The following is a 55,939-nucleotide window of genomic DNA, read 5'->3' as shown; positions in this document are numbered from 1 at the left end:
GATACATCAGCGTCGTCGCCTCGCACCCCGGCCGAGACCCCCTGATCCACCAGAAGCTGCTGCAGTCCGGTGTGGCCGTCCGGGCCGACTTCACCCTGCACGACCGGCGCAACGGCACATCAGTCCGCGCGGGCGCTCACCCCCTCGCTCTCGGACACGCGAGACAGGGACCGTGAGACCCCCTGGACGGCGATGGCAGGCGTCGACGAGGTTGACGCGTTCTGCTCGACACACACCACGACGATCTTGGTCTCCCGGGAAGGCGCCGCGCCTGCGTGGTGGCTTCCCGGGGCCATCGCACAGCCGGAGGTTGCGGCCGAAACCATCGCGCTCTTTGCTGGACATGAGCGGAAAACAAGAACGCCGGGATCGGCGGCGGCCCGGGCTGGAGGGAAACACATGTCTGACAAGAATCACGCCACCGTGGCGGTCACCGGGGTGACCGGAGCGCTAGGCAGCCGGATCGCGGCCCTCCTCGCCGGCCACGGCGTCCCGCAACTCCTCGTCGGACGTAGTCCCGACCGCATGCCCGAACTGCCAGGCGCCCAGAGACGCGGCCCGGCCGCCTACGCTGACGCCCCGGACATGCGCAGGGCGCTCGAGGGCGCGTCGACCCTCATCCTGGTCTCCGGACACCGTACGGGTCGCCGGCTGGAAGAACACGCCACCGCGGTTGAGGCCGCGATCGCAGTCGGCACAGGCCGGGTCTTGTATGTGTCCCTCGTCGGCGCGACGCCCACCGCCACCTACCTCAACGCCCGCGACCAGTGGCTGACCGAACAGTTCCTTGCAGGGACCGGGATCCGCCACACAGTGCTCCGGGCGGGCTTCTACGCGTCGACGCCTGCCGCCCTCGCCAACGAGCAATTCGTCGTGAGGGGCCCTGCGCCGACAGGCCGGGCCGCCTTCGTCACCCACGAGGACATCGCCGACGTGATCACGGCCGTCGCCCTCGACGACGGTCCCCGCTCGGAGCACGACGGCGCGACCCTGGAGATCACCGGGCCCGAGGCCCTGACTCTCGACGAAGCTGTCACCCGCATCGCCGCGGCCACCGGTCGGCCCTACCGCTACGAACCCGAGACCCTCGAGGAAGCCTTCGCACGGCGATGGCGACTGGGCATGAGCGGAGAACAGATCGAGACCTGGATCTCGTGGTATCAGGCGATCGAGAAGGGCGAGGTTTCCGTGGTCACCGACGTGGTCCCTCGACTCACCGGCTCAGCGGCGACCCCGATCTCGAACGCAGCCTGGTGGCCCACGCCGAACACCGCCCGGGGTACCGCTGAGTTGAGGCGGAAGCGAAGCTAAGGCGGTGCCCTGTGTGGTGAGGCGGTCGTTGGGCTGTGCATGGAGCGGGGTGAGTTGGGTTGTGCCGGACGGTCTTTTGGGGATCGCAAAGCCGCTGATGCCGGGGTCGAAGGTGCGGCCTCAGGGTGGCGGGACGCACGACAATCGACGGTGCCGCGAAGTGCTCACGCACGTGGTCGACGGCGCGCACGAGATCGTCGGAGCTGAACCTGCTGCCGGCGAAGTCGCCCCGGGCTCCCCGGTGCCGGCGAGATTCGCATTGAGGACCGCGATTCCGTGTCCGGCCAGCTCCCGGCGGATCCGGGCGGCCGCCAAACAGTCCCTGCCGCACGTAAAAAGCAGGGGCGAATACGGCGTACGCCCAAGGCGTCCCCTCAGGAAGGCCCAGGCGAGCCTCGGGAGCGCTGTCCATCAGTGCGTGCAGGCATGCTGCAGTACGAGAACAAGGCTGACACCGAGGACGAGTGCGATCACTCCCAGGACCATCACTTTCGTCTGATCGCTCATCTGCAGCCGTTCATTCGTGCGGAGGGCTCGGTTCCTACCGGCGACTCGAAGTCCTTGACGGCCCGGACAGCGAGCTGGCCGTCGCCCGCGCTGCAGGCCCGCAAGAGCTGCCGGACACACCAGACATCCGCGCGGGCGAGGGGAACGTGGCTACTGGTTTTCTGCCTGGTCAGAATGGCACGGCAAGGAACTGAGGCGCATCACATGATCTGGTGATCGGTCCGACCATTCCCTCCCCTGTCGCGAGTAACTCTTTACTGGTGACCGTGCGATGGCGACGAGATACTCGACGGCGCACACAGAGATCGCCCTGAGTCGATCTTTCTGCGGTCAAGCCCGAAAGGGACGCCTCGAAGAAGGATGGCGGGTCATACGCCGACCAATCACTCGATCGTGCGATGCCCCCCGCCCTTTTCCGATCCATAGTGATTCCTGTTAGCGATCGATAAGACAAGGAGAAACGACTATGGGAAAGCTCGCACATCGCATCGGGATCGCGACTGCCTCTCTTGCAGTCGCCACAGGTGCTCTATTCACTGCCGGCGGTTCCGCGAGTGCGGCCGCTTTTACGGCGGACACGCCCACCCCCGCCCAATCAGGGGTGGTTGCGGGGACGGGAGCCACCGCCTGGAACCACGGCGGGTACGGCGGAGTCAGGAGTGAGGGCTACCGCCACCACGGGAAGCCCTCGGACGGGCACTGCGGCCGCTGCGCCTACGACCGCTTCGACCGCTTCTACCCCTGGGTCTGGGACCAGCTCACGGAGCTCGGACACGTCAACTGACCCGGGGTGTCCGTCAACGCGAACTCCCCGCCCCAGCATCACAGCCCGAGCAACCGGCAGCGCCAAAAGCCGCCCAGCCCTCCACCCCTCGCCGTCGAACGCATCCAGCGCATATCTGCCACACCAACACCTGCCCCGTCGGCCTCGCCACCAAGGACCCGCGCCGCGCCAGCGCATCGAACGTCCGCGAAACATCGGCTCGAGTCCACCGCTTCCAGTCCGCCACGGCGCAAGATCATCGCTTCGCCGGCCGGCATGTGAACCCGCTGATTGTGCCAGCGCACGCTGCGCCGGCGTGTAGACCTGGTCACTGCCCAGTCCCATGCGGAGGAGAGGGAGTCTCATCGTGGCCAGAACCTCGCCCCCGTCATTGAGGCTGGAGGAGCGCCACCAGCTTGCGGTGAGGCCGCAAGCTCCTCATCCACGCCTACTGCGTGCTCCGCGAACTCGACGCGGCACACCACGGAGAAAGCCCAGCTCACGACTTGATTACCCTCGGCACACGGACTTGACGACTAATTAGTGAGAGCATCACCCTGCGTCATTAGATCTGTCGCGATGCCCACAAAGAGCTCCGCGCCAGGAGTGCTGACTGCGCAAGGACCGCTCACTAGATTATGCGATGCACAGCGAACACTGATGGTGTTGATATTTAGTTCCTGATAGAAGCCGGGGTGTTTTGCACGATGAGCGGTATTGACAGTGCCCTGAGCTCTACGCCAGCTGAGTCCCAACCTTCCTCGTCTTGTCACACGCGCATCCCGGAGTGCGCCACCACCGATCTCGACTCTCCGAAGTGCGAGCCAGGCCAAACATTCACAGAGAGACTGGAGCCCTGGCTTTCAGCGTGGCTGGCAGTCGGCCAGGAGAATCACTGACATAAAATGCCATTCACCCATCCCCTCGTTGAAGCTGATGAGCCGACAATGATTGACACCGTCATCTGGTTGATCGGATTCCGCTACCACGTTGCCCCCGATCGTATAATTCGGTGCTTCTACCTGGTCGACAACACCAGGGACCAGCAACAGGCTCGGCGGATCGCCGCCGAACGGGCGGAGACACCCGCCGAACGTGGACGACCCAAGCACCTCATTCTTGACCAGGCTTGGACCGAAATACGGTGCCTGCACTGTGACTCCATCGGCAAATGGAAATTTGAGCTCGCGGAGGATTCCCGCTGAACGTCGTCCGCCACGGCCCAGCCTGGCAGCGCCAAACCGGGCATGGTGTAGTAGCGGTGAGTCAGTCAGAGCTGGGGAGCGTAGCGAGGGTTTGGCATGGGGGACGGTCTTGGACGGGCTGTCCCACCAACGTGTGTCCGCGCCGCATCTGGCGACAGCGGCGGGCGCGTACTTGGTGGCGACGCCGCCACCGGGACCAGTTCACCGCGTGGTCGCGGCATGCAGGAGGGTGGCGGGCTTCAGCTGCCAGCAGACGACGGATTTCAGCTGGTGTGAGGTCCACGAGGTCGGGTGCGTCGGCCGGGTCACCCCATTTTCTCACTTCTGGACGGCCCTCACCGTGAGGAACGCGTGGGCGAGCATGGTGAGCGTGATGTGCCGGCACCATCCCATGTAGCCGTGGACCTCGTACTTCTACGACAGTGGCCGCCAGCGGGGCGCAGGCGAGGTAGTACGCGATTTCGTCGGGCTTGCTCATGCTGCGGCGGGCCAGCATCCGCTGCTGCCGGGTCGGCTCGTCGCCGTCGAACTCCCACACTGCGGGCAAGCGTGCGGCTGCCCAGTCGTAGAACCGTTCGCCCTTGGCTCCCGCACCCGCCGACAGATGCTGCCATGCCTCGGACGGGGCCTGGGCGAGGACGTGGTCGATGCGCGGGCCGTGCACGGGCTGCGACTTGAGCACGGCGAAGAGCGGCGGGGTGCCGGCGTCGATGGCGCACCCCGCCCGCTCACCGCGGCGAGACCAGTCAAGCGGCGAAACGATCAGGATCGGCGGCCTTCCAGTCCACCGCCCAGGACTCCGGCGGCTCGATCAGCAACTGCCCCGGGTCCAGCCATTCATAGAGCTCCGCGTAGGAGCGGACCGTGACCGGATCCACGCGCCGACGCAGCATGTGCGGGCGCAGCTCGGCCGGTCCGTTCACGCCCAGCGAGGCGATGATCTTCAGAGAGCTGTTCACGGTGGCGGACTGGAAGCGCTGGACCCGGACCGACTTGTCGTCGACGTGCAACGCGCGGGCGCGGCGCGGGTCTTGTGTGGCGACTCCGGCGGGGCAGGTGTTGGTGTGGCAGCTCTGCGCCTGGATGCAGCCGATCGCGAACATCATGGCGCGAGCCGCATTGGTGAAGTCGGCGCCCTGCACCATGCGCTTGACGATGTCGGCTCCGGTGGCCACCTTGCCGCTGGCGCCGATCCTGATCCGGTCCCGCAGGCCGGCGCCGACCAGAGCGTTGTGGACCGTGATGAGGCCCTCGGTGAGGGGGCTGCCCAGATGGTCGGCGAACTCCAGCGGGGCTGCTCCGGTGCCGCCCTCCGCTCCGTCGACGATGATGAAATCGGGCGCGGTGCCCTCCTCGATCATGGCCTTGCACACCGCCAGGAACTCACGCCGGGAGCCCACACAGAACTTGAAGCCGACCGGCTTGCCCCCGGACAGCTCGCGCATCTCGGCGATGAACCGGATCAGTTCCCGTGGGGTACTGAAAACCTCGTGGTACGGGGGCGAGATGACGGTCCGCCCCTCGGGGACTTCGCGTACCCGGGCTATCTCGGCGGTGACCTTCTCCCCGGGCAGCACTCCTCCGATGCCGGGTTTGGCTCCCTGGGACAGCTTCAGCGACACGCACTTCACGCTGTCGTGAGCAGCCTTTTCCGCGAACCGCGCCCGGTCGAAACGGCCGTCCTCGGTGCGGCAGCCGAAGTATCCGGTACCGATCTCCCACACCAGGTCGCCACCGTGCCGCAGATGGTATTCCGACAGGCCGCCCTCACCCGTGTCGTGTGCGAAGCCCCCGAGGGCGGCGCCCTGGTTCAGGGCGAGGATGGCGTTGGCGGACAGCGAGCCGAAACTCATCGCCGAGACATTGAACAGGGCCATGTCGTAGGGCTTGGTGCAGTCCGGACCACCGATGCGGACCCTCGGCTGCTCCGCCGGCGCCGGGCGTGGCCTCATGGACGACTCGAAGTACTCGTAGCCTTCGGCATAGACGTTCCGTTCGGTCCCGAATGCTTGCTCCGCTTCCAAGCCCTTGGCGCGCTGATAGACGAGACTGCGCACATCCCGGTCGTAGGGACGGCCGTCGTAATTGCGCTCAATGAAATACTGCTGCAACTCCGGCCGGATCGACTCCAGCATGAAGCGCACATGTCCCAGCACAGGGTAGTTGCGCAGCACCGAGTGGCGCTTTTGGAGGAGATCGTAGGTACCCACGCCCGCCAACGCCGCGCACAGCACGGCGGCTGGCCACCACCAGGGAGACACGGTCGCCGCGAAGGATCCGACTGCGACTGCGAGGACTCCAATAAATGCGATCGATGCAATTCTAATCACGTGCGAAACCTACTCCTGTCCCAGTAGCGTCACAATGTCTGAATGATGCGATATACGGCACATTCGGCGCACGGAAGTCCTATCGGCTCGGGGTATGCGAATTCCGTCACGCCGGCCCGGCCTGGACCGAACCGCGCGCGTAACGGCCGGCCCATGCGGCCAGCAGCGTCGCGACATAGCGGGCGTCGGCACGATCGGTGAGGAGATGGTCGGCACCGTCGATCGCGACAAAGGACTTGGGGTGCCGTGCTGCGTCGAGGATCTGCTGGGCGTTCTCCACACCTACCGTCTCGTCGATCGGCGAGTGCAGCACCAGGAGCGCGTGACGCAGTCGGCGGATGCGCTCGGCCTGAGGCTGCGCGGAGATGTCGTCGAGGAACTCCCGACGGATGTGGAACACGCGGCCTCCGAGACTCACCTCGGCCTCCCCGTTCCGCTCGATCTCCTCCCGCCTGCCGCCGAAAGTGTGCACGACGTGCTCCGGCTCCGCAGGCGCACCGATCGTGGCCACCGCTGCCGTCTCGGGTATCCGGTGCGCGGCGGCCAGCACGGCTGCGCCGCCCAGCGAATGCCCGATGAGGAGCGACGGCGCCGTGAAGTTCTCACGCAAGTGGTCGGCGGCGCGCACGAGATCGTCCACATCGGAGCTGAATGTACTGTCGGCGAAGTCACCCCCGGACTCACCGATGCCGGTGAAGTCCACACTGAGGACCGCGATTCCGCGTTCGGCCAACTCCCGGCAGATCCGAGCGGCCGCCAACCAGTCCTTGCCGCATGTGAAGCAGGGGGCGAATACGGCGTACGCCCAAGGCGCCCCTCCGGCAGGTCCAGGCGCGCCACGAGCGGGACGCCCAGCGAGCCTACGAACTCGATTTTGCTACTGCGCCTGGACATCCCGGCCCTCCACGCCCCCGACCCCGATCTGGTTTCGTGTGCCACTTTTCTTCGGCAGACGACCGCCGAGTCAAGAAAACTCGAGCGATATCAGCTCTCTGGGCAGAGTAGACCGGAAAGGAACTGAGAACATCGCACAATCTAGCGATTCATGTGACTACCAAGTCTCGCCTCAAGCCCACAATACATACCTGCAGCACGGCCCCACCTGGGCAGCAGTCAATCACCAGATCATGCGATGCACTACGCACCTTCCTGATCGAAACTGGCCGTGTTGGCAGTTTCTGCTCTCCGGAAACCAGGGAGTGATTTTTTTGCGCACCAAGAACAAGCTAGTACGGCGTATAGCGACCACCGCCGCCGCTCTGGCATTCGCCGGAGGCACCCTCCTCGTCGCCGAGGGTTCCGCGAACGCGGCTGCTCTTCCGGCCGACGCACGCGTCCCCGCCCGAGCGGGTGCGGTGGCCGAGAGGGGAACCGTCGGTGGGCACCACGACGGACATCGCGGACACGTCTGGGACTGTTCCACGTACGACCGCTTCTACCCGTGGATCTGGGAGCAGCTGAAGACGTTCGGGTTGGCACGCCCGTAGCGGGTGACACCGGCATCGCCCGCGGCCCGGGAAGTTCGGTTGCATACCGCGGGAATATCCGGAACGACGTTACGGCTGCGCCCATGTGGAATCCGGGAAACCTGCCGGTGTCGGAGGAAGTGCGCGAGGACGGACCGCAAGTGACCAAGGAACATACCGGCCACCGCGACCTCGCGCCGGACCGCCGCAGGAGGCACACCGCTGAGCTGCTCGCCACGTGCGCCGCCTGTCTCATACCGTGGACCGTGATGCTGGGTCTGACGCTGCCGTCGTCCCACCACGTGCACGAGTGGCGCCTGACCTGGGTCGGATTCGACGTGCTGCTCATCATGGCGTTGGCGTCCACGGCGTTCCTGGCCTGGCGCCGCAGCCGTTCGGTCATTCTGTACGCGCATGCCACAGCGGTCCTGCTGATCTGCGACACCTGGTTCGACATCTCGCTCGATGTCGGAACTGAGGACGTCTGGATGGCGGGGGGCCTTGCCCTGGCCACCGAACTGCCGCTCGCCGCCTTCCTCATCCATCGGGCACACTCCCTGATCGCCCTGCTGCCATGGCCGCCCGCGCACACCGCCATCGGCGACACCGCCGGGAGCCGGACGGAACCGGTCACGGAGGGGGAGACCCTCCCCCCGGGTCTGCGGACGCGTGGTTGACCGGAGGGATTCCGGAGCGCAGATGCCTGGCAGTGGATCAGACGGTCGTGACCACTTGGGCGTACGTCAGGCGTGGGGAGCGCGGGAACCAGGCATTCTCGCCCGGCCTGCCGATGTTGACGACGGCGAGAACAGAATGCTCGCCGTCGCTGAAGAACTCCTTGTCGATGCCCTCGGCGTCGAACCCGGTCATCGGTCCCGCGGCCAGGCCGGCTGCGCGGACGCCGATGATGAAGTAGCCGACCTGGAGGAGCGCATTGAGCCTTGCGGAACACTCACGCACCGCACGCTCGGCGAAGAGCTCCCTTGCCTGCGGGAAGTGGGGGAACTGGCTCGGCAGTTCCTCGTGGAACTCATTGTCCGCGGCGAGGATGGCGACGAGAGGGGCGGCCGCGGTCCTCTTACGGTTACCCTCAGACAGGTGTCCGGTCAGGCGTTCACGCGCCTCGGCGGAATGAACCAGCACGATCCGCAGCGGCTGCTGGTTCATGCTGGTGGGACCGTACTTGACCAGTTCGTAGATGGCCTTCACCTGGTCGTCCGTCACCGGGTCGTCGGTGAAGGTGTTGGCGGTACGAGCCGCCCGGAACAGAAGGTCCTGGGCTGCGGGGTCGAGTGCGAGTGACATGGTGAACCTCTTACGGGTGTGCGGCTTTGGCATCTAGGTGATTCGGCGAACTGAGAAGCAGAGGAACTGGGCGCTGACAGCGAGCAGATAGACAGCCGTCGTGGTCGTCCCGACGAGCCCCCACAGGAGGGGACCGGAACAGCACCGCGCGAACAACAGGCTGACCAGCGCAGCGAGAGCCGCCATGGGCAGAAGGAAGGCGGCCCATATCCACGTGCCGGCCGGGGCGGACCTGTCCGGCTTCATGGGGGCGCCGCCGTACGCGACGGCACCCAGCCCGACAAAGGCGAGCGTCGCACCGGCGAGGAGTGCCAGGACTTCGGCCGCCCCTGGGGCGCCCCGATCGGACGACGTCACCGCGGTGGCGGTCCACAGCGCCAGGGTGTATCCGTGCGGGGCCGCGCTCGCGGCCACGGCTGCACGGAGCTGGCCACGGTGTCCGCGTTCGGCGACCGCGCCGGTGCCGACCGACCCGTGCCGCGGTTGACCATCCGTCCGCGACACGGGGGAAAGTCCTGCCACGCCGGTACTCCTTCTCGAGCGCCTGGTACGCGGCCCGGTCAGCGCCAGGGGAACGACTCGGTCGGCCTCCGGGCTCAGCCGTCCGCTTGTGATCGGATCGCTGACGGCGCCGTGCCTGTGGCGCCGTCGCGACCAGCATCACCCGTACGTCGGGCGTCGGCATCGCCCATTCACGGGATCCTCGCCGCCGCGCACCGCCGCCGCAGGCGTCGCTCAGTCCGCCCCGTCGGAGATGCCCCCCGTTCGATCGCCAGCCGGGTCAGTTCGACTCGTGTGTTGATGCCGAGCTTGGTGAAGATGTGCCTCATATGCGTGTTGACGGTGTGCACGGACACGTAGAGCCGGTCGGCTATGGCCCGGTTGGTGAGGCCCTCCACGACGAGCGGGATGAGCTTCCGTTCGGATTCGGTCAGGCTCTCCCATCCCGGTGCGCCGGTCGTGTGGTGCCGTGGGGCGGCTGTGCGCACGCCGAACTGTCTGAGGCGCCGCATGATCCGTTCGTGATCGCGCAGGGCTCCGGAACCCGACGCCAGCTCACCCGCCTCTGCGAAGTAGGGGATCGCCGACGTGGTGTCGCCCGACGCGGCCACGAGGTCCCCGAGGTCCTCGCAGGCCGCGGCCAGGGCCAGCCGCCTGCCGGTGCTCCGGTAACCGGTGACGGCGGACGCCAGTGCGCCCCGGTCGTGGTGGAGCAGGCCGTCCACATGGGCACGGACGGTCCCGATGATCTGCTGGCTGTCGTCCTGTTCGGCGAGGGTGCGCAATGCGCCGGACACGGCCTGCGCGAGCGAGGGGTCCTCGCCGCGGAGCGCCATGCACGCGATCCCGGGCCAGTGGGACGGCGGCACCGCAAGCAGGCGTGCCGGCTCGGCGTCCGCGAAGCTGCCGCCCAGCGCCGCTGCCGCTGCGGCGTCCCGGCCCTCCGCGTCGGCCAGGCAGGCGCCTGCGAGCGACACCCACAGGCCGAACCGCTGGGTGCTCGTGCCGGACCCGGCTTCGGCGGCGCGGAGATGGTCCCTGGCTTTGGCGAGGTCACCGCGTCTGATCTCCACCAACGCCAGCGCAGAGAGGGCCTGGGGATTCGGCTGGGTGATCTCGAGTTCGTCGGCCACCATCAGACTGGACTCGGCCTCCACGGCCGCGTCGTCAAGCGCCCCCTGTTCGAACAGCGCGCAGGCACGGCTGGCATGCCAGTGGGGAAGTGACCAGCCCAGGCCCAGCGCCTCCGCTTCGCGCTGCCCCTCCCGCAGCACCCGCTCGGTGTCCGCGAGCCGGTCGGTGGCGGTCAGCACCGTGGCCAGCCACAGCGCGGGAATCCGCGGAGGCCGCAGGTAGAGTACGCCGGACTCCGTGCCGGCGGCGCGTGCCGTGGCCTCCTCGGCGAGCTCAAGGGCGCGGGCCAGGCGCCCACGGTAGAAGAACGTCTGCGACTGGAACACCATGGCGCTGACGACGACGGCCGGGTCCTCGCTGCGGTAGGAGGCCTCGACCAGTCCGATGTCGGTCTGCTCGGCAGCGGTGATGTCCCCGAGGTACACGTGGCCCGTCGCCTTGGTCTTCAGCAGCCTGATTCGCAGGTCAGTCGGCAGCCCGGGAAGGACCAGAGCCTGCTGGAGGTGTGTCATCGCTGCGGCATCGTCGCCCGCGGCCTGGTGGATCTCGGCGGCCACCAGGCGCAGACGCGCCTCCTGCACCGGCTCCAGCCGGTCCGACAGGGTCGCGTCGACCAGGTCGAGCGCCTGGTGCACCCGGCGGGTCCGGCCGAGGTACTCCGCGGCGTCGGTCAGCAGGGCGATGCGCCGCCGGTCGTGCAGGGGCAGCAGTCCGGCGATCTGCTGAGCCAGGTCCGCGGCCGCGTCAGGGGCCGACGAGGACAGTTCCCGTACCGCGGTGGTCAATGTGGTCACGGCGTCGTCGTCGACCGGGCCGCCCGACATGACGACGTGCCAGGCCACCTCGGCCGATCGTGCCCCGATGCCCCGCAGAATGTCGGCGGCCTCCCGGTGCAGAGCGGTCCGTACGGCCGGCGCCAGATTCTCGTGGATGACCTGCCGCATGAGGTCGTGGCGGAACGCCAGTCGCGGCCCGTCGCCGGAGAGCAGACCGGCGTTCAGGGCCGCCTCGACGCCCGACAGCAGGCTGCCGACCTGCCTGCCGAGCATGCGGGCGGCCGTACCGAGGTCGAACTCCCGGCCGAGGACGGACCCGATCTGGAGGAGGCGCACGGCATCCTCCGGGAGCCGGTCCAGACGCGCGGCGACGCTCCGCCGGAAACCGACGGGGATGCCGTCGTGCAGCAGGCTGGCCACGCCCGCCTCCATTTTGGCGGCGTCCGTGTCGGCGAAGGCGCGCACCAGTTCGATCGCCAGGAACGGATTGCCCCCGACGCCCCGCAGGAGCCGGGCCAGACCGGGTGACGGCCTCGCCCCGAGGACGTCCGCCGCGATGTGCTGCAGCTCCTGCTGCGGCAGGGGACCGAGGGTCAGCCACCGGGCTCCGAGGCGTTCGAGGTCCTCCCGCACCCTGGCGACGGTCGGCCGCTCGGTCTCCGACCGTACCGCCAGCGCCCACAGGATCCGCGAAGCCGCCAGTCGCCGGGGCAGGGTGCGCAGTACCAGGAGCGTGGCCGGATCCGCCCACTGCGCATCGTCCACCAGCACGGCCACCGGGGCGCGCTGGGCACGCTCCTCGAGAGCGTCCGTGATGCTGTCCAGCAGCCACAGCCGCTGATCGTCGGTGGCCGCGGCCGCTCGTTCGGAACCGTCGGAGGACTGCAGGGCGGACTGCAGGGCGGCTCCGGCGGCGTACTGGTCGAGCTCGTCGGCCCGTACGGACACCACGTCGAACCCGGACCGCCGTGCCATCTCGTCCAGCTCCGCCAGCAGCCGGCTCTTGCCGACGCCGGGTGCGCCTTCCACGACGACGCAGGCACCCTGCCCGCCACGCACCGCGTCCAGGGCCTCACGGACGGCCGCCATCTCGCGGCCCCGTCCCCTGAGGCGCAGGCCGTTCACGGCCCGGTGCCCACGCCCACCGGGCCGGTCACCCACGGGGTCTGTGCTGCGCATAGGGCCAGCATGCCGCACGGCCACATCGCCCTCAACGCCGGTTCCTGTGTGCCCGGCGCTTTCACCCGGGTGATTGCCGGTTCCGCGCCGTCCGCTCACCCCGCCACGACACATCCTTCGAGGCGTCCAGATCTCTTGCCCCCCCGAGAGGAGCACGACGTGCGTACAGGCAAGGAATACCTCGCGGCACTGAACGACGGCCGCACGGTGTGGGTGGGTGACGCACTCGTCGACAACGTGGCCACGCACCCGAAGACCAGGGCGTACGCCCAGAGCCTCGCGGCCTTCTACGACCTGCACCACCGTCCCGACCTCCAGGACGTCATGACGTTCCTGGACGAGGACGGTGTCCGGCGGTCCATGACATGGTTCCAGCACCGCTCCAAGGAGGAGCTGCTGAGCAAGCGGCGCTACCTGGAGACGGTGCAGCGGGAACTGGGCGGCGGGGCGATCCCGCGCACACCGGACGTCAACAACTACGTCCTGCTGACCTACATCGACGACCCCGAGCCCTGGAGCAGCCAGTCCGTCGGGACCGACGGGCGGGACCTCCCCCGAGGGGATCCTCGACTTCTGGAACGTGATGCGGGACGGCGACCTCAACGCGACGCCGGCCTTCGTCGACCCGCAGGCGGACCGCTCGCGCGATTCGGCACAGGTCATCTCCCCCGCACTGCGGGTGGTCGCCACCTCGGACGAGGGCATCACCGTGCGGGGTGTGAAGGCGATCAGCACCGGCGCGGCCTTCGGGGACTGGATCCACATCGGCGTCTTCTACCGCCCCGGCATCGTGTCGGAGCAGATCATCTACGGGGCGGTGAAGCCCAACACCCCCGGGGTCACCATCATCTGCCGCGAGAGCAACGTCCGCGACGGCGAGGAGGTGGAGCACCCGCTCGCCTCGCAGGGTGACGAGCTGGACAGCATCATTGTGTTCGAGGACGTGCTCATCCCCTGGAACCGTGTCTTCCACATCGGCAACCCCCAGCACGCGTCGCTGTACCCGCAGCGCGTCTTCGACTGGTTGCACTACCACTCGCTGGTGCGTGCCATGGTCAAGGCCGAGCTGATGCTCGGCCTGGCCCTGCTGATCACCGAGCACATCGGCACCTACCAACTGCCGCCCGTCCAGGCGCGGATCGCCCGGTTCGCCGGCTTCCACCAGACGCTCAAGGCGCATGTGATCGCCTCGGAGGACGAAGGCTTCTTCACTCCCGGCGGCATCTACAAGCCGAACGTCCTGATGTTCGACTGCCTCCTCGTACCGCGAGGTCCACAGCAGAGCGGTACCGCGGGCCGTACAGGCCAGGGCACGCCAGGAAGTCAACGGGACGGTGCCGGCGAAGACGGTTTCGGCGAGACGGTCGCCGGTCAGGACCTCCCCCTGCAGCCAGCAGGCTACGGCCTGGGCGACGGCCGCCGCATCGGACACCGTGCTGCCTTCGCCGACCGTCTCCGCTCCCGGCCCCCTGAGCCGGACCACGTCCAGCCAGCGCCGGGCCGTTTCCGGAGCACCCCCCGACAGGGCCGCCATCGCCGCCACGACGCACAGTCTTGCGTCGGCGGCGACCGTGCGGAGCGGCAAGAGCTCCAGCCATTGCCTGACCTCCCGACCGCGGCCTGCCGAGATCGCCTGTTCCCAGTCGTGGAGTATCGACGCGACGGCGGCGGCCTCGTCACCGCCGCGCACCCACTGCTGTACGGCCGCGGTCGTCTCGCCCTGCCGTGAGTACCACCGAGCCGCCGTTCGGTGCAACGACACGGCGGTCTCCCGTCCTTCGGATCCGAGGAGGTCGCAGAGCAGCGCGGACAGTGCGCGGTGACGCCGGTATGCCGAGGGATCGGCCGCTACCGGCACGAGCAGTTGGACGGTCCGTGCGAGCTCGCGCAGCAGTACGCCCGCCCGGTCCCCGGCCAGGGCCCGGCACGGCCCGGCACTCAACTCGTCGAGCACACTGGTGCGGAGCAGGAACTCGCGCTGTTCGGTGGTGAGCCGGTGGAGCACCTCGGTGGCCAGGTACTCGGTGACCGCTCGCCTGCCGCGGGCCAGGTCGGCCGCCGTGTCGGCGTCGTCCGACGAGCGCGCGAGGGTACGGCCCATGATGCACAGCGCCGCCGCCCACCCCTCGGTGGTCTCGTACACCGCGCTCAACGTGTCCGGGGCCGGAGCGGACCCGAGCAGATCGGTGAGCACGGCCTGTGCCTCCTCGGGGGTGAAGGCCAGGTCGTGCCGGTCGAGTTCAGCGATCGCGCCCCGGGCGCGCAGGGTCGGTACGGGTCCACCCGGAACGTGACGGGTCGACAGAACGACGCGAAAGCCCTGCGGAAGCCTTGTCAGGAAATCCGAAAGGCTGCGGACCGCATCGACGTCCGCGATCGATTCCACTCCGTCGAGCATCAGCGCGAGCGGTCCCTGTCCCTCCAGTCCGCTCACGAGGCTCGGCAGGATCTCCTCGAGCCACGCGTCGAGTGTCCACTCGCCGCTGTGGGGGCGGACGGGCAGTTCCGGCCGTACGTGCTGCAACGCCCGCAGGATGCCGGCCCAGAGCCGGCCCGGGGCGTTGTCGTACGCGTCCAGGCTGAGCCAGGCGCACGCGCCACGAGTTGCGAGGCTTCGCGACCACTCGGTCAGGAGCACCGTCTTTCCGGCACCGGCGGGCGCGGAGACCACCACCACGGGCTCGGTCGACGCGTCCAGCCGGCGCAGCAGCCGGGGGCGGGTCAGGAGGTGCGGGGGCTGGTCCGCAGGACGCAGCTTGAAGGTCGGCACGGAGCTGGTCATGGCACCTTCGGTGGAGTCGTCGGGACGAGCGGAGCCCCCGGCGTCCTTGGCTCGCCTGCAGAAGCCGGATGCCGGGGGCCGTAGTGGTCCGGGTCAGGGGTACGGCAGCCTCCGTCGGGCCGCTGTCACCAGCGCTAGCAGGGGGGCCTGAGCGTGCCGAAGTCTCCGCCGAAGTGGAGCAGCGGCCGGCCTTCCATCCGGTGTTCGAAGTGGCGGACGTCGCCCACGAATATGGTGTGATCGCCGCCGGGCAGTGCCGCGGCGACGTCGCACACGACAGCCGCGATGGCGTCCTTCAGCACCGGCACGCCGTGGTCGTCGATGGTTTCCACGTCCGCGAACTTGTCCGGCTTGGAGACGGCGAAGTTCCGCGCGAGGTGCTCGCTGTCCTCGCCGAGGACGTTGACGGCGAAGCGGCCGTGCTCGGCGATTACGGTTCGCGTGTACAGCTGGTTGCCGATGCACACGAGCAGTTGGAGCGGCTCGAGGGACAGCGCGGAGACGGCGCTCGCCGTCATGCCGATGGCCGTGCTGCCCGAGCGTGTGGTGATCACGCTGACGCCCGTGGCGAGTCGGCTCATCGTGGCTCGGAACCCGAAGACGACATCAAGGGTTTCACTCATCTGAGGACCTCCGTGAATTCGGGGCTGAGCCCCGCGGTGTGATGGAGTGTTCGACGTCGGCCGTCCTCGTGGATGACCGGCTCTCGTCGTGGGGGCGCCGTGGGGGTCAGTCCGTGACGAGGGGTTCGAGGACGAAGGTGTGACGCAGCAGGGTGTACGGCACCTCGGTCCTTCCCCGGTAGGGCCCGGCGTCGGCCGCGTACGTGTCGTAGTGCTCGATCAGCGACTGCCTGACGCCGAACACCGGATCGGTGTCCAGGTGCGGGTCGTCCGAGGGGAAGAGCATGGTGGTCACGCGCTGGAATCCCGGAGCCTCGATCAACAGGTGCACATGGGCGGGACGCATGAGCGACCTGCTGGTCGCGCTCATGAGTTCACCGACCGGGCCGTCACCGGGTATCGGGTAGCTGGACGGGCGAATGGAACGGAAACCGAAGTGCGCCGTCTCGTCGGTGCGGAACAGCGCGCGCATGGCCGGCTCGTCCAGGCCGGGCACCTCCATGTCGTAGTGGCCTTCCGAGTCGCTGTGCCAGACGTCCACCGCCGCGTCGGCCACCGGCGCTCCCTCGTGGTCCACGACCCGTCCCTCGAAGAACAGCGGGGTACCGGACAGACCCCCGGAGATGTCGGCGGCGTCGGCCTGCTGCGGCCTGTCCTCCCTGAAGTACGGGCCCAGCACGCTGTTCTGCGTGGCCTGGCTGGGGCGTCGGTTGGTCAGGGCGTCGACCAGCATGGTGACGCCGAGCACGTCGGACAGCAGGATGAACTCCTGACGCGTCGGGGTGCACGTCTGCCCGGTGCGCGTCAGGAAGTCGACTCCCCGGGCCCATTCGTCCTGCGTCAGTTCGACGTCGCGGACGAAGGCGTGCAGGTGTCGCACCAGTGATTCCAGGATCTCGGCGACGCGGGAGTCCTTGGTGTCCCGCATGATCGAGATCACGACCTCGGTGATGGTGTCGCTGGTCAGATCACGCATGACGCGCTCCCGTGGTGGTTGGGTGGTGGGTTGCGGACTCTGTCCGGGGATGTCCGTCGCCGGGTGACGTGCGCGGCGGCTGTCCGGCCCAGGCGCGGGCCAAGAGGGCGCGTACCGCCGTCCGTTCGACTGGTCGCGGGTTCCAGTAGCCGTCCCGCACGATGAGTTCGGCCGCCTGCTCGATGCCCGATTCCGGCATGCCGAGGTCCCGCAGCGCCCTGGGGGCGGCGAGCCGTCCCGCGAAGTCGAAGAGTCCCTTCGCGGCGTCGGCCGCCGACAGCGCCCTTGCGATGCGTGCCATGGCCTCGGGCGCCGCCGGTGCGTTGTAGGCGACCACGTGCGGCAGGACGACCGCGTGGGTTTCGGCGTGCGGAAGCCCGAACGTGCCACCCAGCACATGGCACACCTTGTGATGCAAGGCCATGCCCACCGTGCCCAGGCACGTGCCGGCCAGCCACGCCCCGTACAGGACGTCGGCCCGCGCCTCGCGGTCGTCCGGACGCTGTGCGACGACCGGGAGGGAGCGGATGAGGGATTCGAGCGCTTCACCGGCCATCAGGAAGGCGAGCGGGTCCCGGTCCTGTGCGTAGAGGGCCTCCACCGCGTGCGCCATCGCGTTGATGCCGCTGACCACCGATGCCGCCGCGGGAAACGTGAACGTCAGGTCGACGTCGTACACCACGGTCTTCGGCAGCACTTCCGGCAGCCGGCGGGTCGTCTTCCGGCGCCCTTCGGTCTCTCCGAGGATCGGCGTCATCTCCGAGCCGGCGTAGGTGGTGGGCAACGCCAGCTGTGGCAGCCCGGTCCGCAGGGCGATCGCCTTGCCGAGGCCGATCGTCGAGCCACCGCCGATGGCGAGCACCGAGTCCGCTCCCACGGTTCTGGCATACGCGACCGCCTTCTCCGTGACCTCGACGGGGGTGTGCGGAGCCGCTTCCGTGAAAGTTCCCACCGCCGTCGTACCCAGTACGTCGTGTACCTCCACTGCCTGGCCCGCTTGACCAGGTGTGCACAGGATGAGCACCCGACGGCATCCGAGGGCATCCGCCTCTTCAGGGATACGGCTGCGCGTACCACTGCCGAAGACCACTTTGGTGATCTGTCCCCGATGCACGAATGTCTTCATGAGAATTCCCCAGTCCCGCCGTCTGCTTGGAACCAAGACTTTCGATGCCTGAATGACGGGGGGTCAACGTAATCTGCGAGGGATAACGGGCACCGGCGTTGAAATACCTTGTTCGTGCGACAGGCTCCGCGCCCGGGGCCTCCGGCTCTCGACGGACATCACTCGTCTGCGCGATGCGGTGGGTGTCCATGGGCTGGATCGTGGATCCGGACCTCTCTCAGGCGGATATGCCGGTCGAGGTCACCGGAACGGCGTCCGACGGGTCCGCATTCACGAGCGACGAGGGTTCAGGTCGGGGGGTGCCGAACCCAGGAATACGGCCGCTGTCCGTGCGTCTCCCGGACCAGATGCGGACCGGTCCGGCGCGCACCTGATCGACGGCTGAGATCCGGCCGTCGTCCCCACCCCAGGAGGCACCATGACCGGAACCGGACCCGACTGCGAGCCCGACCCCGACATCCCGCTGAGTCCGGCGGCGACGGGGAAGACCGATGAGGACGCGAAGGCCGTGGCGGACCACGACATGCAGGCCCGCTTCGAACCGGCACTGGTACACCGTGACCGGCTTTTCGCGGCCGCCGTGCGGATGACCGGCAGTCCGACCGACGCCGAGGACCTGCTCCAGGAGACGTACGCCCGGGCCTACGCCTCGTTCCACCAGTTCCGCGAGGGCACGAATCTCAGGGCCTGGCTGTACCGCATCCTCACCACCACGTTCCTCAACTACCGCCGCAGTCAACGCAGGCGACCGCAACGCGACGACACGACGGCGATCGAGGACTGGCAGATCGCCCGCGCGGCCTCGCACACCTCGTCGGGACTGCGCTCCGCCGAGGCCGAGGCGCTCGACCACCTGCCCGACTCGGACGTCAAGGCGGCGCTGCAAGCCGTCCCGGAATACTTCCGAACGGCGGTGTACCTCTTCGACGTCGAGGGCTTCACCACCCGTGAGATCGCCGACATCATGCAGACTCCCGTCGGCACCGTGCTGTCCCGACTGCACCGAGGTCACCGACGGCTGCGCTCGCTGCTGGAGGGCTATGCCCAGGAGCACTGTCTCGTCCCGGCGGGCCACGTTCGAGGCAGTGGGTCCGCACCACGGGCTGGTGAGCGAGGTCACCCGGGACGGCGGCGGAAGGCGGGATGCATGCAGGGGGCAGCGGTGTTCCAAGAGCGCATGGAACACCCTTGACAGCCCTCCGGCCCGGTGTCCGGGACAGCCCCGGGCCGGAGGGCTCGACTCCCGTACCGAATGAGTGAGGAAGAGATGCCGAGACCCAGCACCGGTGCCGTCGATGCCGAGGTATGTGCACTCCTCGTCATGCCGGACGGCTCGACGGTACTCGTGTCCACGCGACTGGGCTATCGTCCCGACGATCCCTACGCGGTCCGTGCGACCTTCCGCCTCGGCGGTGACCGGGCGGCCGAGTGGTTCTTCGCCCGTGAGCTCCTGAGAGAGGGGCTGCTCCAGCCAGTCGGTATCGGCGACGTCCGCCTGCGCCCTGCTTGGCACCAGGGACAGCACATGGTGCAGATCGTCCTCACGCCGCCCGCAGGACGGGCGGACCTCATGTTCCCCTGGCCGGTGGTGACGGAGTTCCTGCAACGCACCGATGCGGTGGTGTCACCGGGCACCGAGCACGTGCATGTCGACCTGGACGCCCAACTGATGCTTATTCTCGCAGAGCACTGACCCACAAGCACGATCGATCGATCATCGATCAATGCGACCTCGGGACAGGAGACCACGATGTTGACCGTGCTGTCGCCGATCTTCGCTCTGCTCGCAGCGGCAACCAACGCACTGGGAACCGTGATGCAGCGCCGGGCCGCCACCGTCGTCCCGCAGTCCAGCGGTCTGCGCATCGGCCTGATGTGGGACCTGCTGCGCACACCGGCCTGGCTGCTCGGCATAGGTGGGGTCGCCCTCTCGGCGATGTTCCAGGGCGCCGCGCTGGCCACCGGCGCCCTGGCGGTCGTACAGCCGCTCTTCATGCTGGAGTTGCCGTTCGTGCTGCTGCTCGCGAGCATCGTCCTCGGGCGCCCGTTGCCCCGGGCCGGCTGGGTGCCCGTCGCCAGTATCGGGGGCGGCCTGTGCCTGGCGTTGTTCGCGGCCGCGCCGACCGGTGGCACTCTCGGGATCCCCGCGGCTCGGTGGACAGCGGTGCTGACCTGCTGCCTGCTCGCGGTGGTGGTGCTGTGCAGCGTCGCGGTCAGGCTGCCCAACGGCGCGGCGCGCGCCGCGTGCATGGGCCTGGCCGCCGCCGTCTCCTACTCCCTCACCGCCGCGCTCATGAAGTCCTCGACCGCCGCCCTCGCCCGCCAGGGTATGGGTGCCTTCTTCACCGCATGGCAGACCTATGCTTTTGCAGCCCTCGGCGTGTGCGCCCTGTTCCTGCTGGAGAACGCCATGCAGTCCGGACCGCTGGTCGCCTCCCAGCCTGCCCTGACCCTCGGGGACACACTGGTGAGCCTGGCGCTCGGCGTCACCCTCTACGGGGAAAGACTGCGTGGTGGCTGGTGGCTGACCCTCCAGGTGTTCGGGCTCGCGCTGGTGGCGTACGGGGTCGCCCGCCTGTCACGTCAGCATCTCGTTCTCGCAGGAATGTGAAATACCCGATTCGTGCGAGAGCGGCCGACAGCACAACCCTTGGCGGACGGCCCCGGCAGGCTGAATGCACATCGGGCGGACATGTCGGCGGCGTAAAACACTCCGCGATGGACACAGAATTCACGCGAGCATCTGGAGATCCGAAAGATATGGGGAAATTGGTCAATACGGCCCTGGAGGGCGTGGCGGATGTGCCGGATGGAGCGTCGTTGGCCGTGGGCGGGTTCGGATTGAGTGGTGCGCCGAACGTGCTGATCCAGGCCCTGTTCGAGCGGGGCGTCGGCGGGCTGTCGGTCGTCTCGAACAACTGCGGGGCAATGGATTCGGGCCTGGCGGTACTGCTCTCGGCGGGCCGGATCGGACGGGTGACGGGATCGTATGTCGGGGCGAACAAGGAGTTCGCGCGGCAGTACCTGTCCGGTGAGCTGGAGGTGGAGCTGATCCCGCAGGGCACGCTCGCCGAACGGCTGCGCGCCGGCGGCGCGGGCATCCCCGCCTTTTACACCCCGGCCGGGGTGGGGACGCAGGTCGCGAAGGCGGGCTGCCCTGGCGCTACAACGGCTCCGGCGGGGTCGCACTGGCCTCGCCGGCCAAGGAGGTACGGGTCTTCGACGGCACCGAGTACGTGCTCGAACGCGGCATCCGCACGGACTTCGCGCTGGTCCGGGCGGCGCAGGGCGACCGGCACGGAAACCTGGTGTTCAGCAAGTCCGCCCGCAACTTCAACCCCCTCGCGGCCATGGCTGGCAGGGTCACGATCGCGGAGGTGGAGGAGCTGGTCGAGCCCGGCGAGATCGATCCGGACGCGGTGCACCTGCCCGGCATCTTCGTCCAGCGGGTGCTGGCCCTCACCCCGCAGCAGGCGGCGGACAAGAAGATCGAGCGGCGGACGGTGACCAGCTGATGGCCTGGACTCGTGAGGAGATGGCCGCCCGCTCCGCGCGTGAGCTGCGCGACGGCCAGTACGTCAATCTCGGCATCGGCCTGCCCACGCTGATCCCCACCTACCTGCCGCCAGGGGCGGAGGTGATCCTCGAGTCGGAGAACGGCATCCTGGGCACCGGCCCCTACCCGGGTGCGGACGAGGTCGACCCGGACCTGATCAACGCCGGCAAGGAGACCGCCACCGTCCTGCCCGGCGCCTCCTTCTTCGACTCCGCACTGTCCTTCGCAATGATCCGCGGCGGGCACATCGACGTCGCGGTGCTGGGTGCCATGCAGGTCTCCGAGCAGGGGGACCTGGCGAACTGGGCGATCCCCGGAAAGATGATCACGGGGATCGGCGGTGCGATGGACCTGGTCCACGGCGCCCGCACGGTCATCGTCGTCATGACGCACACAGCCAAGGACGGCTCGCCGAAGATCCGCACCGAGTGCACGCTGCCGCTGACCGGGAAGCACTGCGTGAACCGGATCATCACCGATCTCGGTGTCCTCGACGTCACCGACGAGGGGCTTGTGCTGGTCGAGTGCGCACCTTCCGTCGACGTCGAGGAGATCATCGCCAAGACCGACGCCAAGCTGACCGTCACGGAGGGCCTGCTGTGAACCCCGTCTACATCGTCGACGCCGTGCGCACGCCGATCGGGCGCTACAGCGGCGGCCTGGCCTCGGTGCGCCCCGACGACCTGGCTGCCCACGCCATCCGCGAACTCCTCTCCGGCATACCCCAGTTGGACCCTGCGCGCATCGAGGACGTGTACCTCGGCAACGCCAACGGCGCCGGCGAGGAGAACCGCAACGTGGCCCGCATGGCCGCCCTGCTCGCCGTCCTGCCCACCAGCGTGCCCGGGGCGACGGTCAACCGGCTGTGCGCCTCCGGACTCGAAGCCGTCATCCAGGCCGCCCGCGCCATCGCTGTCGGCGACGCCTCCGTCGCCATCGCCGGCGGCGTGGAGTCCATGACCCGCGCCCCCTACGTGCTGCCCAAGAACGACAGGTCGTTCCCGGCTGCCCACGCCGAGCTGTACTCCACCACGCTGGGCTGGCGCATGGTGAACCCGGCGATGAACCCGCAATGGACCATCCCTCTCGGGGAGTCGGCCGAGCTGATCGCCGAGAAGCACAAGATCGGCCGTGAGCAGCAGGACGAGTTCGCCCTGCACAGCCACCAGAAGGCCGCAGCCGCCCAGGAACAGGGCCTGTTCGACGCCGAGTTGGTGCCCGTCCCGGTCCCGCAGCGCAACGGCGGCCCCCAGCTGTTCGCGGCCGACGAGTGCGTACGCCCAAACGCCTCCCTCGCGGCGATGACAAGGCTCAAGCCGTCCTTCCGTACCAAGCAGGGCACGGTCACCGCCGGCAACGCCTCCCCCTCAACGACGGCGCCGCCGCCCTGCTGCTGGCCGACGAGGAGGGTGTGAAGGCCATCGGCCGCGAGCCGCTGGCACGCGTCTGCGCGACCGGAGTCTCCGCGATCGACCCCGACTACTTCGGCCTCGCCCCCGTCGAGGCCGTCGACCGGGCCCTGGCCAAGGTCGCCCGGACCTTGGCCGATGTCGACGTACTGGAGCTGAACGAGGCCTTCGCCGCCCAGGTCCTCGGCTGTCTCGCCGAATGGCCAGAGTTCGACCCGGCGATCCTCAACCCGCAGGGCGGCGCCATCGCGCTCGGCCACCCCCTCGGCGCCTCCGGCGCCCGCCTCGTCGGCACCGTCGCCCACCAGCTCGCCCGCCGCGGCTCCGGCACGGGCGTCGCCACCCTCTGCATCGGCGTGGGCCAGGGCCTCGCCCTCGTCCTCGAACGCTGACACGAACGGGGCGAGCAGACCGTCGTGGGGAACAACGTCCGGGCCGGGAATCGGCAGCGGCCTCCGCGCGAGGTCGGCGGGTGCGGACGTACGGTACTGATATGTGCGCCATGCGGGAAGGCGGCGCGGCGCAGCCCCACGGGTCCCGCTCCCCTTCACCCACCGCCGGGTCGCTGCGCCGTGCCGAGCTGGACCGGCTGCTGGAGTTCGCCGTGCGCGACACGGGCATGCACGCGGGAGCGGTCTTCCTGCTGGCATCCGACGGCCAGACCCTGCGGCTGGAGGTGACCGCAGGCATTCCGGCGGAGTATCTCGCGCCCTGGTTCGGGGTCCCGCTGTCGAGCCGCTTTCCCGTGGCCGATGCGGTGCGCGAGCGGCGGCTCGTCTGGCTCGGCGACCCGGAGGAACTCGCCCGTCGCTATCCCCGCACGGCGATCGCCCTGCCCTACCATCATGCGGTGGCCGCGGCACCGCTCCTCACCGGCACCACGGTCTGGGGCGCGCTGCTTCTGTTCTGGCCCGGCGCCGGCTCCACCCGTGCCGACGGCCCGAGCCCTGAACGGGTCCGTGCCGCCGGTCGGCGCCTGGGCCGGTTCCTGCGGGACGCCGCAGGCACCGGCCACGCCGTCGGCCCGGGACCCACACCCCGCACCCTGGTCCAGCCGCCCGCCGGCAAGCGGGGGCCGGCCGAGGCACTCGCCGCGGCCGACCTCGTCGAGCGGCTGCCCTGGGGCAGTTGCTCCCTCGACCTCGAGGGCAGGTTCACCTACGTCAGCGCCACCGCCGCCGCCCTACTGGGCGCGAGCAGCCCCGGCGATCTGATCGGCACGCGTCCCTGGCAGTCCTTGCCCTGGTGCGCTGACCTGGCCTTCGAGGACTACTTCCGCGCCACCGTGGTCAGCCGGAAGCCCGGCTACTACACCGCCATGCACCCGCCGGACCAGTGGCTCGCGTTCGAGCTCTATCCCGACGGCTCGGGGGTGAGCGTCCGCATAGCGCCGACCGGTCCGGGTGGGGACTCGCAGCCGGGGCCCACCATGACGGAGACGTTCCAGGGCGAGCCGATCCGCTTGGGCGAGGTGTACCGGGTGCTGCACCTGGCCGCCGCCCTGTCGGAAACCGTGGGCGTCTCAGACGTGGTCGATCTGGTCACCGGGGAGATGCTTCCGGCGTTCGGAGCCCGGACCGTCGCTCTGCTCGCGGCCGAGGACGGCAGAATGCGTGTCATCGGCCGCAGCGGCTACAACCCCTCGCTGCTCGAACACTTCGACGGCGTGCCGCTGACCCACCCGGCACCCGCGGTCCGGGTCCTCGCCACCGGCGTGCCCAGCTTCTTCGCGTCCTTCGACGAGCTGTCCCGGGCCTACCCGCCCGCCCCGCACCAGAAGGGTCTGCACGCCTGGGCGTTTCTGCCGCTGATCGCCTCCGGGCGTCCGGTGGGCTCGTGCGTGTTCGCCTTCGACCGGCCCCACCCCTTTCCCGACCAGCAGCGGGTCGTCTTCATCGCGCTCGCGGGACTGATCGCGCAGGCGCTGGAACGGGCCCGCCTGTACGACACTAGCAACGAACTCGCCAAGACCCTGCAGGCGGCCCTGCTCCCCGACTCACTGCCCCGTCTTCCCGGACTGGACGTGGCGGCCCGCTATCTGCCCAGCGTCCGCGGCATGGACATCGGCGGCGACTTCTACGACCTGGTCCGGGTCGACGACACCACCGCGGCCGCGGTCATCGGCGACGTCCAGGGCCACAACGCCAACGCCGCCGCGCTCATGGGCCGAGTCCGCCCCGCCATCCGCTCCCACGCCGTCTCGGGGGCCACGCCCCCACAGGCCCTCGCGCAGGCCAACCGCCTGCTGGTCGCCATGGACCCGGGCCGCTTCGTCAGCTGCCTGTACGCCCATCTCGACCTCGCACGCCGACGAGCCGTCCTCTCCACCGCCGGCCATCCCCCACCCGTCCTCCGCTACCCGGACGGCCGCGCCGAGGTCCTTCCGCTCCGACCGGGGCTGCTGCTCGGTATCGACCCCGACGCGGATTATCCCGCCACCGAGATCCCGCTGGCGCCCGGCACCGTCCTCGCGCTGTACACCGACGGCCTTGTCGAGACTCCCGGGGTCGACATGGACGACGCCATGTCCGGGCTCGCCACCCAGCTCGCCCGGGCCTCGGCCCAGCCCATGGACCGGCTCGCCACGACGCTGATCGACCATGCACGGCAGACCGCGCCCCGGACGGACGACATCGCCCTGCTGCTCATCGGGCTGGCCACCGCCGAATTACGCGCCCCGGCCGGACCTCACCGTGGCCGCACGGCATGCCTTGACAGCGCAGGGACGGAGAGTAACGATGAAAACCATGGAAACCAATTTCGTTTCTCGAGTTTCCTCATCAGGTGACGAGCAGCGTGCGGACGCGATCGTGGAGGCGGCCGGCCGGCTGTTCTTCGGAGCGGGTTTCGCACGGGTGAGCATGGACGATCTCGCCCGTGAGCTCGGGATGAGCAAGAAGACGATCTACCGTCATTTCCCGGACAAGCGCAGCCTGCTGGTCGCAGTGCTGGACCGCCAGTTCGCCGCGGTGGAGCGCACGCTGGTGGCCGCGGCCGAGGACACGGAAGGCCAGCCGTTCGGTGTCCGGGTACAGCGGTTCCTGATCGCGGCCGGCAGTGAACTCGGACGGATCGGCGCGCCTCAGCTCGCGACCGGGCGGGGCGAGGCGATGCTGCGCCAGTACGTGGAGCAGCGTGTGGACGCGGTGGTCTACCGGCGGCTCGACGAGCTGTTCCGGGAGGGACACCGGCAGGGCTTGCTGCCGGCGCCGCCCGAGCTGCTGAGCGAGATCACCCGCGGTGCGCTGGAGCGCCTGCTCACCTCGCAGTTGCCGCACGAAATGGACTGGACCGGGGCCGATCTGCTGCGGGCGACCGTCGATACCGTGCTCTATGGGGCGATCCGCCCGGCAGACCAGGGCGTCGACGGCGAACAACCCCGGGCGGCCATTCCGACGGCCCGCAACGACGATCAGGAGGTGGGCCCATGACCGGGAAGACCGGCAGGGTGGCACTGGTGACAGGCGCCAGCAGCGGAATCGGCGCCGCCACCGCGCGGCTCCTCGGCGAACGAGGGATGTCCGTGGTGGTCAACTACCTCCGCAGCAGCAAGGCGGCCGAGGAGGTCGTGGCCGGCATCGAGGCCGCGGGCGGCCGGGCCATGGCCGTACAGGCGGACGTGCGGGAGGTGTCGGCGATCGAGGGCATGGTCGAGCAGGTCCGGGCGGCCTGGGGCGGCATCGACGTGCTCGTGCACAACGCGCTCATCCCGTACGCGGTCAAGTCGTTCCAGGACATGACGTGGGAAGAACTGGGCGGCAAGATCGACGCCGAGATGCACACAGCGTTCACGGTCACCAAAGCCGTACTGCCCACGATGACCGAACGAGGGTGGGGACGCCTCATCTACATCGGCACCGGACTCAGCCGCCTGCCTCGGGCGGGCATGATCGCGCTGGGCGTTTCCAAGGCCGCACTCGAGCAGTTCGCCCGGTATCTCGCCCAGGAACTCGGCCCGCAGGGCATCACGGTCAACGTCGTCTCGCCCGGCCCGGTGGAGTCCCGAACCGCCGATGCCGTGCTCGACGACGCGACGAGGCAGCGGCAGGTGGCCGCCACCCCCTTGGGCCGCCTGGCCCACCCGGCCGATGTCGCCCAGGCGGTCGCCTTCTACGCCGCCGAGGACAACTCCTTCATGACCGGTACCACGGCCGCGGTCAACGGCGGCATGGCCATGTACTGACGCCCCGCTGACCTCCGCACACGCGGCCGAGCCCTTAAACGATCAAGGAAAGACGTTCATGCACACGATCGACCTGGCCTACGTCGGACGAGGCCTGCACGAGGAGCTGGCCGCCTACATCGCCGACCAGCAGGACTACTACGCCGAGGAGGGTGTCCACGTCGCGCTGCGCGACGGCTGCACCTGGGACGTGGAACGGCTGCGCCGCTGCGCCACCATCGGGCTCGGCCGGGCACTGCTGTCACGACTGACCGACGGCACCCCGTGGGTCGCACTCAGTGTCAACACCCACCGCCCGCTGTTCTGGTTCCTCGCCCGCCCCGGCCCCACCTCCCTGGCCGACCTGGCCGGGCGACGGCTGGCGGTCCACGCCCCGCACACCCCGCCCGGCGCATTCGCCCGGATCGTGCTGCGAAAGGCCGGCCTTGACCCGGACCGTGACGTGAAGACCATCGTCCGCTCGCCCGGCGACTACGGCATGGATCTGCGCCGGCTCAACGACGGCAGCATCGACGCCGCCTACGTCGGCAGCACCATGGCACCGGAGGCGGTGGCCGCCGAGCACGGCTGGCAGGTGCTGGCCTGGGTCGGCGACCACTTCCAGATCCCCACCGTGGGCGTGGCCGTCGACCCCACCTACATCTCACCGGACGACCCTGCGGTCCAAGCCGTCGTACGAGCCCACCGGCGCGCCCTGCGGGTGATCCACGACGACCCCGACACCACGGTGCGCCACATGCAGACGTTCCTCGGCGGACAGACCGCGGAAGAGGCCCGAGCCCACTACGACACGTTCATCGCGCCGTACTTCACCACGGACGGCCAGGCCGACCTCGCTGTCGGCGACAAGGCGATCACCGCGGTCGCCGCCGAACTCGGCGTCCCTGCCACCGTCACCGCGGCCGAGTTCTACCGCACCGCAGCCACAGCCTAGGCATCAGGAGTCGAGTCGTAGGGTGCGAAGCCCTGGGCCCGCAGGCCGATGGTGTCACTCCGGTGACCGCGACCGCGGCGTAGTTCTTCTCAGGTATGGGTTTCCTCCCTCCGGGCCGCCGTCGATCAGGGCCCTCCCGCCTCCGCGGTCTTCCACCGGCGACCAGCACAACGGTCACGGACTACGCCGAGCCCGCCTCGGAAGTGCCCACGCCGGTCGTGCGGAAACTGGCCCGGAACGCACCAGGTGTCACACCCAGCTGCCGTAGACCGCGCCGTCGCCGGTGGGCGTGTTGCGGAACCTCTTGTCCGGCACAGGCGGCGCACGGCGGCAGCGGTGTTCAGTGTCCGGCGCTCTGACTGCCGTCGACATGCAGGATCTCGCCGGTGACCAAAGGGGCCTGCTCGAGATAGACGATCGCTTTGACGACGTCGTCGATCTCGCCCATGCGCCCGAGCGGGTGCATGCTGGCCAGGGCTTCGTGGGATTCGACCGGGTGCATCGGGGTGGGGATGACACCGAGCGCCACGGTGTTGACGCGGATGCCCTGGGAGGCGTAAGCGTGGATGCCCTGTCCGGCGACTTCGCCGATCACCCGCGCGGTACCGGCGCCGGACAGGGACAGGGCATCGAAGCAACCGCCGGCTCCCTCAATGCCCGGCATGAGCAGATGGGCGGTTCCATGCCCGTTCGTGGAGCCTGACACGGAGCCAGCAGATGCCGGTGAATGGAATGGGAAACGCTGATCAAGGACGTCGCAGTCGATCTCGCCCGCTGTAGGCCACGGGCTGGATTCGCCGCAGAAGCCGCGCCCAGGTGCCGTCCGCCGACCACAGCCGGTGGCGTGGGAAACGAGCAGATCAAGTGACGTCACACGATCGGCCGGACGGCTCCTGGGTGTCCAGTCCCGGACCGAGGTGCTGGCGCATCAGCGCCTGCGCGGTCGTCTCGGCGGCGGCGAACCTGGAGCGTCCTGCGTCGGTCAGGGTGGCCTCGACCGTCCTGCGGTCTCCGGCACGACGATGGCGATCAATCAGTCCGGCTGCCTGCAGACCCCTGAGGAGGTAGGACATCCGGTCCCCGGATTCCTGGAGGAACGCCGCCAGCTTGGCAACGGGCATAGATCCGCTCGCGGCCTCGGCGAGCGCGCCGAGAATGAGGTAGTCATGGAGCGACAGTCCGTGCCGCACCCGCAACTCACCGTGCACGAGACTCAAGGTCCGCAGGACCCCTGGAAACTGCCACCGCGTGATCTCCGACCAATCGTAGTCGATCATATTCCTTCCCAGGGGTCGGTTCCTCCGGCCGCAAGCCCGCGGCCGCAGCATCACAACCAGATTCCATACGACGCCGATCCCGGGCCGGACGGACACGAAGCCCTCGGATCAGGACGGCGTCACCCGCCCGCACTCCGAATATGCCACGACGGCAGGCAGCAGGCCGTCACCCGTCCGATGTCCTGATGTGAGGCCGTCGTGGCGCGCCCGGCCATCCGTCTCCGCACTCCCGGCGTCCTAGCGTCGTCAGTGCGATGCGGTCGAACGGGTCGGGCTCCGCAACGGTTGCGAAGTCCTCGAACACCTGACACGCAGGCGGACGACCGCCGTAGCCGCGTCCGCCATCCCAAGGCTTCGCAGAGGAAAGAAGGCGTTCGCGCCATGGCGTCGCAATCAGACACCGCTCGAGCAGCGGCTCACGGGCTGGACTTCGGGCTCAACGAATGGGTCGTGGACGAGCAGCGACGGCGTCACCTCCACGACCCCGGCTCGGTCGATGAGACGTGGAGGAACTTCTTCGCCACTCTGGTGTCCCCGGCCGCCGCGGCCTCCCTGCCCGCCTCAGCCCAACACCACAAGGGCACCGACGAGGCGGCGCTCAAGGCGGTACGGGTCGCGGCGCTCATCCACGCCTATCGCGTGCGCGGGCACCTGATGGCAGGCACGGACCCGCTCATGGCGCGGCCCGCCTTCGCACATCCGGAACTCGACATCGCCGCGTTCGGACTCAACGACGCGGACCGGGCGGAGGACTTCGCCGTGGACGGGTTCGCCGGGCACACCACGATGACACTCGACGAAGTGCTGGGCGCATTGCGGGAGTTCTACTGCAGCACCGCCGGGTTCGAGTACATGCACATCCAGGACGCCGGGGAACGCCGCTGGATCCAGCAGCGCGTCGAGGACCTGCGGCGCCGCCCGGACCGTGCCGGACAGCTGCGGATCCTCTACCGGTTGGGGGCCGCGGAGGCCTTCGAGACGTTCCTGCAGACCAAGTACGTGGGCCAGAAGCGGTACTCGCTCGAGGGCGGCGAGTCGGCCATCGTGCTGCTCGACGCCCTGTTGCTCCGCGCCATCGAAGACGGTGTCCAAGAAGCCGTCATCGGGATGGCGCACCGCGGCCGGCTCAACGTCCTGGCCAGCATCATCGGCAAGTCCTACGGCCAGATCTTCGACGAGTTCGAGGACGCGGTGGACATCCGGTCGGTCCAGGGCTCGGGGGACGTGAAGTACCACCTCGGCGCGGAGGGCACCTACCGTGCCCTGGACGGCGGCGCCATCGCCGTCTCGGTCGTGGCGAACCCCTCGCACCTGGAGATCGTGGGGCCGGTGGCCCAGGGCGTGGTGCGCGCTAAGCAGGACCTGGCCGGGGACCAGGGCGAGCTCTTCCCCGTACTGCCGGTCGTCCTCCACGGCGACGCGGCCTTCGCCGGCCAGGGCGTGGTCGCCGAGACCCTGAACATGTCGCAACTGCCGGGCTACCGCACGGGCGGGACGGTCCACGTGGTCGTCAACAACCAGGTCGGCTTCACCACCCTGCCCGCCAACGGCCGTTCGAGCACGTACGCCACCCATGTGGCACGGATGGTGGAGGCCCCGATCTTCCACGTTAACGGCGACGACCCGGAAGCCGTCGACCGCGTCGCACGGATGGCCTTCGACTACCGCCAGACGTTCCACAAGGACGTCGTGGTCGATCTGGTCTGCTACCGGCGCCACCGGCACAGCGAGGTCGACGACCCGTCCATCACGCAGCCGATGATGTACGAACGCATCGACGCGAAGGATTCGGTGCGCACGCTGTACGCTGCGGCCCTCATACGCCGCGGGGACATCGGCGAGCGGCAGGTGGACAGTGCCCGCCGCAACTACCAGGATCACCTGGAACGGGCCTTCGCCGAGACCCGGGCGCTGCCCGCTCCCGCACCGGCCGAAGGCCTTCCTTGCGCCGACGCCGGACAGGCGGCCGCCCAGCGCACGGCGACCGCGATCGACGAGGCGACAGCCCGTCAGGTCATCGCATCGCAGACCCACCTGCCGCAGGGCTTCACCGTGCACCCGCGTGTCCTGCCGCAGCTCCACCGGCGCACGGCGACGCTCGACACCGGCACCGTCGACTGGGCCACCGCGGAGACACTGGCGATCGGTTCGCTGCTGCTGGACGGCGTCCCGGTACGGCTGGCCGGACAGGACTCCCGGCGCGGCACTTTCGGCCAGCGCCACGCCGTACTGACCGACCGGCGCACCGGCGCGGAGCACACGCCGCTGAACTCCCTCAGCCCGCAGGCCACGAGCTTCGCACCGTACGACTCGATGCTGTCCGAACTGGCGGCACTGGCCTTCGAGTACGGCTATGCGCAGGCCCGTCCGGAAGCCCTGGTGCTGTGGGAGGCCCAGTTCGGTGACTTCGCCAACGGCGCGCAGACGGTCGTCGACGAGTACATCGCCTCGTCCGAGCAGAAGTGGGGCCAGCGCTCCGCAGTGACCATGCTGCTGCCCCACGGACTGGAGGGCCAGGGCCCCGACCACTCGTCCGCCCGGATCGAACGCTTCCTGCAACTGTGCGCGCAGGACAACATGACCGTGGCCACGCCCTCCCTGCCGGGCAACTACTTCCATCTGCTCAGGCAGCAGGCGCTGGACGGCCGCAGGCCACTGGTGGTCTTCACCCCGAAGTCGATGCTGCGGTCGAAGGCGGCCGTCTCCGCCCTGGCCGAGTTCACCCAGGGCGGCTTCCGCCCGGTCCTGCCGGACGACACGACGGACCCGGCCCGTGTCTCGCGCGTGCTGCTGTGCTCGGGCAAGGTCTTCTACGACCTCGACGCCCACCGGCACGCCGCGGGCTCGACCGACACGGCGATCGTCCGCGTGGAGCGCCTCTACCCGTTCCCCGACGAGGAACTCGCGGCGGAACTCGCCCGCTTCCCCGCGGCCGCGGACGTGCGGTGGGTGCAGGAGGAGCCGGAGAGGTGCGTGGTCGTTCGTCGCTCCGCGTCTGCACCGGCTGACCCGGCGCGCTGTGGACTGCGTGAGCCGGCCCGAGGCGCCCGCGCCCGCGGCCGGCTCGGCCCGCCGGCACGGCGTGGAGCAGAAGACTCTCGTGACATCGGCCTTCCAGTGATCAGCGGCTCGCGCGGTGCGCATCGGCTGCCCACAGCGCGTATCCGTCGACACCACGGCGGCATCGAGGAGGAGCAGCGGCATGAGCCTGCTGGCGCGCATCAACCAGCCCGCGGACTTGAGAGGTCTGAGCCATCCAGAGCTGGTCCGGGCCGGGGAGATCCGCGACTTCCTGGTCCGCCACGTCGCGGCCACGGGAGGCCATCTGGGGCCCAACCTCGGCGTCGTGGAACTGACCCTGGCGCTGCACCGGGTCTTCGACTCCCCGCGCGACCGGCTGCTGTGGGACGTCGGGCACCATGCGTACGTCCACAAGATCGTGACGGGGCGGGCCGGTGAGTTCTCCGGCCTGCGGCAGCGTGGCGGGCTTTCCGGATACCCGAGCCGGGAGGAGTCCACGCACGACCACATCGAGCACTCCCACGCATCGGTAGCCCTGTCGTACGCCGATGGCATGGCCAAGGCCGCACAGCTCGCAAGAGAGTCGGACCGGCACATCGTCGCCGTCGGCGACGGAGCACTCACCGGAGGGCTGGCCTGGGAGGCTCTCAACAACATCGCGGCGGCACCGGACCGGCCGGTGGCGATCGTCGTCAACGACAACGGACGCTCATACGCACCAACCGTGGGCGGACTCGCCCGGCACCTGGCGGCCCTGCGTACCCACGCCGGCTACGAGCGTCTGACCGGCTGGGGCAGACAGCCGCTCGACGGTGCCGGAGCGCCGGGCCGGGCGCTGCACCGCATCCTGCACGCGGCCAAGGAAGGCATCAAGGAGGGCGTGAAAGCGGGCCTCGCAGGGGGCAGCGGGGAGGCCGTGATGCCGTACTCGCTCTTCTGCGAGCTGGGACTGCACTACCTCGGGCCCGTGGACGGCCACGACATCACCGCCCTGGAACGGGCCAAGGCCCATGGCGCGCCGGTCGTCGTCCACTGCATCACGCGCAAGGGGCTCGGATACGCGCCGGCCGAGCAGAACGAGGAGGACCACCTGCACGGCATCGGCATCATCGACCCGCAGACCGGGCGCCCTCTGCGGCCCGCTGGTCTGACCTGGACGGCAGTGTTCGGCCGGGAACTGGTCGAACTGGCCGACGCGCACCCGGACGTCGTCGCGATCACCGCGGCCATGCCCGGCTCCGTCGGTCTCAACGACTTCGCCGCACGCTACCCGTCACGGTTCTTCGACGTCGGGATCGCCGAGCAGCATGCAGTCGCCTCGTCCGCCGGGATGGCCATGGCGGGCCTGCATCCAGTGATCGCCCTGTACGGCACGTTCCTGAACCGCGCCCTCGACCAGGTGCTGATGGACCTCGCGCTGCACCGGCTCGGTGCGACCCTGGTCCTCGACCGGTCCGGAGTCACCGGTGACGACGGCCCCAGCCACAACGGGCTGTGGGACCTTGCGATGCTCCAAGGTGTCCCCGGCCTGCGTGTCGGGGCTCCCGCGATGCGCGCACCCTGCGGCGGCAGTTGCGGGAGGCCGTGTCGATCACCGACGCGCCGACGGTACTGCGCTACCCGAGAGGCACGGTCGGCCCGGCGATCCCGGCGGTCGGCCGCGCCGGTGCGGTCGACGTCCTGCGCGAGGCCCCCGGCGGCGGCGTCCTGCTGGTCGCTGTCGGAACGACGGCCTCGGTCGCTCTCGAAGCGGCGGAGCTCTACGCCGAGCAGCAGGGGGTGGAGGTCACGGTAGTGGACCTACTGTGGGTCAAGCCGCTCCCCGGCGATCTGCCCGCGCTCGCCGCCGAGCACGCCCTGGTCGTCACGGTCGAGGACGGCCTGCGCGCCGGAGGAGTGAGCACAGCGGTGGTCCAGGGCCTGCAGGAGGCCGGCATCCGCACCCCGGTAAGTGCCGTGGGCGTGGCGGACGGGTTTCCCCGGCAAGCCACCCGGGCCGAGATCCTCGCGGAAGCAGGCCTGACCGCTCAGGCGATCGCACACACCGTCACCCAGACCCTGGCCCGCGCGGCCGTCACCGCGGTACCCACCGGTCCCCGCACCATCCCTGCACCCAAAAGGCAATGAATTTCACATACCAGTAAAATGCTTCTACTGCGAAAGCGGCCGGAGGATGCGTCATGTCCGAGATCATTTGTCGCAGAATCGACGAGCAGACGCCAAGCAAGGACGGCGAGGTCGGCGAGGTCGGCGAGCGCGTGCTGGTCGACCGGGTCTGGCCGGAAGGTCTGCGCCGGCAAGACGCACCGCTCGACGAGTGGCTGCGGGAGGTCGCACCCTCCATCGAGCTGCAGCGCTGGTACGGCCACCACCCCCAGCGGTTCGGTGAGTTCCGCCGCCGCTATCTCACCGAACTGGGCGATCAACGGCACAAATACGCAGCTGCCCGGCTTCGGGACCTGGCCCAACACCGCAGTCTCACCCTGCTGACCTCCACCCAGGACATGGACCACAGCCATACCGCGGTCCTGGCCGAATGGCTTACCGAACCCGGCTCTCGCGATGAGCGGCGCCCGGATGCCGCCCTTCCCGAGCCCGGACGTACCGCTCCCAGTTCCCGGCCGCCCGGACACCGCGCGGCGGTCTCCGCCGCGGTGGCCAATCTCAACGCGGGCGCACTCGCGTTCGTGATGGGCACCGGCATCGTCTCCACGGCCCTGTACGTCAACGGCGCCGACACCGCCTCCGCCGTACTGCTGTGGGTGGCCCTGGCCGGTTATGCCGTACTGGTGCCCGCCTACGGCTGGCGGCTGCTGCGCCGGCGCGAGCGGTTCGTCGCGGATCTCCTCGGGCCGCGTGCCTTCGCGTTCCTCACCCTCGCGATCTCCTCGAACGTGCTGGCTGCTCGCTTTGTGCCGGCCGGACACACCGCGGTCGCCGGGGCGTTCCTGGCGTTCGGGACGCTGGGGTGGGTGGTGCTGGACTACGGCATCCCGCTCGCGCTCATCACCACGCTGAAGCGGGGCCCCTCGCTCGACCAGGTGAACGGCACCTGGTTCCTGTGGTCGGTGGGAACGGAGTCGGTGGCGGTCGCGGCGGCATCGCTGGCCCGGGTGACCCCGGGACACGCACTGGCCGTCCTGGCAGTGGTGTGCTGGGCCGTCGGCCTGATGCAGTACCTGCTGACCGCCGCGCTGGTCCTGGCCCGGCTACTGGCCCGGCCGGTGCAGCCGGAAGGCCTCATGACGTCCGTATGGATATTCATGGGGGCGGCGGCGATCGCCGTGCTCGCCGGAGTCCGCCTGATCGCACTCCATCCAGGCACCACGATGTTGTCGCGCCCGCTCGTCATCGGGACGTCCGTTGTCCTGTGGGCGTTCTCAAGCTGGCTGATTCCGCTCCTGCTGGCTCTGGGCGTTTGGCGGCACGCGCTGCGCCGTATCCCGCTGCGCTACGAGCTCGGCTGGTGGAACCTCGTCTTCCCGGTCGGCATGTATGCGGTCACCACGCATGAGCTGGGACGCGCGACCGCGACCTCGTGGATGACGAGCGTGGGCCGCTGGGAGGTTTGGATCGCCGTGGTGTTCTGGGCTGTCGTGTTCGCCGCCATGGTGGCAGCCAGACTCCGGGCCCACCCCACGACCGCGCACGGATCCGCCGGTGCGGGGCAGACGGCCCGCCCGCAGAGCACGGCCTCGACGGCGCCCGGGGCGCTGCCATAGGCACGTGTTGCGATGCGGCGCGAACCCGGCTGCCCGTCGGCAGACAGCCGGGTTCGCGCGACGCGTCCGTGTCATGCGGAGCGGTACACGGGCCCTGTCAGCGGCGGGCGCGCTCACGCTGCCGGACAGCATGGCGCAGGGAGTGACGGGCGACGACCGCCCAGGCTGCGACGAACAGGGCGTACAGGACGACGGCGATCCAGACGAACAGCTGCGAGCCGGTACGAGCAGCGAGCGCGCTGGTGCCGGTGACGCACGCTCCGAGGGGGAAGATGAAGGACCACCAGGTGGCTGCGAAGGGCAGCCCTCTGCGGGGGTGCGGTCTACTCCCGTCCAACCCGCCGAACGAGGCGCCTAAGTCCGTACCTTTCAAGGGTAGTTGAGGCCCCCGGCCACCATCACGGCCCATCGGGCTCTCGCGTGCAGGCGAGGCCCACCGCTGGGGGCGCAGCTTCACACGTCGCGCTGGTTGACGAATCCGAGCGACGTCAAGCCCTCGGCCGTGCACAAGCGGTCAGATGCGCCCCTCACCTCCGTCTGGAGAAGCTGGTACGCGGCGCCGTGCTGGTGGCCCCAGTGCATCGCCGCCCGCCACAGGGCTCGCCCATGGCCGACGCCGCGGTACTGCGGCAGGACGCCGCAGTACTGGGGCAGCAGCCGCGCCCGCCCAGCGGCGTCACTCATCGTCTCCATCGGGCCGATGGCACCGGCCACGGTCCCCTGGTCAAGGACAGTAAGGACCGAGCCGACGGTCCCCGCCCGCATCTGCTCGTAGAGGAACGCGAACCCGTCGTCGGCCATCTGTACCGCGAAGTCCGCGAACCGCTCGGGCACGTCGAGCTGCTTGTACTCGACCATCCGGGCGTTCGGCTCCGCACCAGGCCCGTCGGTGAACTCCTTGAGCTGGACCCGGGTTCCCACGCCGTGCGCGTACGCGTCAGGCTTTCCCTGGCCGAGGAACCACACGATGCGGGCCTTCCGCCCGCCGTGGGCCGCGGCGAGCTTCCGCGCCAGGTCAGCACCGGCAGACAGGCCCTCGGTGGCCGTCCCGTACACGTGGACCTTCACCACGCCCCCGGCCCGCTCGGCGAGCGTAGGGATCAGCGTCAGGCCACGGTCGTGCTCGATGACGTCGGCCATGACGTGCTCAGTCTTCGTGTCGAACCATCGCTGGTCTTTGTCCCATGGCAGGAAGCGGTCGGTGCCAGCGTTCTGGACGAACCGCCTCGAAGAGGTCGTGCAGCGGTTCGTCCCGGCGAACAGGGCCGAGGGTGGGCACGTACGGGACAGGCACACGGGCTCAATCAGGTCCCAGGAGAAGCGCATGCCCCGGACGCCCCTCACTTCCGCAGGTGGCCGGACTCGGACTTGGGGGTGCGGCCCATTAGTTCCTGCACGGCCTGCACCGCTTCCCGGCCGCCGTGGATGATGTCGACGACGGCCCTCGTGATCGGCATCTCCACGCCGTGACGCTCGGCCAGTCCCTGGATCGCCTTGCAGGAGGCGACACCTTCGGCGGTCTGGGTGGTGGCGGCCTGCGCCTCGGCGACGCTGAGGCCCCGGCCCAGGTGCGCGCCAAAGGTGTGGTTCCGGGACAGCGTGGATGAGCAGGTAGCGACCAGGTCGCCCATGCCGGCGAGCCCGGCGAGCGTGAGCGGGTCCGCGCCCATCGCGACACCAAGCCGGGTGGCCTCGGCCAGCCCTCGAGTCACCAGGGCCGCCTTCGCGTTATCACCGAGCTGCATGCCGTCCGTGATGCCGACGGCCAGGGCGATGACGTTCTTAATGGCGCCGCCCAGCTCGCAGCCGATGACGTCGGTATTCGTGTACGGCCTGAAGTACGGCGTGTGACAGGCCGTCTGGATGAGTGCGGCGGTGCTCTCGTCGGGGCAGGCGACGACACTGGCTGCCGGTTTGCGGGCGACGATCTCGGCGGCCAGATTGGGCCCGGACAGCACGGCGATCCGGTCGGGCCGTGCTCCGGTCGTCTCGGCGATGACCTCGCTCATCAGCCGGCGTGATCCGCTGCCAGGTGACGGTGATCTCTTCGGCCTTCGGGTCGGCTTCGAGCTCGGCGAGCTGATCGGTGGACAGACGGAACCGCTTGCTGACGGTCTCCATCTCTTCGAGGAGTTCGGCGGCGATCGTCATGACGTGGGCTCCTTCGCGCTGGCGGGGGCGGGCTCGGGGGTGGCGGCGGGCGGGTGGGCGACCTGGCGGCGGGCCACGTCGACCACGGCGGAGAGGGCGCGTACCGCCTGACGGGCCATTTCGCGGAAGGCGTCGACAATCTGCCGGACGAAGCGCATGGCGCGCGAGGGCCTGGCCGACGGTTGCGGCCTGTTCGGGGGCGAGGCGGGTGATGCGCATGCGGGGCTTTCGGAGGTGGTGGGCGGCTGGTCGTTCCGGCTGCCCGAGTCAGATCAGTTGGCGCCAGCCGTCCGGCGATTCGCCGCCGTCGCTGTCGACGACGAGTTCGGCGCCCTGGCGCAGGGTGCAGGTGACGCGCGCCGGGTCGGTGGTGAACAGGTCGACGCGCGGCAGCTCGGTGGTCATGCGCAGGCAGCACGACGTGAAGGCGCCGCCCGGCGGCGGGCATTCGTGGAGGACTCCGGCGAGGCCGCTCATGCACTGCTCCGCTGGAACTGCGGCCACCAGTCGTCGTGTTCGGCACCGACCGACGACCAGTAGCGGTGGCAGCCGCACGGCATGCCGCGGGTCACCTGGCGGAACTGGCAGGCGGCCTTGACGCGGGTACGAAGGCCTGGCTTCGAGACCGCGGGGGGCTCGTCGATGTCGTCCGTGTAGTCGCCGAGCAGGGTGGCACGGGACATCTCGCGGAGCAGACCGATCAAGCACAGTCCGGCCGCCGCGTACGCGGCAGTGGCGTGCCACCAGCGGGCTTCGCCGATGAGCCGGCCGCCCACGGAGATGCTCAAGACGAACGGCGCTCCGAAGACAACCAGGAGGACCTTGCTGGTGCGCGTCATCGCGCCCACCTCCGGTAGCGGCGGATGCAGAACCGCGTCCACCAGTAGACGGCGGGGCAGAGGATCGGAGTGAACAGCAGGCCGACGAGCGCGAATGCCGTCTGATCGCTCACCTGCAGAGCGTTGTCCGGGGTCATCGTTGGTCCCCCTTCGGGCGGAGGATGGCGTCGGCGAGGTCGACGGCGGCCCGGGTCAGCGAGGTCTCGACGAGGCCGTGCTCTTCGTGGACGGTCTCGAACGCCTCGTGCAGGACGGCCGTCACGGCGCGGCCTACGTCCGGGTCGACGGTGGCGATGTACGCAGCGTCGGCGGCGGCCTGCGGGTTCCCTGCCGGTCCGGTGCGGGCGACGCATTCGGAGCCGTGCGGGCCGCCGGTGACGAACTCGACGCCGGGCAGGCTGCGGATCGTGGTCGGGGTGCGGCGGCATGTCCAGGTGCCGGACGTTGCGCTGTCGAGGCGGGCGGTCAGCAGGGCCTCGGCGTCTTGCAGGCGGATGTCCAGGCGGGCCGCGTCCACCGTGTCCGGGTTCACCGCGACGATCACGCGGGGTCGGATTCGGCTTCCGGAGCAGCCGGGGCAGTAGTCGCGGCCGCCGGTGTGACGCCAGCCGTGCGCGGCGCCGATCGTGCGGGCCTCGCCGATGGTGAGGCCGTCGGTGATCAGCGTCGCCGCACAGGCGGAATGGCCGCGCACCGTGTTGCAGTGGAGCGTCAGGCTGGTGCTCAAGGGTGGCTCCTGTTTGGCTGAGGGCCGGGCGCCCCTGTCTCCCGCAGGGGCGCCCCGTTCGTGCGGGTCACGCGTGGGCGCAGATGCCGGTCTCGTCGTGGTCGATCGCCGCACCCGGGCACCTCGGTCCTGTGTCCTCGATAGACGCCAGGAGCGCTTTGCGGCAGCCGCCGCACAGCTTGAGGCGGGCGGCTTCCTCTTCCGGCATGGGCTTGCTGGCCTGGAAGTTGCCGGGGCAGATCGTGCGGCCCTGGCCGTCCGGGATGTGCTTCGCCGTCCGGTTCACCGACCGCGAGTTGAAGACGTACGGCGGCGCCGGGACGCCCCCGACCGGGGCGATCTCGCCGTGGAGGGATGGGCGGTGTACCGGGTGCCGACGAACGGGGCCTCGTACAGCGACACGCCGTGCTCGTTCACCTCGGCGGCGAGGGTCCACACGCGGCCGTCCGGAGTGCCGTAGGCGTCCGCCGGTTCGCCGCCCCAGTGGGCGGGCGTAGAACAGAACACGCAGCGCAGCACACCGTCGTCGTCCGGCTTGTGGCAGTGCCCTTCCGGTACGGCCTTGTCGCCACGGCGGTTCTGCGGGCACAGGCCTGGCACGTCGGCCGGTTCGCCGGTGATCCACGCGGCGAGGGCCTCGGTGTACGCCGTGCGGGCCTTGCAGGCCTCTGCCTCCTGGCGGTCCGCCTCGGTCTGGAGAGCGCCGAGGTGCGGCGCGAACCGCATCAGGGCTTCCTCCAGCGGCCCGGGCATGATCCCCGCGAGCTTGGCCGGGGTCCGCTTGATGCCGTGTCCAGGGTCGAGGCACAGGCGCAGTTCTCAGTGTCGAGCTTCAACGGGGTTAGTCCTTTCGATGGTTGGGATTGCTGCGCTGCTCCTGGATGAGCGCGCGGGTGGTGGCGATGGCCATGCCGTAGAGGACGAGCACGCCGTCGACGAGCCGCTCCATCCCGGCCTCGGTGTGGGCTTGGTCGGCGAGCGCGTCGAACAGGGCTTGCGCGGCGGTCCGGTCCTCGTTGCCCCACGCCGTGGCGAACTGGGCTGCGAACGCCAGCTCGGGCGGCAGGTTCTCCGGTCGGCCGGGCTGGCCGGTCCAGGTGTCCTCGACCTCCAGGACGAACATGCCGTTAGCGGGCTTCGGCTACGTGCCAGTCAGGGCGGCCGTCGCGAGCATCACGCACAGCGCGAAGCACTCGGCACGGCTCTCCTCGATCAGCGGGACGAGGAGCAGCCCGCCACCGATGGGGTTGCCGTTCACGGCCTGGTTCAGGGCCTCTTCGACGATCCACGGCGGCAGGGGCGAAGGCTCAGCAGTCACAGAAGTCCTCACAGGTTCCGTCGCACTCGTTCGGCCAGGTGTGGCCGTCGAGGTCCTCGTGGTCGCCGCGGTGGCTGGGCTCGCCGATGCAGGGGGTCTCCACGACGTCCCGGACGTAGTCGAAGTGCGGGCAGTGGACGGCCGGGACACCCGGGCGTCGCGCTCCCACTCGGCGAGCTCGGCGGCCCGCTCGGCGGCCTTGTTCGCCGCACGGGTCGCGGCGGCCTTCTTCGCGGCGGCCGACCGGCGGGCCTTCGCCTCCGGCCGGTTCCGCCACCGGGTACGGGCCGCCCGCGCCTCTGCCGCGTGCTGCGCGGTTGCGGCAGCCAGGCCGGCGAACAGTGCGCCCACTGCGTCGTAACGGCGGGCCGGGTCGTTCACCGCCTGGTCGAAATCGACGACCGCGCGGGCCGCCTGCTCGCCGGGCGTCAGGTCGTCGGTCACGCGGACTCCTCGGTCAGCATCGGGTCGAAGCGGCAGCGGAGCAGGGCGCGGGTCACGGTGCGGGCGCCGTACCGGCGCATCGCCTCGTCCTGGCCCAGCTCGGCGACCGCCTGACAGATCTGCTCCAGCGGCACCGCCGCAGTGACTAGGGGCCTGGCCCGGGACCTGGCCCCGACGCCGGTTCGTCGCGCAGAACAGGCACGCCTCCCCCGACGCCGGGTCACGCGGGGCCGTCGGGTGCTGGGGGCAGCCGGACGGGTTCAGCTCGGCCCGGACATCGCCGAGGAGGCGGTGAGCGCGGTCGAGGTCCTGCCCGATCTCGTCGAGCTGCTCGGGCGACGCGGCGAATACCGTCACCCGGTCCCCGTGCTCGCCCAGGGCGCGCAGTGCGCTCCCCAGCTCGGTGGTCTGGTTCGTCATCGGTCGTTCACGTCCTCCGTCGTGGGGGCGTTCCAGCGGGCGGCAAGGGCCTCGCAGACCACGGCCGCCTCCCGCTTGCAGTCCTGGCACTCGCGGTCTTCCGGCTCCGGCTCGTGCGGCTTCGGATCCCGGCAGATGCGGCACTCCCACCACGACCGTCCGGTCCGCTGCGATGGCACCGAGCCATTCCGGCCGCGCCGGTTCGCTCTGCGCTCCTCGCACCTCCGGCAGTCCGCGCCGGTGTCGACCAACTCGCCGTCCTCGCACCCGGCGTCCGGGCACTCACCAGGCCGTACGAGGACCTGGAGGACGGCGTACGGGTTCCCGACGCCCTTACCGGCGAGGAGGTCGCTCTGGAAGCGGTGACGCACCCAGCGGCGGTCCATCCGGTCCGCGAGCTGTTCCGCGGTGCGGTTCGCCAGTTCGCGGGCAACGGCTATCCGGAAGTTGCGCGGCACCTGCTTGCCGTCGAGCAGCTCCAGCAGCGATTCGGGGATCGCGCGTTCGACGACAGCGACGGCAGCAGCCTCGTCCCGGGTCAGCCGGGTCTTCTTCCTCGAGGGCGCTCGCTTTTCCGTCGCGGCGGAGCCGCCTCGAGCGCCCGCGCCACTACCGGTAGATGCCCTACGGGCGTCACCAGCGCTACGCGCCGAAGGCGCATCGTCTCTCTGTTGTTCTTCAGTCTTGGTGTTCTTGGTGGTGGTCTTCTTAGGGTGCGGATTCCCCGCTGCCGGTTTGTCCGCCGCCGGATTTCCCGACATCGGTGCTGAGCAGGCGCTACGTGCCTTGGAGCGGCTCGGAAGCTGCGGGGCGTCCTCGCCGAACAGATCGTAGAGGTGCGCGGGCATGTCGGTGATGCAGTAGACGACGCGGGCGAACTTCCCCTCGTCGTCATGCTGCTGAATGCGCTGGTCCTGGACGTGGTCGCGGACAGGGACGGTTGTTCTTCACGCGTCGCCCCCGTTCTCTCCGTTGGCGCGACGGCGTCCCGGACATCACGCCGATGCCACAGACGCTGACCGTGCGCGTGCCCAACTACGAGACGCAGCGCGGCTACGAAGGCGTGCGGATCACGACGGTAGAGATCTCCTCCAAGTGCCAGCGCTGCGGCGGCCCTCGCGGCCCGCTGACCGCGCACCACTTCGTGAAGGACGGCACGCCCCTCGTGTGCGACCGCTGGGTCAACGACTGCGGCCACCCCGACGAGACACCCGGGCTTCGCCGAGCTTCTGGTGTGGCAGGCGGCTGATGTTGTCCTGCAGAAATCGCGGCTTGCAGCCCAACTTCTCTGCGGCCCGGTCGTAGTCCTGCGAGTGCGACCTGCGCCTGATCATGCGCCTTCACACGGTCATCCCCGCATCGGTCACCGGTGCAGAGAGTCCCGGCATGAACGCCCGCACGCACTGCACCTGCGTCACGGTCCAGAACCTGTGCCGTGTGATTGGTCATCGCGGGGATAACGCGCCGGTGCTCCCGCGGCACGATTCCCGGCGGATCCGGGTTCTCGGGGCGGCCGCCGACGGGCACCAGGTCGGCCCCGGACCGCACGCGCAGCTCATCGGCCCTGCGCGCGTCCCACAGATGGCGGTGCAGGTCGAGGCGGAAGCGGCGGCTGGGACGGGGGTGCGGATGCCGGCGGACACCGGCCTCGACGTGGGATCGGTCGTGAGATCCGTCGTGCGGTCTGTCGCGGGGCCCGACGCGGGGTCCGCCGTGCGGTGCGGACCACACGGCGAGGCTGATCCGCTGACCGCCGTCCGCCCAGGCCGGTGGAGTCCGCACGACGAGGTGTACCGGACCGACGCCGTCACGCCCTTGGGTGTCGTACCGGGCCAGGGCGATGGTCAGTCCCGGGCGCAGCAGCCCGTGCGGGGCGATCCTCGGCATGTGCCAGCGCAGCAGGTCGGGAGCCAGATGGCGGAGATCGGCCCGGACCCGAGCGGCGAGGTCGTGGCCGTAAGTACGCGCCACGGACCGCAGGTTGAGATCGACATCGATGCCTGCGGCGGCGCATGCCCCCGCCCAGTCCCCGGCACGGCGGCGGGCGGTCGCAGTCTCGATCATGGCGGGCGGCACGGCGAACTCTCGCACGGGCAGCCAGAAGGAAAGGCGGGAATGCCCCTTCGCGGTCTGAGTGAGCATCAGCACTCACCTTGCGCGGACGGGACCCCCATTCTGCCGACAGAGTGAGTCATCATCGCGGGGAGCGTAGCGCTCCTGACCGTGATCTGTCAGATGTTTTCGCCTGGCGTCGCCCGGTGAAGGACCGCCTGGCGTTGCGTGGTGAGGGGTTCCGTCGGGTTGCGCAGCCCCTCCGCGGCGTCCGAGACACGCTGGATGAGGTCGAAGAAGACGGTCTGCTCCTCGGCGGAGAGCGGGGCCAGGAAGACCTGGTTCATACGCGCCGTGCGCACGGTCAGCTTGCGGTGCGTACGCGTCCCCTCGTCGGTGAGGCGCAGCAGGAAGCGGCGGCCGTCCTGCGGATCGCGCACCTTGTCGAGCAGGCCCCGTCGACTGAGCCGGCTGATCACCTCGGCGATGGTCGACCGGTCCAGGCCCACCCGCTCCCCCACCGTGCGCTGATCCAGTCCCGGCTCCGCGATCAGCGCGTTCAGGACCGCGAACTGCGGTGAGGTGATCTCCTCGGAGACCATCGTGTTCCACAGCAGATAGTGGGCCTGCTGGAGTCGCCGGGCGAGGTGCCCGGGGTGGGTGGTGAGGTCCACCGCGGCCATGTGCGCTCCCCCTGGGTGAGTCCGTCATTTCGTTGGTGCACTGAACGATACCGTGCATCTCCGGGATGCGTACCAGCGCGACCACGGCCGTACACCCGCCGATTTCATGGAACTCTTGACGACACGGGCTACTGGTGGCAGCGTGAGTGAAACCTCGCAGAAATAATCAGTGCCCTGAGTAATTGAGGGTCTGGACGCTTGGAAGAGATGGGGCCTCACGGATGGACAAGGTGGTCGCCACGGCCCTGGAGGCGGTGGCGGATGTGCCGGAGGGTGCGTCGTTGGCGGTGGGCGGGTTCGGGTTGAGCGGTGTGCCGAACGTGCTGATCGAGGCGCTGTACGAGCGGGGGGTGTCAGGGCTGTCGGTCGTCTCGAACAACTGCGGGGCGATGGAGTCGGGCCTGGCGGTGCTGCTGGCGGCGGGCCGGATCGGGCGGGTGATGGGCTCGTACGTCGGGGCGAACAAGGAGTTCGCGCGGCAGTATCTGGCCGGGGAGCTGGAGGTGGAGCTGATCCCGCAGGGCACGCTGGCGGAGCGGTTGCGGGCCGGCGGTGCGGGGATCCCCGCCTTCTACACCCCCGCCGGGGTGGGCACGCAGGTCGCGGACGGCGGGCTGCCCTGGCGCTATGACGGCTCGGGCGGGGTGGCGCTGGCCTCGCCCGCCAAGGAGGTGCGCGAGTTCGAGGGCACCGAGTACGTGCTGGAGCGCGGCATCCGCACCGACTTCGCGCTGGTCCGGGCCGCGAAGGGCGACCGGCACGGCAACCTCGTCTTCAGCAGGTCCACCCGGAACTTCAACCCCCTCGCGGCGATGGCGGGCAGGGTGACGATCGCCGAGGTGGAGGAGCTGGTCGAGCCCGGCGGGATCGACCCGGACGCGGTGCATCTGCCGGGGATCTTCGTCCAGCGGGTGGTGGCCCTCACCCCCGAACAGGCCGCCGCGAAGATGATCGAGAAGCGGACGGTGAGCGGCTGATGGCGTGGAGTCGCGAGGAGATGGCGGCCCGTGCGGCACGCGAACTCCAGGACGGGCAGTACGTCAATCTCGGCATCGGGCTGCCGACACTGATCCCCAACCACCTCCCGGCCGGCGTCGAGGTGATCCTGGAGTCGGAGAACGGGATCCTCGGCACCGGCCCCTACCCCACCGAGGACCAGGTCGACCCGGACCTCATCAACGCCGGCAAGGAGACCGTGACGGTCCTGCCGGGCGCCTCCTTCTTCGACTCGGCGCTGTCCTTCTCGATGATCCGGGGCGGGCACATCGACGTGGCCGTGCTCGGCGCGATGCAGGTGTCCGCGGGCGGTGACCTGGCGAACTGGGCCATCCCCGGGAAGATGATCACCGGGATCGGCGGGGCGATGGACCTCGTCCACGGCGCCCGCACCGTCATCGTCGTCATGACCCACACCGCCAAGGACGGCACCGCGAAGATCCTTCAGGAGTGCGCGCTGCCGCTCACCGGCAAGGCGTGCGTCAACCGGATCATCACCGACCTCGGCGTCCTCGACGTCACCGACGACGGGCTGGTGCTCATCGAGACCGCGCCCGGCGTCACGGCCGGAGAGATCGTGGCCAAGACCGCCGCGAAGGTCCGTGTCGCAGCCGAACTCAACGAGGAGACCCAACCGTGAAGGACGTCTACATCGTCGACGCCGTACGGACCCCGATCGGCCGCTACAACGGCGCCCTGGCGTCCGTCCGCCCGGACGACCTGGCCGCCCACGCCATCCGGGAACTCCTGGCCCGCACCCCGGACCTGGACCCCGCCCGGATCGAGGACGTCTACCTCGGCAACGCCAACGGCGCCGGCGAGGAGAACCGCAACGTCGCCCGCATGGCCGCCCTGCTCGCCGGGCTGCCCACCTCCGTGCCCGGCGTGAGTGTCAACCGGCTGTGCGCCTCCGGACTCGAAGCCGTCATCCAGGCCGCCCGCGCCATCGCCGTCGGAGACGCCCACATCGCCCTGGCCGGCGGCGTGGAGTCCATGACCCGCGCCCCCTACGTCCTGCCCAAGAACGACCGGCCCTTCCCCGCCGGACACACCGAGCTGTACTCCACCACCCTCGGCTGGCGCATGGTCAACCCGAGGATGGACCCCCAGTGGACCATCCCGCTCGGCGAGTCCGCCGAACTCATCGCCGACAAACACAAGATCAGCCGCGAGCAGCAGGACGAATACGCCCTCAGCAGCCACCGCAAGGCCGCGAAGGCACAGGCCGGGGATCTGTTCGAGCCCGAACTCACCCCCGTGCCGATCCCCCAGCACAAGGGCGACCCGGTCATCTTCGCCGCCGACGAGTCCGTCCGCCCCGACGCCTCCCCCACCGCCATGGCCAGGCTCAAACCGTCCTTCCGCACCACCGACGGCACCGTCACCGCGGGCAACGCCTCCCCCCTCAACGACGGCGCCGCCGCCCTCCTCCTGACCGACGAGGAAGGGCTGAAGGCCACCGGCCGCGAACCGCTGGCCCGCATCCGAGCCACCGGCGTCTCCGCGACCGACCCCCAGTACTTCGGCCTCGCCCCCGTCGAAGCCGTCAACCGGGCCCTGGCCAAAGCCGGCAAGACCTTCGCGGACCTGTCCGTCCTCGAACTGAACGAGGCCTTCGCCGCCCAGGTCCTCGGCTGCCTCGCCGAATGGCCCCAGTTCGACCCCCAGGTCCTCAACCCCCAGGGCGGCGCGATCGCCCTCGGCCACCCCCTCGGCGCCTCCGGCGCCCGCCTCGCCGGCACCGTCGCCCACCAACTCGCCCGCAAGGGCTCCGGCACCGGCGTCGCCACCCTCTGCATCGGCGTCGGCCAGGGCCTCGCCCTCGTCCTCGAACGATAGGAAGTCGACCATGGCCCTCACCCAGTCGGACATCGACGTCGAGATCAAGGATCTCCAGGACGCGTACGACAAGGCGGTCGCCGGCGGAGCGCCGGTTCGCCACCACCCGTCGCGCGACTACCCCCCGTACCGCAGCTCCCTGCTGCGCCACCCCAAGCAGCCGCTGGTCGCCGTCGACGGCGGTGACCCGGAGACGGTCGAGCTGTCGGGTCCGGTGTTCGGCGTCACCGACATCACCGAGCACGACAGCGACCTGACCATCCAGCACCGGGGCGAGCCGCTCGGCGAACGCATGACCGTCTCGGGCCGGCTGCTCGACCGCGACGGGCGTCCCGTGCGCGGTCAGCTCATCGAGATCTGGCAGGCCAACGCCGCCGGTCGTTACGCCCATCTGCGCGAGCAGCACCCGGCGCCGCTCGACCCCAACTTCACCGGTGTCGGGCGGACCCTGACGGATGATCAGGGCCGCTACAGGTTCACCACGATCAAGCCGGGCCCCTACCCGTGGGGCAACCACACGAACGCGTGGCGGCCCGCGCACATCCACTTCTCGGTCTTCGGTACGGCGTTCACCCAGCGGCTGATCACCCAGATGTACTTCCCGAGCGACCCGCTGTTCCGCTACGACCCGATCCTGCAGTCCGTGACGGACCGGGCGGCCCGCGACCGCCTGATCGCCACCTACCAGCACGATCTCTCCCGGCCCGAGTTCTCCATGGGCTACGAGTGGGACATCGTCCTCGACGGTCCCTCCGCCACCTGGATCGAGGAAGGCCGTTGAACATGACCGAGCGGTTGCTCCCCACCCCGTCCCAGACCATCGGCCCCTTCTACGGGCACGCGCTGCCCTTTCCCGACGGCGGTCAGGTCGCGTCGCAGGGCCACCCCGAGGCGATCACCCTGCACGGGTACGTGTTCGACGGCGCCGGCGAGGTGATCCCGGACGCCCTCCTGGACTTCTGGCAGGCGGCGCCCGACGGCTCCCTCGAGGGTGCCCCCGGTTCCCTGCGCCGCGACCCGTCGACGGGCGGCTTCCTCGGCCGCAACGGCCTCGACTTCACGGGCTTCGGCCGGGTCGCCACGGACGCCGACGGTCGGTACGCGCTGCACACCCTGCCGCCGGGCAACGCCGGGCTTCCGTACATCAGCGTGTGTGTGTTCGCGCGCGGTCTGGTGCACCACCTCTTCACCCGCGCGTACCTCGCCGACGGCGCCGACCCGCTGCTCGACTCGCTCCCTGCCGACCGGCGCGCCACGCTGATCGCGGCCGAGGGCGCGAACCGGACGTACCGTTTCGACATCCGCCTTCAGGGCGAAGGCGAAACGGTCTTCCTGGAGTTCCAGTGACAGCTGCCGACCCGGTCCGTTCCGAGTCCGATGCCGAGTCCGATGCCGGGCTGCTCGCCCCCGGGTGGGCGGGCTCCCCGGCAGCGTCCGCGACCTCGGACGGCGCGCTTCTGGCGGCGCTCCTCGACGCGGAGGCGGCCCTGACCCGCGCTCAGGCGGGACTCGGGCTCGCGCCGGACGCGGCGGCGTCTGCGGTGTCCGCCGTGGCGGCGGCGGACCTCGACGTCAGGTCGATCGCGCTGCGCGCGCGAGGCGGCGGCAATCCGGTGATTCCGCTGGTCGCGGATCTGACAGCGGCGGTCGGCAAGGAGTACGGGCCCTACGTCCACCGGGGCGCGACCAGCCAGGACATCCTGGACACGGCGCTGATGCTGGTCGCCCGTCGCACGCTGGACCTGGTCCTGGCGGATCTTGAGCGGACGGCGCGGGCCCTGACCCGACTCGCCGCCGCGCACCGGGACACGGTGATGCCGGGGCGGACCCTCACGCAGCACGCCGTACCGACGACCTTCGGGCTGAAGGCGGCGGGGTGGCGGTCGCTCGTGCTGGACGCGCGGGACCGGCTCTCGGTGCTCCGGCTCCCGGCCCAACTGGGCGGTGCCGCCGGCACGTTGGCCGCCTTCGCGGCCTTCGGCGCCGAGGATCCGGGCGCGCTCGTGGCGGCGTACGCCGGTGAACTCGGGCTCGAGGAACCGGCGTTGCCCTGGCACACCCTGCGGACACCGATCGGCGACCTGGCCGGCGGCCTGGCCTTCACGGCCGGGGCCCTCGCGAAGATGGCAGCCGATGTGCTCACCCTCTCCCGCACGGAGATCGCCGAGGTCGCGGAGGGGAGCGGTGGCGGGTCGTCCGCGATGCCGCACAAGGCCAACCCGGTGGCGGCCACCATGATCGCCGCCTCCGCGCGCCGAGCGCCGGGGCTCGCCGCCACGCTCTACGGGTCGATGGTGGCCGAGGACGAGCGGCCGGCCGGTGCCTGGCACGCCGAGTGGGAGCCGTTGCGCGAGCTGCTGAGGCTGGTCGCGGGCATCGCCCGGAACGCCGCCGAGCTGGTCGAGAGGCTCCGGGTGAACGCGGACGCCATGCGCGATCACCTCGCCCTCACCCATGGGTTGATCGTCTCCGAGCGCCTGGCCGTCGAACTCGCTCCGGTGCTCGGGCGGGCCCGCGCCAAGGCGCTGCTGACCCGGGCCGCCGAGCGGGCCGTCGCCGAGAGACGGCCCCTCGTGGACGTACTCGACGAGGAGCCGGAGCTCAAGGAGCTCGACCTCGTGGAACTCACCGACCCCACCCGCTACACGGGCTCCGCGGGAGCCCTCACCGACCGTGCTCTGGAGCGAACGTGACCAGCACCCTGCTCGACCACCGCGCCGAGGGCCCCGAGACCGCTCCCCCTTGCTCCTCGGGCCCTCGCTCGGTACCTCCCACGCCCTGTGGGACAAGGTCGCGCCCGAGCTGTCCGCCACCCACCGGGTGGTTCGCTGGGATCTGCCGGGACACGGAGGGTCGGCGCCGGACCTGATCGGACCGGGAGCCAGCGTCGGCGACCTCGCCGCCCTGGTCCTCGGCCTCGCCGACTCGCTCGGCATCGCACGCTTCGCCTACGCGGGTGTCTCGCTCGGCGGCGCGGTCGGTCTGCACCTCGCCGTCCACCACCCGGAGCGTGTGACGTCCCTCGCCGTCATCTGCTCCTCGGCGCACTTCAACGGCTCCAAGCCGTGGGAGGAGCGTGCGGAGCTGGTACGCCGGGAGGGGCTGGCCGCGCTCGCCGAGAACGCGAACTCGCGTTGGTTCACCCCCGGTTTCACCGTGCCGCGGTTGATCGAGGACCACCGGAACGCGGACCCGGAGGCGTACGCCGCCTGCTGTGACGCGCTGGCCGCCTTCGACCTGCGCGACCGGCTCCCCGAGATCTCCGTGCCCACCCTGCTGATCGCGGGCCGCCAGGACCCGGCGACGCCGCCCGCCCACCTGCGGGAGATCGCCGACGCGGTGGCGAGCGCCACGCTCGTCGAGCTCCCGGGAGCCTCGCACCTGGCGCCCGCGCAGTGTCCGGCGGCGGTCCTGACGGCGCTGCGGGCCCACTTCGACGGAGGCGCCGAGCGGGGCATGGAGGTGCGGCGTGAGGTGCTGGGCGACGCCCATGTGGACCGGGCACAGGCCCGGCAGACCCCCTTCACCGCCCGCTTCCAGGACTTCATCTCGCGCTACGCCTGGGGCGAGATCTGGACCGACCCGACCCTCTCGCGCCGCGAACGCAGCATGATCACCCTGACCGCGCTGGTCGCACACGGCCACTACGACGAGCTGGCCATGCACGTCCGGGCGGCGCGCCGCAACGGGCTGACCCCGGAGGAGATCGGCGCCGTACTGCTGCAGACGGCCGTGTACTGCGGTGTCCCGGCGGCGAACTCGGCGTTCGCTACGGCTCAGCGGGTGCTCGCCGAGGAAGAGGGCGACGACGGCGCCACAGGGTGACCTTGCCCGTCCGCTCCGGACACCTCGTCCTCGCGCACGGCCTGGCGGCTACCTCAGCCCTCTCCCTGTCGCCAGGACCTCCTCCGCCCTCGCCACCAGCCCGTCCGCCCCGCACGAGCGCGCCAGCGTCAGACCCTTGCCGAGCTCCGAGACCGAGCGCGCCGCGATGCCGTACTCGACGCGGGCCGCCGCGTGTTCGTACTGGCAGGGCGAGGCCTCCAGGTAGGTGACGGCCTGGGCGGCCAGGCGTACCGCACGCTGACCTGATTCGAGGGCCGCCGCGCAGCGCAGTGCCTCACCGATCGCGGTGTCCGTGCCGAAGCGCTCGGCCTGGCGGCGGGCGTCAGTGGCCAGTGCGGCGGCGCGGGCCGGGTCGTCCGAGGCGAGCGCGCGGGCGAGGTCGAGCGCCCAGGGCGCCATCACCGTGTTGTGGTGGCCGCGCGCCGCGGCGGCCTTCTCGGCGGCCTCGAGTTCGTTGATGCCGTCCTTGACGCGGCCGACGGCGAGCAGCAGCCGTCCGCGTACGGAACGGGTGTCGGGCAGCACGATGGTGGACGGGTACGGCGGTGCGAAGCCGTACTGCTCGGCGATCGCCCAGGCCTCCCGGACGTCGCCGCGGGCGAGCAGTGTGTCGACGAGGCCGCAGGTGGCGGACCAGTACAGGGGCAGCCCGCGCCCGACCCGCTCGGCGATGCGCAGCGACTCGCGCAGGGTGGTCTCGGCGTCCCTGAGCCGGCCCCGCCTGCGGTGGGCGAGACCGAGGAAGGCGTGCGCCAGGGCGAGGTGGCCGCCGCTCCATCCGGCGCTCGTGTAGGAGCGCAGCGCCTCGGAGAAGAGGCTCTCGGCCCGGTCGAGCCGGTCCGCGTAGGCGTACGAACTGCCCAGCATCATGAGGAGTTCGATGCCCCACTCGGTGTCGGTCCAGCCGAGTCCGGGCGCGAGGCGGCCGTTGACGAGGGCGCGGTCGCAGAGTTCCACGACCTCCTCCGCGCTCTCGCCGCGGGTCATCGCGTCGAAGCCGCGCAGTATCAGCAGGGCTCGCTCGGAGTTGTCGCGTCCGGTGCAGGTCTTGACGAGTTCGGCGAGGCTTCGGGAGCGTCCCGGAAGGTGGTCCTCACCCGCGTGGATGCCCTCCCACATGTAGTGGACGGCCTGAAGCCGCATCCGGGCGGGGCCCGCGTCGAGCCGGGCGGCCTCCGCGTCGACCGTGCGGACGGCTTCGTCCAGCTGGTCGTTGTGGACCAGGGCCTGGGAGAGGCGGAAGACGGCGTCCACCCGCAGATCGCCCTCGAGGCCGGACTGGTCGAGCGCGGTGCGCAGATGGCTGATCGTGGTGGCGGGAGCGGTCAGGAGGGTGGCGCAGCCCAGTTCGTAGAGCACGCGCGCATGAACCTCCGGAAGCGGGGGTTCCGCCAGGGCGCGCTCCAGGCAGCGCCTGGCCGCTTCGGGCGCGCCGACCGCGAGGTGTTCGCGGGCGGCCTCGCGCATCTGCTCGACGAGTTCGGGGTCGTCGTCCGGGTGCACTTCGAGGAGGTGGCGGGAGGCGGCAGCGGCTCCGCGGCCCGATTCGGTGACCGCCCAGGCGGCCTGACCGTGCATCGCGGTGCGCAGCGCGTCGGGGATCGAGCGGTAGACGGCGCTGGCGATGAGAGGGTGTACGAACTCCAGCTCACCGCCGGTCAGTTCACGGCTCGCGGGTTCGGTCGGGGTGAGGATGCGGGCCGCGCCGAGCAGTTCGGCGCAGCGCACGGCCTCGTCGCGCTGCATCCCGGCGAGCTGGGCGGCGAGGTCGAGGGAGATCCCGGTGCCGAGGATCGCGGCCGCCCAGGCGAAGCGGGTGGCGTCGATGCCGAGTCCTTCGAGGCGGGCGACGAGTCCGCGACCGCGTGCCGAGCGGTTCAGGGCGCGCAGTTCGGCGGCCGAGGCCTCGACCGGTTCCAGCTCGCTGTCCTGCACCTTGGCGAGCAGTTCGACGGTCTCGTACGGGTTGCCGCCGGTGACCGCCCACACCTCGCGGCAGAACGGGGCGTCCGCGTGCTCCCCGAGCGTGGCGCGGGTCAGTCCGGCGGTGGCGTCGGGAGTCAGCGCGCTGAGCGTGCGGACCGGTCGGGCCGCGGCGGCGACGGCCTCCAGCTGGCGGGCCCGCTCACCGCTGACGTCACCGGGCCTGCGGGCGACCACGACGAGGACGGGCAGGTCGTCGAGGCGCTCGGCGAACGCGACCAGCCACTGCAGGGTCTCCTGGTCGGCCCAGTGCGCGTCGTCGAGGATCAGGACGAGGGGCCACTCGCGCTTGGCCAGCCGCCGCGCCGCCGCGACCAGTCCGTCGCACACGCCCTGCGGATCGGCCTGGCGGTCGCCCGGTTCGGCGATGCCGAGCGCGGGTCCGGCGATGTCGTACCAGTCGCCCAGGTATTCGCGGGCCTCTTCGGGCATCAGCGAGACGATGGCGGGCTGGAGGAGTTGCCGTATGACGTTGAAGGGAACGGAGGTGACGGTCTCGCCGCCGCGGGCCGACCACACCGTGCAGCCGTGGGCCTCCGCGATCCGGCGCGCCTCGGCGAGCAGCGCGGTCTTGCCGATGCCCGCCTCGCCGCTGAACACCAGCAGACTGCCGGAGGACGAGGCGTCCGCGCGAAGGGCCTTGACGGCCTCCACCACGTCGGCGATCTCCGCCTCGCGCTCCCACAGGGGTGACGAGGCGGCCGGTCCCGGCCGTGCCTCCGTCATGCCGCTACCTCCCCAGGTCGCCCGTACGACGTACAGATGTCGAGCCTAGCCGTCCGGAAGCCGATGTGGCGGCCCGTCGGCGCACCAGTTGCCGGGACGGGTGACGGGAGGTGTCCGCAGGCGACGCGACGGCGCGCCGACCAGCCGTGGTGAAAGTTGTCGACAGTCAAAAGACCTGAAAATGGCGCTAATTTTCCAAGGAACAGCGAGGAGGAGGGACCCATGAGCGGCGCCCGCGTGCACGACTCCGTCCCGCACACCGCCCGTCCCCCGCGCCCACGCCGCGGGGCCCTGCTGGCGGGCTCGGTCGGCAACTTCGTCGAGTGGTACGAGTTCGGGGTCTACGGCTACTTCGCGACCGTCATCGCGGCCCGGTTCTTCACCCCGGTGGGCGGCAGCGAGACCGAGGGGCTGGTGAGGACGTACGCGTCCTTCGCGCTGTCGTTCTTCTTCCGGCCGGTGGGCGCGGCGCTGTTCGGACGGCTCGGCGACCGGATCGGGCGCCGCCCGGTACTGATCCTGATGATCGCACTGATGACGGGCGCCACGACGCTCATCGGCGTGCTGCCGACCCACGCCACGGTCGGTGCCCTCGCGCCATGGCTGCTGACCTTCCTCCGGGTGGTCCAAGGGCTGTCCGCGGGCGGGGAGTTCGGGGGCGCGGTCTCGGTCATGACGGAGTTCGCGCCGCCGCGCAGGCGGGGGCTGTACGGGTCGTGGCAGTCGTTCACGGTGGCTCTGGGGCTGCTCGGTGGTGCGGGTGTGGCGGCGCTGCTGGCGACGGTGCTGACCGAGGGGCAGTTGAGCGACTGGGGCTGGCGGGTGCCGTTCCTGCTGACGCTTCCGCTGGGGCTGGTCGCGCTGGGGCTGCGGCTACGGCTGGAGGAGACGCCGGCCTTCCGGCACGGGGGAAGCCGGGAGCGTCCGCCCGGGCGCGAGGTCGCGCGGGCCGTCGTCCTCGGAGCGGGGCGCGTGATGGGCTGGTCGGCGGCCGGATACACCTTCCTGGTCGTGCTCCCCTCGTACCTCCAGAACACCCTCCACACCGGCTTCCGGCAGGCGCTGCTCGCCACGGTCCTCGCCAACCTGGGCTTCGCGGCCACGATCGTCCCGGCGGGTCTGCTCAGCGACCGGATCGGGCGGCGACCCGTGCTGCTCACCGGCGCCGGCCTGGTCGTGGTCCTGTCCGTCCCGCTGCTCAACCTCCTTCAGGACACGGAGACTTCGCACGCCGTGAAGGGTCTCGCCCTGTGCGGGGCGGGTGCCGTCGTCGGGTTGATGGCCGGGCCGGGGCCCGCCATGCTCTCCGAGATGTTCCCCACGAACGTCCGCCACACCGGCCTGGGACTCGCCTACGCCCTGTCCAATGCCGTGTTCTCGGGCTGCGCGGGCCTCATCATCACCGAGACGATGAAGCGGACCGGAAGCGTGGACATCCCCGCGTACTACGCGGCGGCGACGTGCGCCGTCAGTGCGCTCGCCCTGGCCACGCTCCCCGACAACCGAGGGAGTTGAGCACGTGCGGGTGATCGGCCTGATGTCCGGGACGTCGTACGACGCGATCGACGCGGCGGCGGCCGAACTGACCCTCGAAGGTGAGGACCTCACTCTGCGGCCGCTCGGGATGGTCGGTGAGGCGTACGACGGCGCACTGCGCGAGGCGCTCGCGGCGGCGCTGCCCCCGGCGGCGACCACGCTGGCCGAGGTGTGCCGCCTGGACACCCTGATCGGGCAGGCGTTCGCCGCGGCGGCGGTCCGGGCCGACCGTGAACTGTGCGGCGGTGCATCCGAGTTGGTCGCCTCGCACGGGCAGACCGTCTACCACTGGG

At 70.1% G+C, this 55,939-nt stretch carries 50 protein-coding genes and 12 pseudogenes (2 of these 62 only partly in view); 33 read left to right on the top strand and 29 right to left on the bottom strand.

Going from position 1 to position 55,939, the window contains the following annotated elements; genetic code table 11:
• From AAFF41_RS40225 to AAFF41_RS40205, 5 genes and pseudogenes are all read left to right on the top strand, one after another.
• Window positions 1–176: the end of a carboxypeptidase regulatory-like domain-containing protein gene (locus AAFF41_RS40225; protein ID WP_343325578.1), read on the top strand. 1,198 nt of this gene lie to the left of the window's left edge; 176 of the gene's 1,374 nt are visible here — the last part of the coding sequence; its start codon lies beyond the left edge, outside the window; its stop codon occupies window positions 174–176.
• 223 nt (window positions 177–399) lie between these two features.
• The gene (locus AAFF41_RS40220; RefSeq protein ID WP_343325577.1) at window positions 400–1,311 is read left to right on the top strand and encodes an NAD(P)H-binding protein; all 912 of its coding nucleotides are present in this window, start codon (window positions 400–402) and stop codon (window positions 1,309–1,311) included.
• 49 nt (window positions 1,312–1,360) lie between these two features.
• Window positions 1,361–1,453, top strand: a pseudogene (locus AAFF41_RS40215) (IS5/IS1182 family transposase); the annotation flags it as partial.
• Between the two features lie 966 nt (window positions 1,454–2,419).
• A complete protein-coding gene (locus AAFF41_RS40210) occupies window positions 2,420–2,602 on the top strand; it encodes a hypothetical protein (RefSeq protein ID WP_343325576.1) in 183 nt (60 codons plus the stop codon).
• Window positions 2,518–2,976 (top strand): glutamate synthase-related protein, encoded by a 459-nt coding sequence (locus AAFF41_RS40205; protein ID WP_343326433.1) that lies wholly within the window; start codon window positions 2,518–2,520, stop codon window positions 2,974–2,976. The genes AAFF41_RS40210 and AAFF41_RS40205 overlap by 85 nt, the downstream gene beginning before the upstream one ends.
• A 468-nt stretch (window positions 2,977–3,444) precedes the next feature.
• On the opposite strand, the gene AAFF41_RS40200 is transcribed toward AAFF41_RS40205, so the two are convergent.
• The 4 genes and pseudogenes from AAFF41_RS40200 to AAFF41_RS40190 form a co-directional block, all read right to left on the bottom strand.
• Window positions 3,445–3,735, bottom strand: coding sequence for a hypothetical protein (locus AAFF41_RS40200; protein WP_343325575.1), 291 nt, complete (start codon window positions 3,733–3,735; stop codon window positions 3,445–3,447).
• Window positions 3,736–3,987: 252 nt separating this feature from the next.
• Window positions 3,988–4,495 (bottom strand): annotated as a pseudogene (locus AAFF41_RS51845) (IS701 family transposase); the annotation flags it as partial.
• A gap of 37 nt (window positions 4,496–4,532) precedes the next feature.
• Window positions 4,533–6,116: an FMN-binding glutamate synthase family protein gene (locus AAFF41_RS40195; RefSeq protein WP_425526202.1), complete on the bottom strand. Its 1,584-nt coding sequence runs from the start codon at window positions 6,114–6,116 to the stop codon at window positions 4,533–4,535.
• A 106-nt stretch (window positions 6,117–6,222) separates the two neighbouring features.
• Window positions 6,223–6,876: an alpha/beta hydrolase family protein gene (locus AAFF41_RS40190; protein ID WP_343325574.1), complete on the bottom strand. Its 654-nt coding sequence runs from the start codon at window positions 6,874–6,876 to the stop codon at window positions 6,223–6,225.
• Between the two features lie 448 nt (window positions 6,877–7,324).
• On the opposite strand from AAFF41_RS40190, the gene AAFF41_RS40185 reads away from it, so the two are divergent.
• Complete coding sequence (locus tag AAFF41_RS40185) at window positions 7,325–7,603, top strand: hypothetical protein (RefSeq protein WP_343325573.1); 279 nt, start codon at window positions 7,325–7,327, stop codon at window positions 7,601–7,603.
• 140 nt (window positions 7,604–7,743) lie between these two features.
• Complete coding sequence (locus AAFF41_RS40180; RefSeq protein ID WP_343325572.1) at window positions 7,744–8,259, top strand: hypothetical protein; 516 nt, start codon at window positions 7,744–7,746, stop codon at window positions 8,257–8,259.
• A 37-nt stretch (window positions 8,260–8,296) separates the two neighbouring features.
• Here the strand turns inward: AAFF41_RS40180 and AAFF41_RS40175 are convergent, their stop codons facing one another.
• The 3 genes from AAFF41_RS40175 to AAFF41_RS40165 form a co-directional block, all read right to left on the bottom strand.
• A complete protein-coding gene (locus AAFF41_RS40175) occupies window positions 8,297–8,887 on the bottom strand; it encodes a malonic semialdehyde reductase (protein ID WP_343325571.1) in 591 nt (196 codons plus the stop codon).
• A 33-nt stretch (window positions 8,888–8,920) separates the two neighbouring features.
• Window positions 8,921–9,409 carry a hypothetical protein gene (locus AAFF41_RS40170; RefSeq protein WP_343325569.1) on the bottom strand — a complete coding sequence of 163 codons (489 nt, stop codon included), beginning with the start codon at window positions 9,407–9,409 and terminating at the stop codon, window positions 8,921–8,923.
• A gap of 170 nt (window positions 9,410–9,579) precedes the next feature.
• Window positions 9,580–12,477, bottom strand: a complete 2,898-nt coding sequence (locus tag AAFF41_RS40165; RefSeq protein WP_343325568.1) for a helix-turn-helix transcriptional regulator — start codon at window positions 12,475–12,477, stop codon at window positions 9,580–9,582.
• A gap of 9 nt (window positions 12,478–12,486) precedes the next feature.
• Between AAFF41_RS40165 and AAFF41_RS40160 the strand changes: the two are divergent.
• Together AAFF41_RS40160 and AAFF41_RS40155 are read left to right on the top strand one after the other, a co-directional pair.
• Window positions 12,487–12,936: pseudogene (locus AAFF41_RS40160) on the top strand (4-hydroxyphenylacetate 3-hydroxylase N-terminal domain-containing protein); the annotation flags it as partial.
• A 124-nt stretch (window positions 12,937–13,060) separates the two neighbouring features.
• A complete protein-coding gene (locus AAFF41_RS40155; RefSeq protein ID WP_343325567.1) occupies window positions 13,061–14,206 on the top strand; it encodes a 4-hydroxyphenylacetate 3-hydroxylase N-terminal domain-containing protein in 1,146 nt (381 codons plus the stop codon).
• Window positions 14,207–14,260: 54 nt separating this feature from the next.
• Here AAFF41_RS40155 and AAFF41_RS52190 read toward each other — a convergent pair.
• The 4 genes and pseudogenes from AAFF41_RS52190 to AAFF41_RS40140 form a co-directional block, all read right to left on the bottom strand.
• Window positions 14,261–14,578: pseudogene (locus AAFF41_RS52190) on the bottom strand (winged helix-turn-helix domain-containing protein); the annotation flags it as partial.
• A gap of 815 nt (window positions 14,579–15,393) precedes the next feature.
• Window positions 15,394–15,882 carry a flavin reductase family protein gene (locus AAFF41_RS40150; RefSeq protein WP_343325566.1) on the bottom strand — a complete coding sequence of 163 codons (489 nt, stop codon included), beginning with the start codon at window positions 15,880–15,882 and terminating at the stop codon, window positions 15,394–15,396.
• Window positions 15,883–15,988: 106 nt separating this feature from the next.
• On the bottom strand, window positions 15,989–16,858 hold the full coding sequence (locus AAFF41_RS40145; RefSeq protein WP_343325565.1) for a dioxygenase family protein: 870 nt from the start codon (window positions 16,856–16,858) through the stop codon (window positions 15,989–15,991).
• A complete protein-coding gene (locus AAFF41_RS40140; RefSeq protein ID WP_343325564.1) occupies window positions 16,851–17,984 on the bottom strand; it encodes a maleylacetate reductase in 1,134 nt (377 codons plus the stop codon). The genes AAFF41_RS40145 and AAFF41_RS40140 overlap by 8 nt, the downstream gene beginning before the upstream one ends.
• A gap of 418 nt (window positions 17,985–18,402) precedes the next feature.
• Between AAFF41_RS40140 and AAFF41_RS40135 the strand changes: the two genes are divergently transcribed.
• The 10 genes and pseudogenes from AAFF41_RS40135 (at window position 18,403) to AAFF41_RS40090 (ending at window position 28,066) form a co-directional block, all read left to right on the top strand.
• Complete coding sequence (locus AAFF41_RS40135) at window positions 18,403–19,176, top strand: sigma-70 family RNA polymerase sigma factor (protein ID WP_425526201.1); 774 nt, start codon at window positions 18,403–18,405, stop codon at window positions 19,174–19,176.
• A gap of 75 nt (window positions 19,177–19,251) precedes the next feature.
• The gene (locus tag AAFF41_RS40130; RefSeq protein ID WP_343325563.1) at window positions 19,252–19,677 is read left to right on the top strand and encodes an SsgA family sporulation/cell division regulator; all 426 of its coding nucleotides are present in this window, start codon (window positions 19,252–19,254) and stop codon (window positions 19,675–19,677) included.
• 57 nt (window positions 19,678–19,734) lie between these two features.
• Window positions 19,735–20,595 carry a DMT family transporter gene (locus AAFF41_RS40125; RefSeq protein ID WP_343325562.1) on the top strand — a complete coding sequence of 287 codons (861 nt, stop codon included), beginning with the start codon at window positions 19,735–19,737 and terminating at the stop codon, window positions 20,593–20,595.
• A 149-nt stretch (window positions 20,596–20,744) separates the two neighbouring features.
• Window positions 20,745–21,499, top strand: a pseudogene (locus AAFF41_RS40120) (CoA transferase subunit A).
• Window positions 21,499–22,143: a CoA transferase subunit B gene (locus tag AAFF41_RS40115; RefSeq protein ID WP_343325561.1), complete on the top strand. Its 645-nt coding sequence runs from the start codon at window positions 21,499–21,501 to the stop codon at window positions 22,141–22,143. The pseudogene AAFF41_RS40120 and the gene AAFF41_RS40115 overlap by 1 nt, the downstream one beginning before the upstream one ends.
• Window positions 22,140–23,341, top strand: a pseudogene (locus AAFF41_RS40110) (thiolase family protein). The gene AAFF41_RS40115 and the pseudogene AAFF41_RS40110 overlap by 4 nt, the downstream one beginning before the upstream one ends.
• A 101-nt stretch (window positions 23,342–23,442) precedes the next feature.
• Window positions 23,443–25,737, top strand: coding sequence for a SpoIIE family protein phosphatase (locus AAFF41_RS40105; RefSeq protein ID WP_343325560.1), 2,295 nt, complete (start codon window positions 23,443–23,445; stop codon window positions 25,735–25,737).
• Window positions 25,697–26,380 (top strand): TetR/AcrR family transcriptional regulator, encoded by a 684-nt coding sequence (locus AAFF41_RS40100; protein WP_343326430.1) that lies wholly within the window; start codon window positions 25,697–25,699, stop codon window positions 26,378–26,380. The genes AAFF41_RS40105 and AAFF41_RS40100 overlap by 41 nt, the downstream gene beginning before the upstream one ends.
• Window positions 26,377–27,132: an SDR family NAD(P)-dependent oxidoreductase gene (locus AAFF41_RS40095; protein ID WP_343325559.1), complete on the top strand. Its 756-nt coding sequence runs from the start codon at window positions 26,377–26,379 to the stop codon at window positions 27,130–27,132. The genes AAFF41_RS40100 and AAFF41_RS40095 overlap by 4 nt, the downstream gene beginning before the upstream one ends.
• Window positions 27,133–27,190: 58 nt before the next feature.
• Window positions 27,191–28,066 carry an ABC transporter substrate-binding protein gene (locus tag AAFF41_RS40090; protein WP_343325558.1) on the top strand — a complete coding sequence of 292 codons (876 nt, stop codon included), beginning with the start codon at window positions 27,191–27,193 and terminating at the stop codon, window positions 28,064–28,066.
• A gap of 340 nt (window positions 28,067–28,406) precedes the next feature.
• Here AAFF41_RS40090 and AAFF41_RS40085 read toward each other — a convergent pair.
• A pseudogene (locus tag AAFF41_RS40085) lies at window positions 28,407–28,625 on the bottom strand (SDR family oxidoreductase); the annotation flags it as partial.
• Window positions 28,626–28,926: 301 nt separating this feature from the next.
• Entirely contained in the window at window positions 28,927–29,343 is a 417-nt protein-coding gene (locus AAFF41_RS40080; protein WP_343325557.1) for a MarR family winged helix-turn-helix transcriptional regulator, read from the bottom strand.
• A gap of 381 nt (window positions 29,344–29,724) precedes the next feature.
• Between AAFF41_RS40080 and AAFF41_RS40075 the strand changes: the two are divergent.
• From AAFF41_RS40075 to AAFF41_RS40060, 3 genes and pseudogenes are all read left to right on the top strand, one after another.
• Window positions 29,725–32,464: pseudogene (locus AAFF41_RS40075) on the top strand (multifunctional oxoglutarate decarboxylase/oxoglutarate dehydrogenase thiamine pyrophosphate-binding subunit/dihydrolipoyllysine-residue succinyltransferase subunit).
• Window positions 32,465–32,545: 81 nt separating this feature from the next.
• A pseudogene (gene dxs, locus AAFF41_RS40070) lies at window positions 32,546–34,491 on the top strand (1-deoxy-D-xylulose-5-phosphate synthase).
• 53 nt (window positions 34,492–34,544) lie between these two features.
• On the top strand, window positions 34,545–36,086 hold the full coding sequence (locus tag AAFF41_RS40060) for an SLAC1 family transporter (RefSeq protein WP_425526200.1): 1,542 nt from the start codon (window positions 34,545–34,547) through the stop codon (window positions 36,084–36,086).
• Window positions 36,087–36,183: 97 nt separating this feature from the next.
• Here AAFF41_RS40060 and AAFF41_RS40055 read toward each other — a convergent pair whose 3' ends face one another.
• The 3 genes and pseudogenes from AAFF41_RS40055 to AAFF41_RS40045 all read right to left on the bottom strand — a co-directional run.
• On the bottom strand, window positions 36,184–36,423 hold the full coding sequence (locus AAFF41_RS40055; RefSeq protein WP_343325556.1) for an SLAC1 family transporter: 240 nt from the start codon (window positions 36,421–36,423) through the stop codon (window positions 36,184–36,186).
• 116 nt (window positions 36,424–36,539) lie between these two features.
• A complete protein-coding gene (locus AAFF41_RS40050; RefSeq protein WP_343325555.1) occupies window positions 36,540–37,226 on the bottom strand; it encodes a GNAT family N-acetyltransferase in 687 nt (228 codons plus the stop codon).
• A 200-nt stretch (window positions 37,227–37,426) separates the two neighbouring features.
• Window positions 37,427–38,110, bottom strand: a pseudogene (locus tag AAFF41_RS40045) (NAD(P)H-dependent glycerol-3-phosphate dehydrogenase); the annotation flags it as partial.
• Here AAFF41_RS40045 and AAFF41_RS40040 point away from each other — a divergent pair.
• On the top strand, window positions 38,082–38,348 hold the full coding sequence (locus AAFF41_RS40040; protein WP_343325554.1) for a hypothetical protein: 267 nt from the start codon (window positions 38,082–38,084) through the stop codon (window positions 38,346–38,348). The pseudogene AAFF41_RS40045 and the gene AAFF41_RS40040 overlap by 29 nt on opposite strands.
• Before the next feature lie 156 nt (window positions 38,349–38,504).
• On the opposite strand, the gene AAFF41_RS40035 is transcribed toward AAFF41_RS40040, so the two are convergent.
• From AAFF41_RS40035 to AAFF41_RS39990, 10 genes are all read right to left on the bottom strand, one after another.
• Complete coding sequence (locus tag AAFF41_RS40035) at window positions 38,505–38,714, bottom strand: hypothetical protein (protein WP_343325553.1); 210 nt, start codon at window positions 38,712–38,714, stop codon at window positions 38,505–38,507.
• The gene (locus tag AAFF41_RS40030; RefSeq protein ID WP_343325552.1) at window positions 38,711–39,076 is read right to left on the bottom strand and encodes a hypothetical protein; all 366 of its coding nucleotides are present in this window, start codon (window positions 39,074–39,076) and stop codon (window positions 38,711–38,713) included. The genes AAFF41_RS40035 and AAFF41_RS40030 overlap by 4 nt, the downstream gene beginning before the upstream one ends.
• On the bottom strand, window positions 39,073–39,213 hold the full coding sequence (locus tag AAFF41_RS40025) for a hypothetical protein (RefSeq protein WP_343325551.1): 141 nt from the start codon (window positions 39,211–39,213) through the stop codon (window positions 39,073–39,075). The genes AAFF41_RS40030 and AAFF41_RS40025 overlap by 4 nt, the downstream gene beginning before the upstream one ends.
• Window positions 39,210–39,803, bottom strand: a complete 594-nt coding sequence (locus AAFF41_RS40020) for a hypothetical protein (RefSeq protein ID WP_343325550.1) — start codon at window positions 39,801–39,803, stop codon at window positions 39,210–39,212. The genes AAFF41_RS40025 and AAFF41_RS40020 overlap by 4 nt, the downstream gene beginning before the upstream one ends.
• Before the next feature lie 67 nt (window positions 39,804–39,870).
• A complete protein-coding gene (locus AAFF41_RS40015; RefSeq protein ID WP_343325549.1) occupies window positions 39,871–40,089 on the bottom strand; it encodes a hypothetical protein in 219 nt (72 codons plus the stop codon).
• Window positions 40,086–40,556, bottom strand: coding sequence for a hypothetical protein (locus AAFF41_RS40010; protein WP_343325548.1), 471 nt, complete (start codon window positions 40,554–40,556; stop codon window positions 40,086–40,088). The genes AAFF41_RS40015 and AAFF41_RS40010 overlap by 4 nt, the downstream gene beginning before the upstream one ends.
• Before the next feature lie 88 nt (window positions 40,557–40,644).
• Window positions 40,645–40,926, bottom strand: a complete 282-nt coding sequence (locus AAFF41_RS40005) for a hypothetical protein (RefSeq protein ID WP_343325547.1) — start codon at window positions 40,924–40,926, stop codon at window positions 40,645–40,647.
• A gap of 18 nt (window positions 40,927–40,944) precedes the next feature.
• Window positions 40,945–41,565, bottom strand: a complete 621-nt coding sequence (locus AAFF41_RS40000) for a hypothetical protein (RefSeq protein WP_343325546.1) — start codon at window positions 41,563–41,565, stop codon at window positions 40,945–40,947.
• Window positions 41,562–41,699 (bottom strand): hypothetical protein, encoded by a 138-nt coding sequence (locus tag AAFF41_RS39995; protein ID WP_343325545.1) that lies wholly within the window; start codon window positions 41,697–41,699, stop codon window positions 41,562–41,564. The genes AAFF41_RS40000 and AAFF41_RS39995 overlap by 4 nt, the downstream gene beginning before the upstream one ends.
• Window positions 41,700–41,981: 282 nt before the next feature.
• Complete coding sequence (locus tag AAFF41_RS39990; RefSeq protein ID WP_343325544.1) at window positions 41,982–42,443, bottom strand: hypothetical protein; 462 nt, start codon at window positions 42,441–42,443, stop codon at window positions 41,982–41,984.
• Window positions 42,444–42,988: 545 nt separating this feature from the next.
• Here AAFF41_RS39990 and AAFF41_RS39985 point away from each other — a divergent pair.
• On the top strand, window positions 42,989–43,234 hold the full coding sequence (locus tag AAFF41_RS39985) for a hypothetical protein (protein WP_343326502.1): 246 nt from the start codon (window positions 42,989–42,991) through the stop codon (window positions 43,232–43,234).
• 134 nt (window positions 43,235–43,368) lie between these two features.
• Here AAFF41_RS39985 and AAFF41_RS39980 read toward each other — a convergent pair.
• Window positions 43,369–44,127 (bottom strand): annotated as a pseudogene (locus tag AAFF41_RS39980) (hypothetical protein); the annotation flags it as partial.
• A gap of 89 nt (window positions 44,128–44,216) precedes the next feature.
• A complete protein-coding gene (locus AAFF41_RS39975; protein WP_319754334.1) occupies window positions 44,217–44,720 on the bottom strand; it encodes a MarR family winged helix-turn-helix transcriptional regulator in 504 nt (167 codons plus the stop codon).
• A gap of 221 nt (window positions 44,721–44,941) precedes the next feature.
• Between AAFF41_RS39975 and AAFF41_RS39970 the strand changes: the two genes are divergently transcribed.
• From AAFF41_RS39970 to pcaDC, 7 genes and pseudogenes are all read left to right on the top strand, one after another.
• On the top strand, window positions 44,942–45,697 hold the full coding sequence (locus AAFF41_RS39970) for a CoA transferase subunit A (RefSeq protein ID WP_343325543.1): 756 nt from the start codon (window positions 44,942–44,944) through the stop codon (window positions 45,695–45,697).
• A complete protein-coding gene (locus tag AAFF41_RS39965; RefSeq protein WP_343325542.1) occupies window positions 45,697–46,356 on the top strand; it encodes a CoA transferase subunit B in 660 nt (219 codons plus the stop codon). Before AAFF41_RS39970 ends, AAFF41_RS39965 begins: the two co-directional genes overlap by 1 nt.
• Window positions 46,353–47,555 (top strand): thiolase family protein, encoded by a 1,203-nt coding sequence (locus AAFF41_RS39960; protein WP_343325541.1) that lies wholly within the window; start codon window positions 46,353–46,355, stop codon window positions 47,553–47,555. The genes AAFF41_RS39965 and AAFF41_RS39960 overlap by 4 nt, the downstream gene beginning before the upstream one ends.
• A 10-nt stretch (window positions 47,556–47,565) precedes the next feature.
• The gene (gene pcaH / locus AAFF41_RS39955) at window positions 47,566–48,336 is read left to right on the top strand and encodes a protocatechuate 3,4-dioxygenase subunit beta (protein WP_060900686.1); all 771 of its coding nucleotides are present in this window, start codon (window positions 47,566–47,568) and stop codon (window positions 48,334–48,336) included.
• Between the two features lie 2 nt (window positions 48,337–48,338).
• A complete protein-coding gene (pcaG, locus tag AAFF41_RS39950; RefSeq protein WP_319749254.1) occupies window positions 48,339–48,902 on the top strand; it encodes a protocatechuate 3,4-dioxygenase subunit alpha in 564 nt (187 codons plus the stop codon).
• Complete coding sequence (gene pcaB, locus AAFF41_RS39945) at window positions 48,899–50,248, top strand: 3-carboxy-cis,cis-muconate cycloisomerase (RefSeq protein WP_343325540.1); 1,350 nt, start codon at window positions 48,899–48,901, stop codon at window positions 50,246–50,248. The genes pcaG and pcaB overlap by 4 nt, the downstream gene beginning before the upstream one ends.
• Window positions 50,245–51,380 (top strand): annotated as a pseudogene (gene pcaDC / locus AAFF41_RS39940) (bifunctional 3-oxoadipate enol-lactonase/4-carboxymuconolactone decarboxylase PcaDC). The gene pcaB and the pseudogene pcaDC overlap by 4 nt, the downstream one beginning before the upstream one ends.
• A gap of 48 nt (window positions 51,381–51,428) precedes the next feature.
• Here pcaDC and AAFF41_RS39935 read toward each other — a convergent pair.
• Window positions 51,429–54,110, bottom strand: coding sequence for an ATP-binding protein (locus AAFF41_RS39935; protein WP_343325539.1), 2,682 nt, complete (start codon window positions 54,108–54,110; stop codon window positions 51,429–51,431).
• A gap of 222 nt (window positions 54,111–54,332) precedes the next feature.
• Between AAFF41_RS39935 and AAFF41_RS39930 the strand changes: the two genes are divergently transcribed.
• Window positions 54,333–55,625 carry an MFS transporter gene (locus tag AAFF41_RS39930; protein ID WP_343325538.1) on the top strand — a complete coding sequence of 431 codons (1,293 nt, stop codon included), beginning with the start codon at window positions 54,333–54,335 and terminating at the stop codon, window positions 55,623–55,625.
• A gap of 4 nt (window positions 55,626–55,629) precedes the next feature.
• Window positions 55,630–55,939 carry the 5' end (the start) of an anhydro-N-acetylmuramic acid kinase gene (locus AAFF41_RS39925; RefSeq protein ID WP_343325537.1) on the top strand. It continues 845 nt past the right edge of the window, so only the first 310 of its 1,155 coding nucleotides appear in the window; its start codon is at window positions 55,630–55,632; its stop codon lies beyond the right edge, outside the window.

Source organism: Streptomyces mirabilis, from assembly GCF_039503195.1.
Lineage (GTDB): Bacteria > Actinomycetota > Actinomycetes > Streptomycetales > Streptomycetaceae > Streptomyces > Streptomyces mirabilis_D.
This window is presented reverse-complemented; position numbering and strand designations above follow the sequence as displayed.

Bases quoted from the DNA above. Each gene is read 5' to 3' on its own strand.
- AAFF41_RS39965 (WP_343325542.1), top strand. From the start codon at position 45,697: ATGGCGTGGAGTCGCGAGGAGATGGCGGCCCGTGCGGCACGCGAACTC.
- AAFF41_RS40175 (WP_343325571.1), bottom strand. From the start codon at position 8,887: ATGTCACTCGCACTCGACCCCGCAGCCCAGGACCTTCTGTTCCGGGCG.
- AAFF41_RS40115 (WP_343325561.1), top strand. From the start codon at position 21,499: ATGGCCTGGACTCGTGAGGAGATGGCCGCCCGCTCCGCGCGTGAGCTG.
- pcaG (WP_319749254.1), top strand. From the start codon at position 48,339: ATGACCGAGCGGTTGCTCCCCACCCCGTCCCAGACCATCGGCCCCTTC.
- pcaH (WP_060900686.1), top strand. From the start codon at position 47,566: ATGGCCCTCACCCAGTCGGACATCGACGTCGAGATCAAGGATCTCCAG.
- AAFF41_RS40155 (WP_343325567.1), top strand. From the start codon at position 13,061: ATGCGGGACGGCGACCTCAACGCGACGCCGGCCTTCGTCGACCCGCAG.
- AAFF41_RS40080 (WP_343325557.1), bottom strand. From the start codon at position 29,343: ATGATCGACTACGATTGGTCGGAGATCACGCGGTGGCAGTTTCCAGGG.
- AAFF41_RS39935 (WP_343325539.1), bottom strand. From the start codon at position 54,110: ATGACGGAGGCACGGCCGGGACCGGCCGCCTCGTCACCCCTGTGGGAG.
- AAFF41_RS40135 (WP_425526201.1), top strand. From the start codon at position 18,403: ATGACCGGAACCGGACCCGACTGCGAGCCCGACCCCGACATCCCGCTG.
- AAFF41_RS40010 (WP_343325548.1), bottom strand. From the start codon at position 40,556: ATGCCCGGGCCGCTGGAGGAAGCCCTGATGCGGTTCGCGCCGCACCTC.
- AAFF41_RS40140 (WP_343325564.1), bottom strand. From the start codon at position 17,984: ATGAAGACATTCGTGCATCGGGGACAGATCACCAAAGTGGTCTTCGGC.
- AAFF41_RS40050 (WP_343325555.1), bottom strand. From the start codon at position 37,226: ATGGCCGACGTCATCGAGCACGACCGTGGCCTGACGCTGATCCCTACG.
- AAFF41_RS40125 (WP_343325562.1), top strand. From the start codon at position 19,735: ATGTTGACCGTGCTGTCGCCGATCTTCGCTCTGCTCGCAGCGGCAACC.
- AAFF41_RS40145 (WP_343325565.1), bottom strand. From the start codon at position 16,858: ATGCGTGATCTGACCAGCGACACCATCACCGAGGTCGTGATCTCGATC.
- AAFF41_RS40090 (WP_343325558.1), top strand. From the start codon at position 27,191: ATGCACACGATCGACCTGGCCTACGTCGGACGAGGCCTGCACGAGGAG.
- AAFF41_RS40220 (WP_343325577.1), top strand. From the start codon at position 400: ATGTCTGACAAGAATCACGCCACCGTGGCGGTCACCGGGGTGACCGGA.
- AAFF41_RS40035 (WP_343325553.1), bottom strand. From the start codon at position 38,714: ATGAGCGGCCTCGCCGGAGTCCTCCACGAATGCCCGCCGCCGGGCGGC.
- AAFF41_RS40165 (WP_343325568.1), bottom strand. From the start codon at position 12,477: ATGCGCAGCACAGACCCCGTGGGTGACCGGCCCGGTGGGCGTGGGCAC.
- AAFF41_RS40095 (WP_343325559.1), top strand. From the start codon at position 26,377: ATGACCGGGAAGACCGGCAGGGTGGCACTGGTGACAGGCGCCAGCAGC.
- AAFF41_RS40005 (WP_343325547.1), bottom strand. From the start codon at position 40,926: ATGTTCGTCCTGGAGGTCGAGGACACCTGGACCGGCCAGCCCGGCCGA.
- AAFF41_RS40025 (WP_343325551.1), bottom strand. From the start codon at position 39,213: ATGACCCCGGACAACGCTCTGCAGGTGAGCGATCAGACGGCATTCGCG.
- AAFF41_RS40100 (WP_343326430.1), top strand. From the start codon at position 25,697: ATGGAAACCAATTTCGTTTCTCGAGTTTCCTCATCAGGTGACGAGCAG.
- AAFF41_RS40040 (WP_343325554.1), top strand. From the start codon at position 38,082: ATGACCTCGCTCATCAGCCGGCGTGATCCGCTGCCAGGTGACGGTGAT.
- AAFF41_RS39970 (WP_343325543.1), top strand. From the start codon at position 44,942: ATGGACAAGGTGGTCGCCACGGCCCTGGAGGCGGTGGCGGATGTGCCG.
- AAFF41_RS39975 (WP_319754334.1), bottom strand. From the start codon at position 44,720: ATGGCCGCGGTGGACCTCACCACCCACCCCGGGCACCTCGCCCGGCGA.
- AAFF41_RS40060 (WP_425526200.1), top strand. From the start codon at position 34,545: ATGTCCGAGATCATTTGTCGCAGAATCGACGAGCAGACGCCAAGCAAG.
- AAFF41_RS40130 (WP_343325563.1), top strand. From the start codon at position 19,252: ATGCCGAGACCCAGCACCGGTGCCGTCGATGCCGAGGTATGTGCACTC.
- AAFF41_RS39985 (WP_343326502.1), top strand. From the start codon at position 42,989: ATGCCACAGACGCTGACCGTGCGCGTGCCCAACTACGAGACGCAGCGC.
- AAFF41_RS40150 (WP_343325566.1), bottom strand. From the start codon at position 15,882: ATGAGTGAAACCCTTGATGTCGTCTTCGGGTTCCGAGCCACGATGAGC.
- AAFF41_RS39930 (WP_343325538.1), top strand. From the start codon at position 54,333: ATGAGCGGCGCCCGCGTGCACGACTCCGTCCCGCACACCGCCCGTCCC.
- AAFF41_RS40105 (WP_343325560.1), top strand. From the start codon at position 23,443: ATGTGCGCCATGCGGGAAGGCGGCGCGGCGCAGCCCCACGGGTCCCGC.
- AAFF41_RS40030 (WP_343325552.1), bottom strand. From the start codon at position 39,076: ATGACGCGCACCAGCAAGGTCCTCCTGGTTGTCTTCGGAGCGCCGTTC.